Origin of the sequence: Limimaricola litoreus (assembly GCF_024159025.1) — a bacterium.
In the GTDB taxonomy this organism is placed as follows: domain Bacteria; phylum Pseudomonadota; class Alphaproteobacteria; order Rhodobacterales; family Rhodobacteraceae; genus Limimaricola; species Limimaricola litoreus.
The window spans coordinates 1-47,694 of record NZ_JAMYXC010000030.1 but is presented as its reverse complement, the minus strand read 5'-3'; the positions used below and the strand labels follow the sequence as shown (position 1 = coordinate 47,694).

Here is a 47,694-nt window from a genome sequence, read left to right as displayed (position 1 = left end):
TGAGGCCCGGCGCGACAGGATCGCGGCGCTGCTCGCCGCGCTGCAATCGATCTCGCAGGCGCCCGCGCCGGTGCTGATGCTGCACCCGGGCGGCGCGCTGGGCATGGCGCGCGCCGGGCTCATCGCCTCGGAGGTGACGCCCGCGCTGCAGGCCGAGGCCGAAGCGCTGCGCGCCGATCTGCAGGAGGCCGCCGATCTCGCCGCCCTGCAGCAGAGCGCCATCGGCACGCTGGAGGAGGGGCTCGCCGGGGCGCAGAGCGCGCGCAGCGCCCTGTCGGAGGCGATTTCGGACCGGACGGATCTGCCCAAGCGTTTCACCGAGGACCCGGTGGCGACGGCGCTGCTCCTGGCCTCGACCGACACGCTCGACGCCTTTGCCTCGGGGCTGGCGCGGACCATCGACGCGGAGCTGTCGAGCAGCGCGCCCGATGCCACCGCGCGCAAGGGGGAGATCCCGCTGCCGGTGCAGGGCCGGGTGCTGCGCGGCTTCGGCGCGGCCGATGCGGCGGGCGTCGCCCGGCCCGGCCTCGTCATCGCCACGGCCCCGCGCGGGCTCGTCTCCACGCCGGTCGCCGCGACCTTGCGGTTTCGCGGCGAGCTGCTCGACTACGGCAATGTCGCGATCCTCGAGCCCGCCGCCGGGGTGCTGGTGATTCTCGCCGGTCTGGCCGAGGTCTTCGGCGAGACGGGAGAGATCCTTCCCGAAGGCGCCGCGGTGGGGCTGATGGGCGGAGACCCGCCCGCTTCGCACGAAATCTTGACCGAAACGGCGCAGGGCGGTGGCGCACCGCAGACGGAAACGCTTTATCTGGAAGTGCGGGAGGGGGATGTCCCCGTCGACCCCGCCACATGGTTCGCCTCCGGCTGAGACCGGAGAGGGAGCCGACAAGGGCCCGGCGTCGCGCGCCGGAAGCAGAAGAAAGGTCGCGCATGAGGAAACTGGTATTGGCGGCGTTGGGCGGAACCGTCCTCGGTCTTGCCGTCACGACGCAGGTCGCGGGGCCGCTGGTCGCCCAGGAGGCCGAGCGCAACGCCAGCGTCTACGAGCAGCTCGACCTGTTCGGTGACATCTTCGAGCGGATCCGCGCCGAATATGTCGAGGAGGTCGACGAGGGCGATCTGGTCGAGGCCGCGATCAACGGCATGTTGACCTCGCTCGATCCGCATTCGAGCTATCTCTCCCCCGAGGATGCCGCCGACATGCGCACCCAGACGCGCGGCGAATTCGGCGGGCTCGGGATCGAGGTCACGCAGGAGGACGGCGTGGTCAAGGTCGTCTCGCCGATGGACGGCACCCCGGCCGATGCCGCCGGAATCCTCGCGGGCGACTACATCACCGCCGTCGATGGCGAAAGCGTGCTGGGGCTGACGCTCGACGACGCGGTGGACCTGATGCGCGGGCCGGTGGGCTCGGAGATCATCATCACCGTGGTGCGCGAGGGCGAGGACGAGCCCTTCGACGTCTCGATCATCCGCGACACGATCAAGCTCAACGCCGTGCGCGCGCGCACCGAGGGCGAGACCATCGTGATGCGCGTCACCACCTTCAACGACCAGACCTTCCCGGACCTGAAATCGGGCCTCGCCGAGGAGATCGAGAAGGCCGGCGGGCTCGATCAGGTCAACGGCGTCGTGCTCGATCTGCGCAACAACCCCGGCGGCCTGCTCAACCAGGCGATCTATGTCTCGGACGCCTTCCTCGAGGCGGGCGAGATCGTCTCGACCCGCGGCCGCGACGTGGTCCAGTCCGATCGCAACAACGCCACCCCCGGCGATCTGATCGACGGCAAGCCGATGGTGGTGCTGATCAACGGCGGCTCGGCCTCGGCCTCCGAGATCGTCGCCGGCGCGCTGCAGGATCATCGCCGCGCCATCGTCGTGGGCACCCAGAGCTTCGGCAAGGGCTCGGTCCAGACCGTCATGCCGCTTCGGGGTGAGGGCGCGATGCGCCTGACCACTGCGCGCTACTACACCCCCTCGGGCCGCTCGATCCAGGCGCTGGGCATCTCGCCCGACATCATCGTCGAGCAGCCGCGCCCCGAACCGGTGGACGAGAGCGCCGAGGAGGAGACGCCGCGTCCGCTGCGCTCGGAAGCCGACTTGCGCGGCAGCCTCGACAACGACAGCCTGAGCGAGGACGAGATCAAGCAGCTCGAAGAGGACCGCGCGCGGGCGGAGAAGGCGGCCGAACTGCGCGAGCAGGACTACCAGCTCGCCTATGCGATCGACATCCTCAAGGGGCTCTCGGCGCTCGGCCCCCGCGCGCTGCCCGACCCCGAGCAGCGCGCCGAGGCGGAGGACACCCCGCAGTGAGACCCGCCTCGATCGCCGCCCTGCCGTTTCGCCCCTGCGTCGGTGTGATGCTTGTCAATGCCGAGGGGCAGGTTTTCGTCGGCCAGCGGATCGACCGCGACCGCGACGCCTGGCAGATGCCGCAGGGCGGCATCGATCCGGGCGAGGATGTGACCACCGCCGCGCTGCGCGAGCTGGGCGAGGAGACGGGCGTGACGCCCGACAAGGTGATCATGGTGGCCCAGACCGAGGAGCCGCTGCATTACGACCTGCCCGCCGACGTGGTGCCGCATATCTGGGGCGGCCGCTACCGCGGGCAGGCCCAGACATGGGTGCTGATGCGGTTCACGGGGCAGGATTCGGACATCGACATCGCCACCGATCACCCGGAGTTCAGCGCATGGAAATGGATCGACCCCGCCGAGCTGGTCTCGGCCATCGTGCCCTTCAAGCGGCGCGTCTACGAACAGGTGCTGGAGCGGCTCGGGCCGCTGGTCTGAGCCTCGCCCTGATGGCGGCGGCGGCGCAGCCCGCCGCCGCGCTGTCGTGCCTCGTGCCCGATCCGATCCGCAGCTTTGCCGAGATCGACGCAGCACCCGAGATCTACCGCGCCTATGTCGGCCGCTTCGCCTTCGACGCATCGAAGCTGCCCCGGTCCGACGCCGCCGCCAATGTCAGCACCAGCCCCGAGCCGATCCCGGCGGATTTCACCGGCCACCAGCTCGGACCCACCGGCTTCGACACGGAGATCGAGACGGCGATGATCTTGCAGCCCTCCTGCGCCGGGCCGTGGTGCGGCGCGCTCGTGCCGGGCAAGGAGGTGCTGGTCTTCGCGCGCGTGGAGGAGGGCAGGCTGATCGTCGATCTGGAGCCTTGTCCCGGCACGGTGCAGGCCGCGCCGGATGCCGCGATGCGCGAAAGGCTCGCCGCCTGCCTGCGCGGCGAGGCCTGCGCCCCCGCCGAATGAAAAGGGCCGCCCCGGAGGGTGGCCCCTGTCTCAGCGCAGCCGCTTCAGGAGATCCTCGGAGGCAAAGCCGTCGACGGGCAGGCCGTTGGCCTGCTGGTAGCGGCGGATCGCGGCGATGGAGTTCGGGCCGATGATGCCGTCGGCGCCGCCGGTGTCATAGCCCAGCGCGGTCAGGCGGCGTTGCAGCTCCGAGCGTTCGGCCCGCTTGAGCGCACGGCCCGTCATCATTTTGGTGCGAAGCGGCCCGGCGCCCGCGATGCGGTCGCCCAGATGGCCCACGCCGATCGCATAGGCATCGGCGGCGTTGTAGCGCTTGATGACGTCGAAGTTGCGGAAGGTCATGAAAGCCGCGCCCTGCGCGCCCTCGGGCACGAGGATCTCGGCGGCGCCGAAATCGCGGATCTGCCCGCCCGTCGCGGCGCGCACGCCGAGCGCCTGCCATTCGGCGGCGCTCTTCTTCGTTCCGCCCGCGAGGCCGTAGTTGAAACCCGCGGGCAGCAACACCTCGACGCCCCAGGGCTGGTTCTGCCGCCAGCCGAAGTTCGCGAGGTATTTCGCGGTCGAGGCGAGGCCGTCGGTCGGGTCGTCCGACCAGATGTCACGCCGCCCGTCGCCGCGGAAATCGGCGGCATAGGCCTCGTAGCTCGTCGGGATGAACTGGGTATGGCCCATCGCGCCGGCCCAGCTGCCGGTCATCTGCGACGGCGCCACGTCGCCGTTTTGCAGGATCTTCAGGGCCGAGGTGAGCTGCTGCTCGAAGAAGCGGCCGCGGCGGCCCTCATAGGCCAGCGTCGCCAGCGCCGAGACGACAGGAATCTCGCCCCTGCGCTTGCCGAAATTGCTCTCCATGCCCCAGACGGCGAGCACCGTCTCGCGGTCGACGCCGTAGCGCGCCTCGATCTCGGACAGAAGGCTCGAATACTGCGCCAGCATGGCGCGGCCCGTTTCGACGCGGGTGTCGGAGGCGGCGGTGGAGAGGTATTCGCCCAGTGTCTTGGTGAACTCGGCCTGGTTGCGGTCCTTTTCGATCACGCCGGGGATGTAGCCCGCGTCGGCGAAGGCGCGTTCGAAGGTGGCGCCGGAGACGCCCGCCGACAGGGCGCGGGAGCGGTAACCGCCGACCCAGTTGGAAAAGCCTGCATTGGGTCGGGGTCGCATCGAATCGTCCATCTGTTCCGCGCGCGCCGGTGGCCGGAGCGAAGTGTCGAGCGGGCCCGAGACCGCGCCGCAGGACGCCAAAGCCGCGAGTGCGAAGCCCAGAAGGCCCGCTCGTCCGAGAGTCGTCAAGTTCCGCACCGCCTGCTCCTTTTTCCTTGTGGCAGCAGTACCGCGATGCGGGCGAGTCGCCACAGGGGGGATGGTGCGGGGCGGCGGGAATTCGCCTAGGCCGGAAGCGGACCGCCCGCGCGGATCATCTCGGCATGGGCGCGGGCGATCTCGCCGTCGCGGCCCGCGCCCATCAACGCCATGACGCGGCCATCCTTGACGTAGCGGGCGAGAAAATCGCCCGTGGCCTCGCCATCCATGCGGATCTCGTCCCACCCCTCGGCATGGCCGAGATAGCGGTATTGCCGGCCGAGTGCCGTCCAGAAGAAGGGCACGTCGATCTCGTCCACGGGCTTGCCCAGGATCGCCCGTGCCGCCCGCGCGCCATGCTGGCGCGCAACGCGCCAATGCTCGATCCGAAGCCGGCCCCAGGGGGTCGGCGCCCGCGCCACGTCGCCTGCGGCATAGACACCCTCGAGCCCCTCGACCGCGAGGTCGGGACCGGTGCGCAGCCCGCCGTCCTCCTCCGGGTGCAGCTCTGCGATATCGGTGGCCGGGCGCACGCCGATGGCAAGAAGCGCCAGATCGGCGGGAAGCGTCTCGCCGCTTTCCAGGCGCACCGCCGAGACCTGCCCCTCGCCTTCGAAGCCCGCGACCTTCGCCCCGGTGACGAAGCGCACGCCCTTGGCCTCATGCTCGGCCCGGATCGCCCGGCCGATCTCTTCGCCCACGATCTTGGCGAGCGGCACCTCCTCGCGCAGCGCGACGGTCACTTCGAGCCCGCGCTTGGCAAGGCTCAGCGCCGCTTCCATGCCGGTGAAGCCGCCGCCGACGATGACGGCGCGCCGGGCCTCTCCGGCGGCCTTGGCCAGCACCTCGCCCTGCTGGCGCGAGCGCAGGTGGTGCAGCCCGCCGAGATCGGCGCCGGGCAGGTCGAGCAGGTTGGCCGTGCCGCCGGTGGCAATGAGCAGGGAGTCGTAGCCCTGCGCCGCGCCGGTCGCGGTGCGGACCTCGCGCGCCGCCGGGTCGATCTCGGCCACGTGTCCTTCGACGAGGTCGATGTCGCGATCGGCCAGCGCCTGCGGCGAGGTGATGGTGAGGTGGCGGGGCAGATCGCCGGTGGCGAGCACCCCCTTGCTCAGCAGCGTCCGATCATAGGGCGGCTGCGCTTCGGGCGAGATCATCGCGATGGCGCCTTCGAACCCCTCTTCGCGCAGCGTCAGCGCGCAGGCATCGGCCGCGGCACCAGAACCCGCGATCACGACGCGGCGGCTCTTGTCGCGCGCGCGGACATGCGGCGGGGCGGGGTGCGCCTCGGCGTCTTCGGGCAGCTCGACGAAGACATGCCCATCGCGGCTTTCGACCTCGTAGCGCCGCAAATCGCCGTGGCCCGGCGGCTGGGTCTGACGGCCCGAGGAGACGTCGAAGCAGGCGTGGTGAAAGGCGCAGATCAGCCGGTTGCCGTCGAGATGACCTTTCGACAGCGGCAGTCCGAAATGGGGGCAGGCGTGGGCGAGGGCGGTGACCTCATCCCCGCGCCGGATTACGAGGATCGCGGTCTCGCCCGCCATGACCTTGAGCGGGCGGTTCTCCTCGAGTTCCTCGAGCGCGCCGATATCGTGTCTTGCCATGGTCGTCCCTCCGCCGGTGCTACCTTGGGCGAACCGGCGAAGGGAGGGGGAGTTCCACGCTCGCGATCAGCGCTTGCGCGTGACCTTGCGCTTTTCTTTCTTCGCCTTCACGGCCGCCTTCTTCTTGGCGACGCCCGCCTTGCGGCGCGGCGGCTTGCCGGGGCGGCGCGACGGGCCGCGCGGCAGGGTCGCGCCCTCGATCTCCACCAGCTCGGCGATCAGCCCGCCCGAGATCGGCGCGGCCTCGACGAGGCGGGCGGTGACCTTCTGCCCCAGCGCGATGACCCGGCCGCTGTCGGAGCCCATCAGGGTCTGCTCCTCGGCGTCGAAGTGGAAGAACTCGTTGCCGAGCGAGCGGATCGGCACCAGCGCGTCGGCACCGGTCTCGTCGAGCTTCACGAAGACGCCGAAGCGGGCGATGCCGCTGATCCGGCCCGGCAGTTCCGCGCCGATCCGGTCGGACATGAAGGCCGCGAGGTAGCGGTCGGTGGTGTCGCGCTCGGCCAGCATCGAGCGGCGCTCGGTATCCGAGATGTGCTTGGCGGTCTCTTCGAGGCGTTCGAGATCGGTATCAGACAGCCCGTCCTTGCCCCAGCCATGCGCCGAGATCAGGCCGCGGTGCACGATCAGATCGGAATAGCGCCGGATCGGCGAGGTGAAATGCGCGTAGTCGCGCAGCGCGAGGCCGAAATGGCCGAAATTTTCGGCATTATAATAGGCCTGCGTCATCGAGCGCAGCGTCGCGAGGTTTATGAGCTCGTCCTGCTCAGTGCCCTGTGCCTGCGCCAGAAGCCGGTTGAGATGCGCGGTCTTGAGCACCTGCCCCTTGGCGAGCGTCAGCCCCGACCCCTTCACCACCTCGCGCAGCGCGTCGAGCTTGTCGGGGTTGGGCTCCTCGTGCACGCGGAACAACAGCGGCTGGCGCTTGGCGATCAGCGTCTCGGCGGCGCAGACATTGGCCAGCACCATGAATTCCTCGATCAGCCGATGCGCGTCGAGCCGCTCCTTGAAGGAGATCGAGGTGACCTGTCCCATCTCGTTCAATTCGATCCGCCGCTCGGGCAGGTCCAACTCTAAGGGCTGGCGCCGCTCGCGCGCCTGCTTCAGCGCGCCGTAGGCGGCCCAGAGCGGGCGCAGCACCTCGTCGAGCATGGTGGCGGCGCGATCGGTCGGATTGCCGTCGATCGCGCTCTGCGCCTCCTCGTAGGACATGGAGGCCGCCGAGCGCATCAGCGCCCGCTCGAAGCGGTGGGAGATCTTTTCGCCGGTCGCATCGATGCGGATGCGCGCCACGATCACCGCGCGCGGCACGCCCTCGTGCAAGCTGCACAGGTCGCCCGAGAGCCGGTCGGGCAGCATCGGCACGACCCGGTCGGGGAAGTACGACGAGTTGCCGCGCTTGCGGGCCTCGCGGTCGAGCTCGGAGCCGGGGGTGACGTAATGGGCCACGTCGGCGATGGCGACCCAGAGGATATGTCCGCCCTCGTTGTCGGGGGCGTCGTCGGGTTGGGCAAGGACGGCGTCGTCATGGTCGCGCGCGTCCGACGGGTCGATGGTGATCAGCGGCAGCTCGCGCAGGTCGGTGCGCCCTTTGAGGCCCGCTGGCTTCTTGGCGTCGGCCTCGGCGAGGACCTGATCGGGGAAATGATCGGGAATGCCGTGCTGGTGGATCGCGATGAGCGAGACCGCGCGCGGCGCGGTCGGATCGCCCAGCCGCGACATGATGCGCGCTTTGGGCAGGCCCATGCGGCCCTTGGGGCCCGATTGCTCGGCCTCCACGAGTTCGCCGTCCTTGGCGCCATGCTCGGCCCCTTCGGGGACGATCCACTGCTTGTCCACGCCCTTGTCGATCGGCACGATGCGCCCGCCCTCGGAGCCCTTCTTGAAGATGCCCAGGATGCGCAGCGGATTGGTGCCGATCTTGCGGATGAGCCGCGCGGTGTAGTCCTGCTCCTCGCCCGGCGTGGCGGTGAGCTTGGCGAGGATGCGGTCGCCCGCGCCCATCGCCGCGTCGCTCTCGCGCGGCAGGATCAGCACGCTGGGGCCTTCGCCCTCGCCGTGCCATTCGAGCGGGCGCGCCCAGAGATCGCCATCGGCGTCGGGCGGCAGGACCGAGAGCACCGAGACGGGCGGCAGACGGTCCGGGTCGCGGTAGGTCTTGCGCTTTTTCTGGAGGTGTCCCTCGTCCTCGAGCTCGCGCAGCATGCGCTTGAGGTCGATCCGCGCGGCACCCTTGATGCCGAAGGCACGGGCGATGTCGCGTTTCGCGGTCTGGGTCGGGTTGTCGGAGATCCATTGCAGGATCTCCTCGCGGGAGGGCAATCTGTTCATGCGCAGCAGGTAGCACGCGCATGGGGGGTCGTCACGCGATCAGGGGTGACGGCCTAGCGATCGAGCCGCTTTTCCATGTCGCGATGGGGGATGCCCGCGTCGTCGTATTCTGGCCCGTAAGCGCTGTAGCCGAGCTTTTCGTAAAACCGCAGGGCATGGGTCTGGGCCGAGAGATAGAGCCGGGTGACGCCGGGGCGCGAGCGCAGCGCCGCTTCGGCCTGCCGCATGATCGCGGCACCGAGACCGGTGCCGCGATGCTCCCGCAGCACCGCGACGCGGCCGATCTTGCCGGTTTCGCCCCGGATCAGCAGCCGCGCGGTGCCGACAGGGGCGCCATCGCAGGTGGCGATGAGGTGGATCGCCTCGGCGTCGAGCCCGTCCATCTCATCGGCTTCGGAGACGTTCTGCTCCTCGATGAAGACGGTGCGGCGCAGCGCGTGGCAATGGGTGAGGTCGGTGGTCTCGGAAATCTCGTGTTTCACGTGAAGTAGCTTTCGAGAATGCGGGTGTAGACGGATTTGAGCCGGTGGATCTGCGCGATCTCCACCCGCTCGTCGACCTGGTGCATGGTCTGGCCGACAAGGCCGAACTCGACCACCGGGCAATGGGTCTTCACGAAGCGCGCGTCCGAGGTGCCGCCCGTGGTCGACAGCACGGGGCTCAGCCCGGTCTCGGCCTCGACCGCCCGCGCCACCATCGCCGACAGCTCCCCCGGCGGTGTCACGAAGGCCTCGCCCGAGACCTTCACGTCGAGGTCGATCTCGACCTCGAACTCCTCGGCGACCCATTGCGCCTCGGCCCAGAGCCATTCCTTCAGGCTTTCGGCCGAATGCAGGTCATTGAAGCGGATGTTGAGCGTGGCGCGGGTCTGGCGCGGGATCACGTTGGTCGCCGGGTTGCCGGTATCCATGCTCACCACCGCCAGCGTCGAGGCGTCGAAATGATCGGTGCCGGTGTCGAGCCCATGGGTCGAGAGCCGGTCCACGAGCCGGGCCATGGCGGGGATCGGGTTGTTGGCGCGATGCGGATAGGCGGCGTGGCCTTGCACGCCGGTCACGGTGACAAAGGCGTTGAGCGAGCCGCGCCGCCCGATCTTGATCATCTCGCCGAAGGTCTCGGGACAGGTCGGCTCGCCGACGAGGCACATCTCCATGCGCTCGCCAGTCTCGTCCATCCAGTCGAGTAGGGCCGCCGTACCGTCGATGCCGGGGCCTTCCTCGTCGCCGGTGATGGTCAGGATCACCGCGCCCTCGGGCGGGGTGGCCTGCACGAAATCGATGGCGGCGGCGACAAAGGCCGCCACGCCCGATTTCATGTCGCAGGCGCCGCGACCGTAGAGCTGCCCGTCCTTCTCCTCGGCGCCGAAGGGATCGACCGACCAGTCGTCGCGGTTGCCCACGGGCACCACGTCGGTATGGCCGTTGAAGCCGAAGCTCTTGGCCGCGCCCTTGTCGCCCCAGCGGGCGAAGAGGTTCGATACGCCGCCGCGATCGACGCGGGTGCAGTCGAATCCGGCCTGCTCCAGCATCTCCTGCAGCAGCACCAGCGCGCCGCCCTCCTCGGGCGTGACCGAGGCGCAGCGGATCAGCCGCGCGGTCAGTTCGGCAGGATCAATGGTCTGGGGCATCCGCTCACTCCTTGGGGCAGGGCAAGGCGTAGCGCGGGGGCGGGGCGGTTTCAATCGACCGGGTTCAATGAACCGTGTCGCCGCCGCCCTTGGCGTCCTCGAAGAAAGGGGTCATCTGCGCCACGATCACCGAGTTCTCCTCGAGCGCGCGGCTCATGAGCGCCCGCTCGTCCTCGTCGATGTCGTGCCCTTCGGCGAGACGCTCGTCGAGCGTGCCGTAGCCGGTGACGTCGAGCGGGGCGAGGTCGGCCTGCTTGAGGATGGCGACGGTCTCGCGCACCGCCTCGGCCTCGTCCACGCCCGAGGCGTAGCACATCAGCGCGGCGCCGGTCGCGCCCTTGGGCAGCCCGTCGCCCGACTTGCGCCCGACCTCGACCAGCAGCGTGTAGACCTGCTGCGCCCGCTTGGGCTTGTCCTGCTTCTCGGCCATGCGCCTCTTCCTCATCCGGTGGTCCGCCCGCAGGTGGCACCCCGGACCCGGATGCGCAAGACCCCGCGCCTTGCGGCGCGGGGTCTGCGGTCCTGTCCGGCCTTTGGATCAGCCGCGCTTGCCGCGCACCATCCGGGCGAGGAAGATCAGGATGCACGCGCCGATGAAGCCCGCGATCAGCGACCCCCAGAACCCGACCAGGCCCTCGCCCATGATCAGGGCCAGCAGCCAGTTGAACAGCAGCGCGCCGAGGATGCCGATGATGATGTTCATCAACAGCCCCATGTTCGCCTTCATCACCTTTTCGGCCAGCCATCCGGCGATCGCGCCGATGATGATGGTCATGAACCAACCCACACCCGTCATGTCTTCACTCCGTACCTGTCGCCCGATCCATCCGGGCTGTTGAGGCGGCAACGAACCGCTCACGGAATCGTTCCCACCCGTGAGGCTTAGCACGGGAAACCGCGTCGCTCGCGCAACGATGCGGGCTCAGCCCAGGACTTCGATCGTCGCCGCGATGACATAGACCGCCAGCATGGCGACGCTCTCGAAGCCGATCCGCGCCGGGCCCTGCCGCTGTCGCGCGATCAGTCCCGCCAGCAGGATGCCGGTCATCAACAGGCCGGTGCCGAGCCAGTAGAGATCGGTCGTGCCGACGGCGTGGTAGAGAGAGCCCTCGCGCAGGCTCACGTCCGACAGGACGAGAAACAGCGTGTCGAAGGTGTTGCCGCCGATGATGCCGCCCACGGCAAGCTGCAGCGCGCCGCGGCGCACCGCGACGATGGTGGTGACGAATTCGGGCAGCGAGGTCACCACGGCCGTGATGAGCGAGCCGACGAGGCTCGAGCGCAGGCCGAACCGCTCGATGAAGGCGCCGCCCACCTGCGCGATCACGAAGCCACCCAGCCCCATCACCGCCACCAGCCCGGCAAACCGCAGCGCCGGGCCCATGACCGAGCGGCCCGCCTCGTCCTCGTCCTCGGGCTCGTCGGTGCGGGTCTCGGAGGTCATCACCGGGCGCCACATCGGCTCTTCGGACACGCGGGCCGAGATGCGCACCCCGTAGAGATAGGTGAGAAACAGCACCACCGAGACGGGGTGCACGCCGAAATAGGCGACGTCGGGCCCGGCGATGGCGCATAGCGGCAGGCTGAGCAGGATCATCAGCATCACCGCCTGGAACAGGTTCGCGGGCTCGGCGGCGGCGTGTTCAAGGTTGGCGCGGCGGTAGATCAGGTCGGCGATGGCGAGAAACAGCGTCTGCGCCGCGATGCCGCCCACCGCGTTCGAAAAGGCGAAGGAGGCGTCGCCGTCGAGCGAGGCCTTGACCGAGACCACCACGCCGGCGAGCGATGTGGCACCGCCCAGGATAATGCCCCCCGCCATCGCCTCGCCCATCGAGGTCCGGTCGGCGATGATGTCGGCGAGCCGCGTGGCGCGGATCGATGAAAAGATGACGGCCGCCCCCGCGAGAGCGAAGACGGCCAGCAACAGCGGGAGGGACAGGTTCTGGATCATGTCCCCCAAGACTCGGGCAAAGCGGGCGGTTCCGCCGCCCGCGCCGGAGCGTGGCGTCGATCAGTCGCGCAGCAGCTCGTTGATCCCGGTCTTGGAGCGGGTCTGGGCGTCGACCTTCTTGACGATCACAGCGCAGTAGAGGTTCACGCCGCCCTTGGAAGGCAGCGAGCCCGAGACCACGACCGAGTAGGGCGGGATCTCGCCATAGCTGACTTCGCCGGTCTCGCGGTCGAAGATCTTGGTCGATTTGCCGATATAGACGCCCATGCCGAGCACCGAGCCCTCGCGAACGATGCAGCCCTCGACCACCTCGGAGCGCGCGCCGATGAAGCAGTTGTCCTCGATGATGGTCGGGTCGGCCTGCAGCGGCTCCAGCACGCCGCCGATGCCGACGCCGCCCGAGAGGTGTACGTTCTTGCCGATCTGCGCGCAGGAGCCGACCGTGGCCCAGGTGTCGACCATGGTGCCGCTGTCGACATAGGCGCCGAGATTCACGAAGGAGGGCATCAGCACCACGCCGGGGGCGATATAGGCCGATTTGCGCACCACGGCGTTGGGCACGGCGCGAAAGCCCGCGTCGCGCCAGCGGTTCTCGCCCCAGCCTGCGAACTTGCTGTCGACCTTGTCCCACCAGCCGCCGCCCTGCGGGCCGCCCGGCTGCATTTCCATGTCGCGGATGCGAAAGCCCAGAAGCACGGCCTTCTTGGCCCACTGGTTCACGACCCAATTGCCGTCGGCGCCCTTTTCGGCGACGCGCAGCGCGCCTTCGTCGAGCGCGTTCAGCGTGGCTTCGATCGCCTCGCGGGTTTCGCCGCCGGTCTGCGGCGTGATCGTGTCGCGCGCCTCCCAGGCGGCCTCGATCGCGGTTTCGAGCTGGGCGGTGTTCGTATCGGCCATGGGACGGGCTCCGGTTTGTGATGCGGCTCGGGGGCGGCTATAGACCGGATGCGGCAATCGGCGCAACGCGCCCCAGGGTAAGGGACAGGCATGACCAAGGACAGACGACACCTGATGCGCGACAGCCAGGAGGATCAGCGCACGGCGGGGCAGGTGCCCCAGACGCCGCAGACCACATCGCCCTCCTACCGGCTGGCCTTCACCGACGAGGAGTTCCTGCTGCGCGACGAGCTGCGTCCCGTGCGCTGGCAGCTGGAGCTGATGAAGCCCGAACTGCTGATGAACGCGGCCGGGGTCAACTCGACCGTGGTGCTGTTCGGCGGCGCGCGCATCCCCGAGCCCGCGCGGAAACACGAGGCGCGCACGCAGACGCTCGCCGATCTCTCGGCCTTCTACGAGGAGGCGCGCGCCTTCGCGCGGCGCGTCACCGAATGGTCGTTGAGCGAGGGCGGCACCGAGAACGTGATCGTCACCGGCGGCGGCCCCGGCGTGATGGAGGCGGGCAACCGCGGCGCCGAGGAGGCGGGCGGCCGCTCCGTGGGTCTCAACATCGTGCTGCCGCACGAACAGGCGCCGAACCTCTATGTGACGCCGGAGCTGGCGTTCAACTTCCACTATTTCGCAATCCGCAAGATGCATTTCCTGATGCGCGCCAAGGCGGTCTGCGTCTTTCCGGGTGGCTTCGGCACGCTCGACGAGCTGTTCGAGACGCTGACGCTGATCCAGACGGGCCGCATGAAGCGCGTGCCCTTCCTGCTGTTCGGCCGCGCCTTCTGGGAAAAGATCGTGAACTGGGAGGCGCTGGCCGATGCCGGCACCATCGCCGACGAGGATCTTCAGCTGTTCAAGTTCGTGGAGACTGCCGACGAGGCCTTCGAGGCGATGCAAAGCTGGACCCATGCGGGCGAGCGGCGCGAGCATATTCCCGGCCGCAAGGAGTGAGCCCCGGCGTCGGGATTTGCGTATTTGAAGAAAGATGAAAGGGAGGGGCGCGCGCGGCACCGGGCCGGGCGCGCCCTTCTGTTCATCTTTCCATAAATACGCATGGCCTGTCGCTGGCCATGGCCGCGCGGCTCAGCCCTTGGAGAGCTCCGATCCGCTCTTGAGCACCTCGTCGCCATCCTCCTGCTCGATCAGATAGGCGGGCTCCTCCTCGCTGGCGTTGCGGGTGATCTCGGAGCCCTTGATCTTGCGGGTGATCTTTCGGGTGTAGACCTTGGTGACCTTGCCGGTCCCGGTGCCATTGGCCCAGTTCCACGTGACCTTGTCGCCTGTCGAATAGCTCATGGCCGTGCGCCCCTTTGTGGATGCACGGCCAACCCTTCGACGCGGCGGGCGGTTCCTCAGGCGGTCGCGCGGGGCGCGGGACGGCCGGGCTGGGCCGTGCGGGCCTGCGTCGCCGATTGCGCCAGCATGCGCAGCTCGGCCTGGTTGCGGCCGATCCGCATGCGCAGCGGCTCGGGCAGCTCCTGGGCCGTCTTGCCCTGCGCCTGCGCCGCGAGCTCGCGGGTCTGCGCCATCAGCGCCGTCGCCCGCATCTCGCGATTCGCCTTGGACTGTGCGGGCACGAGGAACATCGGCGTCAGCGTCTTCAGCTCGGGCTTTTCGGCCATCAGCGCCTCGTGGCCGGGCCGGTCCACGATCTCGGTGATCTCGTGGTGAAAGCCGATCTGGCCGGGCACCAGAACATAGGCCTGCAGGTTGCGGCTGGCGTTGCGCAGCCGCAGCACCGAATGCTCGACATGCATCTTCAGCGTGAAGGAGGCGACCGGCTTCAGGGGATCGAACGCCTTGGGCAGCACCTTCTGCGGCAGGCCCAGAAGGCGCGCCATGGCCTTGAGCACGTCGATCGAGGATTTCACGCCCAGCGCCTTGAGAAAGCGCTCGCCGGAGGTCTTCGAGGCGCTCTCGTTCTTTTCGAGCTGCGGGCCCTTGGGCACGTAGAAGGAGATGCCGTTGGCGAGCGGGATCGCGCCGGCCTTGGTCACCGGGCCGGTGGGCTTGCCCTCCTGCGCGCGGCCATCCCAGGCATAGACATCGCGCCACACCGCCCGCGCGACGATCGGATCGCCGAGGATCGCCTCGCGCAGATCCCCCTCCACAGCCGTCACGTCGAACTCGATCCCGTTGAGCTTGATCTTCACCGCTCTCTCCCCTCGGTGGCGCCGGTTTGTCCCGCGCGCCTTATCCCTGAACTTCGGCCGCGATCTGGGCGCGGCTCTTGCGCTGCCGCTCGGTCGCGGATTTCAGCTGGCCGCAGGCGGCCATGATGTCCTCGCCGCGCGGCGTGCGGATCGGGCTGGCGTAGCCCGCCTTGTAGATGATGTCGGCAAAGGCCCTAATGCGGTTGTTCGAGGACCGCTCGTAGGGCGAGCCGGGCCATTCGTTGAAGGGGATCAGGTTGATCTTGGCCGGGATGCCCTCGATCAGCTTCACCAGCCGATGCGCATCCTCGTCGCTGTCGTTGACGCCCTTGAGCATCACGTACTCAAACGTGATCCGCTCGGAATTCGACAGCCGCGGATAGGCCCTGAGCGCCTCCAGCAGCTTTTCGATGTTCCACTTCTTGTTGATCGGCACCAGCTTGTCGCGCACCTCGTCGGTGGTGGCGTGGAAGCTCACCGCCAGCATGCAGCCGATCTCCTCGGCGGTGCGGGCGATTTCGGGCACGACGCCGGAGGTCGAAAGCGTGATGCGGCGGCGCGACAGGGCGATGCCCTCGCCGTCCATGGCGATCTGCATCGCGTCGCGCACACCTTCGAAATTGTAGAGCGGCTCGCCCATGCCCATCAGCACGATGTTCGACAGAAGCCTGCGCTCTTCCTTGGGCACGCCCGGCCGCGGCCATTCGGCGAGATCGTCGCGCACGATCATCACCTGGCCGATGATCTCGCCCGGCGTCAGGTTGCGCACCAGCTTCTGGGTGCCGGTATGGCAAAAGGAGCAGGTCAGCGTGCAGCCGACCTGGGAGGAGATGCACAGCGTGCCGCGCTCGTCTTCGGGGATGTAGACCGTCTCGACCTCGTGCCCGCCCGCGATGCGCACGAGGTACTTGCGCGTGCCGTCGGTCGAGACCTGCCTGGAGACGATCTCGGGCAGCTCGATCACGAAGTTCGCGGCCAGGAGCTCGCGATACGGCTTGGCGAGGTTGGTCATCTCCTCGAAGCTGCGCACGCCCCAGTGGTAGATCCACTGCCAGAGCTGGTTCACCCGCATCTTGACCTGTTTCTCGGGCGTGCCGGCGGCGAGCAGCGCCTCGCGCAGCGCGGGCCGCGTCAGGCCGACGAGGTTGGGCAGGCCCTCGCGCGGCTTGCGCGGGATGGTCATCATGTCCTGGGTGATCGGAGCGGTCGGGGTGGCGGGGGCGGTCATCGGGGTACCTCGGGGCCGGGGGTGCCCGGCTCATATGGGAAAGCGGGCCCGGTCATCAAGGAAAACCGGCCCCGCTCTGGATGCAACATGCCGCGCCCTCGGGCGCGTATCTCAGCTGGCGCAGCGCTTGGACGCCTCTTCCACCGCGGCGGTGAAGCCCAGCAGCGAGAAGGTGTCCTTGGTCTGGGTGCCGCGGCCCGACATGCCGGTCAGCACCGCCTCGGCGCCGCGCTTCATCGCGGCGACGATCTCGGCGTCGTCCTGCGGCGTCGCGGGCCAGGCCCAATCGCCCTCGGTGAAGAGCTGGTAGTCGCTGCCGCCGACCTCGAGCGTCACGGTGGAGCCGGACGCGAAGGGATAGCCGCCGGTGAAGGTCACCTGGCCGTTCACGCCCTGTGCGGGGCGGTAGAACACGAAAAGCAGCGTCTCGCCGCGGTTCACGGTGACCGGCTGGCCGCCCTTGGTGTTGAGCTGGCTCTTGGGGGCCGAGACGCCGAAGCACTCGACCGGGTCGGTTTCCTGAAACACGCTCCAGTCGGTTTCCGCGGCGACGCGGTTCGACGCCTCCTGCGCGGCGGCGCTCGTGGCAGCGGCGGTGATCACCGCGCCCGCCGACAGGGTCCCGATCGCGCGGAATAGTCGTGACATCATGTAGCAGCCTCCAGCTGTCTGGCCTCTTGGGATGCCCCCGGCGCCTTTTCGACTGGAAGGGGCGGGTTCAACTCGATGAACAGAGGCTTATCAAGATTCCCGCCCCGTGGGAAAGCCCCGCACGGTCACATGTCTGCGCGGATATCCGCGCAGGAAGGGGGCTCGGCGCCCAGAAAAGGAACCGTGTCCCATCTGCCACGCCGGCCCCGCCAGCTGCGGCCCGCCCCTGTTCGGCGTCGAACGGGGCGGGGCCGCACTCACATCTCGATGGCCTCGCAGACCTCGACGCGACCGCCATCCGCGACCATGGGGCAGCCCTTGGCCATCTCGATCGCGGCGTCGATGTCGGGTGCCGTGACGATGGTGTAGCCATAGACCGGGTCGGCGCCGCCGTCGTCGGTCACGCCGTCCCGGCTCACGGTATGGGATTTGCCCGCCGGCGCGCCCTCGTCCGAGATGTGCTCGCGGATGCCGTCCATCCAGCCCTGCCAGCGCGCCATCGCCTCGCGGCCCGCCTCCTCGCCTTCGGGCAGGCTCATGCCGTTGCCGTGATAGATATACATGAAACGCTTGTCGGCCATGTCGGTCTCCCCCAAATGACAGGGCGATGTTGCCCCTGCGTCAGTCTCGGTCAGGAGGCCGATTCGAGCAAGATCAAATAGTGAACATTTCCTTGCGGTAGCCTTGGATATAAAGCAGCGCCGTCAGGTCGCCGTGGTTCACCCGGACCTCGCATTGCCCGGCCACGACCGGCTTGGCGTGCAGCGCCACGCCCGTCCCTGCGAGCCCGAGCATGCCCAGATCATTGGCGCCGTCGCCCACCGCGATGACGTCTTCGGGCGTGATGCCGAGCCGGGCGGTGATCTCGTGGAGCGCCTGCACCTTGGCCTCCCGGCCGAGAATCGGTCGCGCCACATCGCCGGTGAGCCTGCCGCCCGCCGAGAGCAGCGTGTTGGCGCGGTGCTCGTCGAAGCCGAGCGCCTCGGCCACCTTTTCGGTGAAGGCGGTGAAGCCGCCGGAGACCAGCGCGGCGTGGCCGCCATTGGCCTTCATCGTGGCGATCAGCGCGCGCCCGCCGGGCATATGGGTGATCCGGCTTTCCAGCACGCAGGCGATCACGGCCTCGTCGAGATCGCGCAGCAGCCCGACCCGCTCGATCAGCGCGCCCTCGAAATCGAGCTCGCCGTTCATCGCCCGCGCGGTGATCTCGGCCACGCGTTCGCCCACCCCCGCCTCGGCGGCCAGCTCGTCGATGCATTCCTGCTCGATCATGGTACTGTCCATGTCCGCGAGCAGCATCTTCTTGCGCCGCCCTTCGGTCTTCTGGACCACCAGATCGACGCCGCTTTTCTGCAGCTCGGCCCAGACATCCCAGCGGTTGCCCGACACCTCGGGCAGGCCGAACTCCACCGCCTCGCCGGGCGCGAGCCAGTCGAGCGCCGCGCCGCCCCATGCGCTGCGGAGATTCTCGGCAAGCTGCGGATCGAGCGGGGTGCCGGGGGCGGAGAGGAGGAGCGCGGTGAACATGGGCGAAAGTTTCCGATAGTGGCGCGGGACGGCCCGCTTGCGACATTTGGCGCTGCCTTAGCGGCAATTTGCATGTTGTGAAAGCGCGGGGCAGGGCGTATCTGCGGCGGCGGGACACCTCTCCCCAACGAGAGGCGCTTATCTGCAAGGATACCAGCAATGGTCAGCACGACTCCGGACGTTCGTCCGTCGAATCCGCGATTCTCCTCCGGCCCCTGCGCCAAACCCCCCCAGTGGACTCTCGACAAGCTCGCCGATGCGCCGCTCGGCCGCTCGCACCGCGCCGCCGTGGGCAAGTCCAAGCTCGCCGCCGCGATCGACGAGACGCGCGAGATCCTCGGCATCCCCGCCGATTACCGCATCGGCATCGTGCCCGCCTCGGACACCGGCGCCGTCGAGATGGCGATGTGGTCGATGCTCGGGGCGCGCCCCGCGACCATGGTCGCCTGGGAAAGCTTCGGCGCGGGCTGGGTCACCGACGTGGTCAAGCAGCTCAAGATCGAGGCCGAGGTGAAGACCGCCGAGTACGGCCGGATCGTCGACATGGCGAGCCTGGACTACGACACCGACGTCGTCTTCACCTGGAACGGCACCACTTCGGGCGTGCGCGTGGCCTCGGGCGACGCGATCCCGAGCGACCGCGAAGGCCTGACCATCTGCGACGCCACCTCGGCCGCCTTCGCGCAGGACCTGCCCTGGGACAAGCTCGATGTCACCACCTTCTCCTGGCAGAAGGTGATGGGCGGCGAGGCAGCACACGGCATGCTGATCCTCTCCCCCCGCGCCGTCGAGCGTCTGGAGAGCTACACCCCTGCATGGCCGCTGCCCAAGATCTTCCGCATGACCAAGGGCGGCAAGCTGATCGAGGGCATCTTCAAGGGCGAGACGATCAACACGCCCTCGATGCTCTGCGTCGAGGATTACCTCGTGGCGCTCGACTGGGCGCGTGAGGTCGGCGGGCTGGAGGGGCTCAAGGCCCGCGCCAACGCCAACGCGCAGGCCATCTGGGATTTCTGCGACGCCCGGGACTGGATCGCCAACCTCGCCGAGGACGAGGCGACGCGCTCGAACACCTCCGTTTGCCTGAAGTTCACCGATGAGCGCGTCAAGGACGGCGCGGCGTTCGCCAAGGCGGTGGCCAAGCGGCTCGAAAAGGAGGGCGTAGCCCTCGACATCGGCGCTTACCGCGACGCGCCCGCGGGGCTGCGCATCTGGTGCGGCGCCACGGTCGAGACCTCCGACATCGAGGCGATGCTGCCCTGGCTCGACTGGGCCTTCGAGGCCGAGATCGCGGCGCAGGCCGAAGCCGCCTGATCCCCTTTCAGGGGCGCGCAGGGCGCGCCCCGTCATCCCTATTTCTCCGGACGCATTCCGTCCGACCGCCACAGGAGCATCCAAATGCCCAAGGTTCTGATTTCCGACGCCCTCTCCGACGCCGCCGTGCAGATCTTCCGCGATCGCGGCATCGAGGTCGACTTCCAGCCCAAGCTCGGCAAGGACAAGGAAAAGCTCGCCGAGATCATCGGCAATTACGACGGCCTCGCGATCCGCTCGGCCACCAAGGCGACCGAGAAGCTGATCGAGCGCGCCGCCAACCTCAAGGTCATCGGCCGCGCCGGCATCGGTGTCGACAATGTCGACATCCCGGCCGCGTCGAAGAAGGGCATCATCGTGATGAACACGCCCTTCGGCAACTCCATCACCACCGCCGAGCACGCGATCTCCATGCTGATGGCCGTCGCCCGCCAGATCCCCGAGGCCAACGCCTCGACCCATGCGGGCAAGTGGGAAAAGTCGCGCTTCATGGGCGTCGAGGTCACCGGCAAGACGCTGGGCGTGATCGGCGCGGGCAACATCGGCTCGATCGTGATCGACCGCGCGCATGGTCTGAAGATGAAGGTCGTGGCCTATGACCCCTTCCTGTCGGAGGAGCGCGCGACCGAGATCGGCGTCGAGAAGGTCGAGCTCGACGCGCTTCTGGGCCGGGCGGACTTCATCACGCTGCACGTGCCCCTGACCGATCAGACGCGCAACATCCTCTCCAAGGAGAACATCGCCAAGCTCAAGCCCAACGTGCGCATCGTCAATTGCGCCCGCGGCGGGCTGGTGGACGAGGCGGCGCTGGCCGAGGCGATCACGGAAGGTCGGGTGGCCGGTGCGGCCTTCGACGTCTTCGCCGAGGAGCCCGCGACCGCCTCGCCGCTGTTCAACCTGCCCAACGTCGTCGTCACGCCGCACCTTGGTGCCGCGACGAGCGAGGCGCAGGAGAACGTGGCGCTGCAGGTGGCCGAGCAGATGTCGGACTACCTGCTGACGGGTGCTGTGACCAACGCGATCAACATGCCCTCGATCAGCGCCGAAGAGGCCAAGATCATGGGCCCGTGGATCGGCCTCTCGGGCCATCTGGGCAACTTCATCGGCCAGATGACCGACGAGCCGATCAAGTCGATCAACATCCTTTACGACGGCGTCGTCTCGGAGATGAACCTCGCGGCGCTGAACTCGGCGCTGGTCGCGGGCATCATGCGCAAGGTGAACCCGGACGTGAACATGGTCTCGGCCCCGGTGATCGCCAAGGAGCGCGGCATCCAGATCGCCACCACCAAGCAGGATCAGTCGGGCACCTTCGAGGGCTACGTCAAGGTGACCGTGACCACCGACACGCGCGAGCGTTCGGTCGCGGGCACGGTGTTCTCGGACGGCAAGCCGCGCTTCATCCAGATCAAGGGCATCAACATCGACGCCGAGATCGGCCGCCACATGGTCTATACCACCAACAAGGACGTGCCGGGCATCATCGGCGTTCTGGGCACCACCATGGGCGAGAACGGCGTGAACATCGCCAACTTCACCCTTGGCCGCAACGACCGCGCCGGGGAGGCGATCGCGATCCTCTATGCCGACGAGGCGGTCTCCGAGGACGTGCTGCAAAAGCTGCGGGACACCGGCAAATTCCAGCAGGTCAAGGCGCTGACCTTCGACGTCGAGGACTGATTCTTTCCGAAGGCACAGGGGCAGGGGGCCGCGGTCGCACGCCGCGGCCCCTTCGTCGTTCCCGGCCCCGATGGGGCGACATGCGTATTTGAGGAAAGATGAAAGGGGCGGTGCGCCCCATGGTTCATCTTTCTCCAAATACGCAGATCCCGCCCGCGCGGCCGAGCGCGCTGCTTCCCGCGCGGGCGCGGGCGCTGTAGAGAGGCCCGCATGAGCATGCGTTTCGACACCATCCCCGCCTTTCTCGACCACGGCTTCGACGACGTGATCGACGTGCGCAGCCCGGCCGAGTTCGCCGAGGACCACGTGCCCGGCGCGATCAACCTGCCCGTGCTGTCGAACGCCGAGCGGGCCGAGGTCGGCACGATCTACAAGCAGGTCTCGCCCTTTGATGCGCGCAAGATCGGTGCGGCGATCGTGTCGCGCAACGCCGCCGATCACATCGCGGGGCCGCTGGCGGACCGTGAATATCGCTGGCGCCCCCTGGTCTATTGCTGGCGCGGCGGGCAGCGGTCGAACTCCTTCGCCTCGATCCTGAGCCAGATCGGCTGGCGCGCCGAGGTGGTCGAGGGGGGCTACCAGACATGGCGCCGTCTCGTGCACGGGGCGCTCTACGATGCGGCGCTGCCGCACCGCCTCGTGCTGCTCGACGGCTTTACCGGAACCGCCAAGACCGCGCTTTTGCCGCTGGTGGAAGCGCGTGGCGGCCAGGTGCTCGATCTCGAAGGGCTGGCCAATCATCGCGGCTCGCTCCTGGGCGGCGATCCGGCCGAGCAGCCCGCGCAGAAGGGGTTCGAGAGCGCGCTCGCCGAGCGGCTGGCCCGGCTCGACCCCGATCGCCCGATCCTCGTCGAGGCCGAAAGCTCCAAGATCGGCCGGATCACCCTGCCGCCCGCGCTCTGGGCGCTGATGACCCGCGCGCCGCGGATCGAGATCACCGCGCCGATCGAGGCGCGCGCGGCGTTCCTTGCGCAGGCCTACGAAGATGTCAGCGCCGATCCCGCCCGGCTGTCGGCACTGCTCGACCAGCTGCGCGCCTACCGCGGCCACGAGGTGGTCGATGGCTGGCAGAAGCTTCTGGCCGAAGGGCGCATGGTCGAGCTGTCGGCCGCCTTGATGACCGAGCATTACGATCCGGCCTATGCCCGGTCGCGCGCCGCGCATGCGCCGGTCTTCTCTGCCCATGTCGCGGCCGAAACGCTCGATGCGCCGGGGCTCGAGCGCGCGGCGGATGCCATCGCGGCGGCGATGCGCGGCATTTGACGAGGCCGGGCGCATGGGCTTACCTCGGCCGCAGGAACCCGAGGAGACCCCCATGCGCCCAGCCCACGAGGCATTGATCGTCATCGACATGCAGAACGACTTCTGCCCCGGCGGCGCGCTGGCGGTGGCGGAGGGCGACACGATCGTCCCCGGCATCAACGCGCTGATGGAAGAGTTTCGCGCCGTGGTGCTGACGCAGGACTGGCATCCGGCCGATCACCTCTCCTTTGCCAGCCAGCACGCCGGCGCGGCGCCGATGTCGATGACCGAGATGCCCTACGGCCCACAGGTGCTCTGGCCCGATCACTGCGTGCAAGGCAGCCCCGGCGCCGCCTTTCACCCCGATCTGCGGACCGATGCCGACCTGATCATCCGCAAGGGGTTTCGCCGCGAGATCGACAGCTACTCGGCCTTTTTCGAGAACGATCATGCCACCCCCACCGGGCTGCACGGCTACCTCGCCGAGCGCGGCATCACCGCGATCACCCTCGTTGGGCTCGCCACTGATTTCTGCGTGAACTACTCGGCGCTCGACGGGGCGCGGCTCGGTTATGATGTGACGGTCATCGAGCGGCTGTCGCGCGGCATCGACCTCGACGGGTCGTTCGATGCCGCGCGGCGGGCCATGGCGGCGGCGGGGGTGACGCTGGCCTGACGCCCCGGCCGGGTGGTGCGGCTTGCCAAGGCGCGGGGCGGTTGGTTTAACCGCCCCTGATGCGGCTCTGCGCATCGGTAGGGCGGAGCATGCCGTGTATATCCTTGGACTGGCGACGATGGGGGCGAGCGCGGCCTGCCTGTTTCGCGACGGCACGCTCATCGCCGCCGTCGAGGAAGAGCGGCTGAGCCGGATCAAGAACGACGGCGCCTTTCCAAGCCGGGCCATCGCCGAATGCCTGCGGATCGCGGGGATCGGCATCGAGGATGTCCACGAGATCGCCGTCTACTGGCAGCCCTGGCGCCTGCGTCGCCGCGCCATGGGCACGCTGGGCAAGGCGCTGGGCGGGGCGGACGCGATGCGCGGCGTGGCCGCGCGCATCAATACCTTCTTCCTGCGCCGCGCGGGCGATGCGGAGCGTCCCGAGGACACCGGCTCGTGGCGTCACCTGTTCCGGCTGCGCGCCATGATCACGCGCGAGATCGGGCCGACCCGCGCCCGCATCCGGTTTCACGACCACCACGCCAGCCACCAGCGCTATGCCGAGGCGATGATCGACCCCGGCGAGCTGATCTCGCTGAGCTATGACGGCGGTGGAGAGAGCGCCTCGACCGTGGTCACCGTGGTCGGCGAGGGCGGGCGCAAACGGGTCTCGACCCATGACTGGCCCAATTCGCTGGGCCATTTCTATTCGACCTTCACCGGCTATCTCGGCTTTCGGATGCTCGAGGGCGAATACAAGATGATGGGGCTCGCCCCTTACGGCACACCGCGCTGGAAGGAGGCGCTGCTCGACCACGTGCTGAAGCTGGAGCCGGGCGGGCGCTACCGGCTCGACACAGGGCTGTGCGATTATCACGCCGCACTTCAGGGCCGGTTTCCGGCGCGGCTGGCCGAGCTGTTCTGCGCCCCCCGCGCGCCCGACGAGGCGCCGAGCACGGATCACATCGACCTCGCCGCCAGCGTGCAGGCGGCGCAGGAGGCGGCGCTCGACCATATCCTCGCACCCCTGCGCGACAGCCATCCGCAGATCCGCCGCCTCGTCGTCTCGGGCGGCTGCGCGCTCAACGTCACCGCCAATGGCAAGCTGATCGAGAGCGGCCGCTTCGACCGCGTCGCCATCCCGCCCGCGCCGCATGACGCGGGCTGCGCCATCGGGGCCGCGATGCTGAGCCTGCCCACCGGCGTCGATACCGTGTCGCTGCGCAGCCCCTATCTCGGCGCGGGCTACACCGCCGCCGAGATCGAGACGGCGCTCGCGCCGCATCTCCTCCGATTGCCCGAGCCGCTCTCCGACGAGAACCTCGTGGCAAAGGTGGCCGGGCTGCTGGAGGGCGGGCGGATCATCGCGTGGTTCCAGGGCCGGGCCGAGTTCGGTCCCCGGGCGCTGGGGGCGCGCTCTTTTCTCGCCGATCCGCGCCGCGACGAGATCCGCGAGGACATCAACGTTAAGATCAAGAAACGCGAGCTGTTCCGCCCCTTTGCCCCCTCGGTGACCGAGGAGGCCGCGCCCGATTTCTTCGAGATCGACCAGCCCAGCCCCTATATGAACATCGTCGCACGGGTGCGACCCGAGCGGCGGGCCGAGATCCCGGCGGTGACCCATACCGACGGCACGGCGCGGGTGCATGCGGTGCCGTGCGCGGCCAACCCGCTCTATCACGCGCTGCTGTCCGAGTTCGGCCGCCGCAGCGGCGTGCCGGTGTTGCTCAACACCTCGTTCAACATCCAGGAGCCGATCGTCTACGATCCGGGCCAGGCGCTCGCTACCTTCCGCGCCTCGGGCGTCGATGCGCTGGCGATCGGGCCCTATCTCGTGACGCGGGAGATGCTGGCATGAACGGGATGTTCCTCAGCATCGATTTCGAGGATTTCGCGCATGATCTGAAGCGCGACCTGCGCCTGTGGGAAACCGGCCCGCTGCGCATCGACCGGCTCTGGGAGGGCTTCGAGGCGATCGAGACCTTTCTCGAAGCGCAGGGCGGCGCGCGCGTCACCTTCTTTTGCACTGGCGTCATCGCCGACCAGGCCCCCGACCTCATCGCCCATATCGCAAGCCGGGGCCATGAGATCGCCTGCCACGCGCATTACCACGACACGCTCGACCGGATGGAGGCGGCGGAGGTCGACCGGGCGCTGGGCCGTGCCAGGACGGCTCTGGAGGCGGCGGCCAACCGTGAGGTCACCGGGTTTCGCGCCCCCAAGTTCCGGATCGACAAGACCGGCCCCGATCAATACCGCGCCGTCGAGCGCCGCTTTGCCTATGACAGCTCGCTCAACGCGGGCTCGGTGGCGCAGGTGGCGGCGTTCCGCGCGGCGATGGGGCTCTCCACACTGCGCTTGCTGCCGATCTATCGCGGTCAGGCCGTGCCCGGCCTGCCGCCGCTCAATCTCGGGGGCAGCTATCTCAAGCTCTTTCCCGCCCGCGTGGCCGACCGGCTGGTCGCGGGGGCGCAGGCGGCGGGCTTCACGCCGCATGTCTACCTGCACCCTTACGAGTTTCTCAGCTCCGGCGCCTTCGAGCTGACGCGCGCCGAGCTTGCCCCTCTCGGGCCTCGCAAGCAGCTCTTCTGGCTGACGCGCCAGGCCCAATGGCACCGCGTCGGCAATGCCGGCCTGCCCGCAAAGCTCGGCCGCCTCGCCTCCACCCTCGGCCTCGGGGGGCGTTTGTGCGACAATCTCGACGCCGCCGATCCGCTGGCCGCCTGAAGGAAGATCCATGGTCGACATCGCCACCCGCGTCTGGAACCACAAGTGGAAGATCGACCCGATCGTCCGCTCCCTGATCGACACCGATTTCTACAAGCTGCTGATGTGCCAGTCGGTGTTTCGCAACCACCGCGACACGAACGTCACCTTCAGCCTGATCAACCGCACCAAATCCATCCGCCTTGCCGATCTGATCGACGAGGGCGAGCTGCGCGAACAGCTTGACCACATCCGCTCGCTCTCGCTGAGCCGGGGTGAAAGCACATGGCTGCGCGGCAATACCTTCTATGGCAAGCGGCAGATGTTCACGCCCGAATTCATGGAATGGTTCGAGAACCTCCGCCTGCCGCCCTATCACCTCGAGAAGCGCGACGGGCAATACGAGCTGACCTTCGAAGGCAAATGGCCCGAGGTGATGCTGTGGGAGATCCCGGCGCTGGCGGTGCTGATGGAGCTGCGCTCGCGCGCCGTGCTCGACGACATGGGCCGGTTCGAGCTTCAGGTGCTCTATGCCCGCGCCATGACCCGCACATGGGAAAAGGTCGAACGCCTGCGCGGCACGCCGGGGCTGCGCATCGCCGATTTCGGCACGCGCCGCCGCCACAGCTTTTTGTGGCAGGACTGGTGCGTGCAGGCGATGCTCGAAGGCATGGGCCCGGCCTTCACCGGCACCTCGAACTGCCTCATCGCCAAGAACCGCGATCTGGAGGCCATTGGCACCAATGCGCATGAGCTGCCCATGGTCTATGCAGCACTTGCCGAGACCGACGCCGAGCTGGCCGAGGCACCCTACAAGGTGCTGGCCGACTGGCACGACGAGCACGAGGGCAACCTGCGCGTCATCCTGCCCGACACCTACGGCACCGAAGGCTTTCTGGAGCGCGCGCCCGACTGGCTCGCCGGCTGGACCGGCATCCGCATCGACAGCGGCGACCCGGCGACGGGGGCCGAAACGGCGATCGCATGGTGGAAGGCGCGCGGCGAGGACCCGCGCGACAAGCTGGTGATCTTCTCCGACGGGCTCGACGCCGACAAGATCCTCGACCTGCACGCCCGCTTCTCGGGCCGGGTGCGGGTCAGCTTCGGCTGGGGCACCATGCTGACCAACGACTTCAAGGGGCTGGCGGGCGACGCGCTCGCGCCCTTCAGCCTTGTCTGCAAGGCCATCGCCGCCGAGGGGCGGCCCACCGTGAAGCTTTCGGACAACCCCGAAAAGGCGATGGGGCCGCCGTCCGAGATCGCCCGCTACAAGCGCGTCTTCGGCGTCGGCCCGCAGGACGCCATCCCCGTCACCGTCTGACCCAGCCACGAGAAGGCCCATCCCATGTCGCTACCGCTCTTCGTCCAGATCCGCTGCACCCCCGGCACCACCTACAAGGTCGCCGATGCCATCGCCCTGAAGGAAATCCACTCCGAGCTCTACTCGACCTCCGGCGCCTTCGATCTTCTGGTGAAAATTTATGTGCCCGAGGGTGAGGATATCGGGATGTATCTCAACGAGCATCTGATGGGCATCGAGGGGATCGAACGGACGCTGACGACGCAGACGTTTCGGGTGTTTTGAAATATAGAAATATGCCTACGGCGATTCCATTAGTGACCATTTAGGAAGTGATTGAATATACGGGTGGTTACGCCAGTATACGCTCTGTAGTAGTTCTCAAGTTTTGATGTCGATATGCTTATATGCTGACGTTTTCGATGGGCAATTGTGATGCGATCATCTATTAGGTTATCGATGTGGTTTCGCTCTAATTCCAAGGTGCCATCCCAGTCAGCTTTAAGGCTTCTTTCGAAGTCATCATCAAACAGTCCAATTAGCTCTAGTATCTTTAAGCTCTTTGGGTTCTGGTAGCTTTCGCAGACCTTTTCAATGGATCGGTGGATTCTGTTTTCTGACTTTCGCCGCCCATACGTCACAAAGATCTTTTTTAGGGACTGTTCGAGGCTTCCACATATGTTGATGCAGAGCTGCTGGCATCCCATGGCGTATATTTCATCAGGTATTTTTCCAGCTTCTCTTTTTAAAGAATCTAGTTGAAACTTTAGTCGGTCAAACTCAGATTGCATTTCTTGACGGTTCATGCTGCACCGAACGCTGAGCGAGACTCCTCAATACGTTTTTTGACGTTCTCTTCGTCAGCGGTAGCTCGAACATAGCCTTCCTTAAATCTTTCGTTGTCTAGATGTTCAAAATATATGGCCGATGCTTCTTCGTTAGTTAGCGGTGCGCCTGAATTTAATCTAATGGCAATCGCAGAAGCTACTGCATCTAGAACAGCTGTGTTCAGGGATCGATCTGGACGAAATGGTTTGTCGCCGAGAGCAGCGCGACAAAAACTCATAGTTCGTTAAATATTTCTTTGTATGGGATGAGTTCATTTCCGTCGAGGTATCGCTTGCTTTTCATGAAGTCATTCAGGAATCGTTTCATCGGCGATTCGTAGTCCGAGGCCTTTTCAACGAAGGCGAAAAACCTAAGTATAACTTCTATATCTTTCAGTCTTTTGCTTGTCGCTCCGTAAATTGACCTCCAGTCAGCATTGCGGTTCATCTCGTGAAGAAATTCATTGAATGGACCATGGCAAATGCAAGATCGGATTTCTTGAGGCGATAGCTTTACTCCGCCAGTATTGATTCTTTCGAAAACTTCGTAGACGCTGTTTATTTCGCCCTCCGGAAGATCCTGCTTGAAAACAGTAGCGTGTACGACGGAGTCGTCTAAGCGAGCTTTGTCAGCGTCTGGCAAGGTCTCATAGGTGAGGGTATTCCATTGGGAATCTAAACCAGTTAAGGAAAATTGCTTTCCGTTTATCACCCCTTTGTAAAAATAAGTTAACGTTTTCAGTCGCTGTTGCCCGTCAATAACTAAATGCTTACCTGTTTCAGATTCTTTAAATAGAAATATTCCGGGAACTGGAAGCCCGAGAAGTAAAGATTCAATAAATCTAGAGGATTGGTCTGAGACCAAACAAACTGCCTTTGGAAATGTGGGACGTAGAATAACTCTTTCGTCATTCTCGCAACTAGCATCTCTACTGGGTAGTCAACGCCAAAGGAAGAAATCGAGAATAGATTCGAGCTTGAGGAGGTGTCTTCATCCGCATCGTCTACGTTCTCAAGTTCTTCTACAATTTCCTTGTACTCTTGGAGTTCATCAGTCACGGCCGGTCATCCTCAATGCTTGTACATCGTAGTACATCTTCAATTAGAAGTACCTGTAAAGTACCTCTAAGTTGCAGAGCACATGAATTGTTATGGATCGCGGCGCAACGCCTTCACCTCGCCGCGCTGCTTCTTCGCCTCCAGCCGCCGCCTGACGCTCCCCTTGGTCGGCTTCGTCGGCACCCTTCGCTTCGGCACATGCACTGCCGCACGGATCAGCTCGGCCAGCCGTTCGCGGGCGATCTCGCGGTTGCGGGGTTGGTGGCGGGTGTCCTGCACGAAAATCAGCACCGCTCCGTCATTGGTCCAGCGCCGCCCGGCGAGCCGCTTCAGCCGCCGTTTGACCGGATCGGGCAGGTTGGGCGAGCGCTCCGCCTCGAAGCGCAGCTCGACCGCGGTGCTGACCTTGTTGACGTTCTGCCCGCCGGGGCCCGAGGCGCGGGTGAACTGCTCGGTCAGCTCCCAATCCTCGATCGTGATGCGGTCGTCGATCCTCAGCATGCGTCCCTCCCCGCGTTCGGGCCACAGATAGCGCGGGGCCGCGCGAGATACAAAAAGGGCCGTTCCCGGCGATGGGGAACGACCCTTCGAAGTTCAGGAGGTGGGTCGGTTAGACCGAGGTCCACCTGGGGTCACCAGCGGCCAAGGGCTGCCTCAGCCACGCACTCCCCAAGCTGTCCCGACACATTTCTCCAATACCCTTCTCGACACTGGATCACCTCCTTTCAGTTGGTTTCGCCTGTTCCAAAGCTGGCACGGAAGCGCGCGTCGTCAAACAGAAATTCACGAGAGGTGACGCTGGGGAAGCCGGGGTGTGGCGCGCGGGCCCATGCCCCGGCCCGGATCATTCATCAACCGCGTATTCGACGAACTCCGTGGTCTGGAAAAAGCGGAAATTGTCATCGGAGATCATGGTGAGCCGGATCCGGCCCAGATCGTCGCGCCAGACCGAGAGGCCTTCGAGGTTGTCATGCACGCCCACGCCGGTCTCCAGCAGCACCTCCTCTTGTGTGCCGTCGGGCGCGAAGCGGCGCACCCGGCTGCGAAAGCCGATGCCGACGAAATCGCGCTCCAGCAGGTAGAGATTGCCGTCGGGGCCGAAATCGGCACCGGTGACGAGAAAGCTGTCGCGGCGCGGGATGGTAAAGGGGATCGTCCATTGCCCCTCCTTCCAGCGGTAGACCGGAAAGGGCCGGTCGAGCCGCCCCGAGCGCTCGGGCAGGGTATAGAGCGCGCCCTCCGCATCGATCGCCAGCGCCTCGAGCGCGCTGTTGAACTGCATCCGCGGAAAGGCCCGCGGGCGCGGCAGGACCTGCGGGCCATGAGGCCCGGTCTCCGATCGCACCCGCGCCTTGGCCTCGAACGAGATCCAGCGCCGCCCGTCCGGGCCGATCGCCAGCCCCTCGCTGTCGGCGAGATGGCCGGTCATGATCCCCTCGCGCCCCGAGCGCAGCGGCTCGGAGCGCGTGATCTCGACCCCGGTGATGCGGCCTTCCTCGTCGCGGGTCAGCCGCCCGTCGAAGATCCGCGCGCGGTCGCTCAGGGTGACGAAGCCGAGCCCGTCCTCGTCGAGCTCGATCGCGGAAAACCCGCCCGCGCCATGCGCCTGCTCGGGCCAGACATGGCTGCCGATGTAATCGACGCTTTGCTGCGACGGCGCCCCGCCCGTGAGCAGGGCCGCCAGAACCATGGCTTTCATCGGATCAGTCGCTCGCCAGCACGGCGGCGCATTGGCCGGGCAGGTCGGCCATGGTGATCTCGCGCTTGGGCTTGGGGGCGGGCGCGTCCGGATCGGGGGCGGGCGGGTTGAGGATGTTGGCCTGCCATTCGCGCGCCTGGTCGCAGCCATCGCCCGGCGGCGGCGGATCCTGGGATTCGCAGGCGCTGTCGCCGGGCAGGCAGTCCAGCCGCACGTGGAAATGCGTGTTGTGGCCCCACCAAGGCCGGACCTTCCTGAGCCAGGAGCGGTCGCCCGTCTCGGCGTCGCACATCGCGACCTTGGCGCCGGGGAAGATGAAGATCCGCGCGGTGCGCGGGTCGGAAGCGGCGGCCTTGACGAGCGCCATGTGCTGCGGCGTCCAGTCGGCGTTGGTATAGGCGCCGCCACGCGCCTGCATGTTGGTCGAGGAGATCGCCTCGCGCTCGGCCCGGCTCAGGTCGAGCCGGTCGGTGCGGCGCAACCAGATGTCGGCGTCGATGCCGGTCTGGTGGCTGGCATGGCCGGTCAGCATCGGCCCGCCGCGCGGCTGGCTCAGATCGCCCACGTAGATGCCGTTCCAGCCGGGCAGCTTCGCGGCCTCGCGCGACAGGTCCTGCAGGAAGTCGATCGTCTCGGGCTGGGCCCAGTTGCGGTTGCGCGACAGGCGCATCGCCTGCCATGTCGGCCCGGTCTCGGGCAGCTGCGCCGCGCCGGCCTGGCAGCCCTTGGAATAGAAGCCGAGCGATTCGGAGCGCTGCGACGAGGCGGTCGAGACATGGCCGAAGAGCTGTTTGGCGATGCGGCTGTCGTTGGCGTTCTGCGAGGAGACGACCGCGCGCGGGGCGGGCGCTTCGCTTTCACAGGCGGCGAGAAGGCCGAGGCCCAGAAGGGCGGCGGCGAGGGGGCGGATCATGCTGCTCGGTCTCCGTTCTTGTTGACCCACCCTAGCAGAAACAGCGCCAGTGCGAACAGGGCGATCACCGGGACCAGGCCGGCGCGCACCGATCCGCTCATCCATGTGGCGAAGGTGATCGCCATGGGCGCGAGAAAGGCGGTGGCGCGCCCCGAGAGCGCGAAAAGCCCGAAGGCCTCGGTCGCGCGCGCCGGGTCGGCATGGCGCACCATCAGGCTGCGCGAGGCCGCGTAAAGCGCGCCCCCCGCCCCGCCGATCAGCGCACCGCACAGGTAGAACAGCATGTCGGGCAGCTTCGAGCCGGGGGCGAGAGCGATGCCGAACAGGCTGTCGCGGCTCATCGAAACGACGAGGACCGACACGCCGATCAGCACCCAGACGGAGGCGCGGATCACCGGTTTGGGGCCTATCCCCGCATCCGCCAGCCCGCCCGCCCAGGTCAGCACCGCCGCGGCGATGGCGCCGATGATGCCGAAGACGCCGATCTCGATCACCGACCAGCCCAGCACCAGCGTCGCATAGAGCCCGCCAAAGGCATAGATCGCCGCCAGCGCGTCGCGGTAGAGCATCGAGGCCGCGAGAAAGGCGGCGAGGCTCGGCCGGCGCGCCACGTCGCGCAGCGTCTCGGCCAGCCGCGCCGCGATCAGACGCGGCGTCACCCGCGCCCGCGCCACCGGCCCCGCGTCGCGCACCCATGCGAAGAAGGGGATGATGAACACCGCGTACCACGCCGCGATGATCGGCCCCGTCGCGCGGGTGCCCTCGCGCATCTCCGGGTCGAGACCCAAGACAGGCGGACGGCCCAGAAGCGTCACGCCGCTCGCGTTCTCGGCAAAGAGCAGCAGCACGAGGATCAGCGACACCACCCCGCCCCAGTAGCCCAGCGCCGCGCCCGAGCCCGAGATCCGCCCGATCATCGGCCCTGTCGCAAGCGAGGGCAGCAGCGCGTTGTTGACGTTGGTGGCCGATTCGGCGGCGACGAAGCCCGCAAAGAACAGCACGAGCGCCGGGATCAGTATTGCCCCGTCGGGCTCCAGCACCCAAAGCGAGGCGGCGCAGATCACCACAATGACCGAAAACCCCGCGATCCACGGCATTCGCCGTCCGGAGGCATCGGCCAGCGCGCCCAGCACCGGCGCGGTAAAGGCGATGACGAGCCCCGCCACAGTCTGCCCCGTGCCCCACAGCGATTGCGCTGCCGCATCCGCCTCGGCCGTGGAAAGCCCTTCGCGGGCAAAGCGCGCGGTGGCGACGGCGGCGAAATAGGGGCCGAAGATGAAGGTCAGGCCGAGCGTGGCATAGGGTTGCTGTGCCAGATCGAAGATCATCCAGCCCCAGATCCGTTTCCTGCTCGCCATCACCGATCCCCGTCCCGCTCGGGCGGATCAGACAGCGGTGCGGCGGAACTGTCCACGGCCCGGCGCGGATTTCGCCGCGGCTGCGTCCGGCCTGCGCCGCATTGCAGGGACGGCGCCTGCCATCGGCTGCGGGATTTGCGTATTTAAAGAAAGATGAAAGGGAAGGCGCGGCCCCCCGGTTCATCTTTCTCCAAATACGCATGGCGCAGCCTCGGCCGCGAACGCCCCGGCGGGTCGAAGGCGCGCGGGCGGCAGGGGGCTACTCCGCCGCCATGGCCTCGGCGCCCGCATCCGCCATGGGCGGCCATGGCCGCTCGGCCTCGGCACGCACCCAGTCGGCGATCCACTCGGGCATCGGCGGCGAGGCGGGGTTCTGTCCCAGCGCCTCCATCAGCCGCGCCGGGTTCACCACGCCGCCGCGCTTGCGGTCGGTGATGGCGAGCCGCACCAGCGCGTGGCTCGTGCATTCGCCATCGGCGCGGAACATGCCCTGCTCGGTATAGACATAGCGGTCGTCCCAGCAGATGGCGCGGCTGCGCATGGTCAGCCGGGCAAAGCCCTGCACCCGGCGGCGGTAGCGCACCGAAACACCCGCCACGGCCATGCCCCAGCCACTTTTGCGCAGCGCGCCGATCACGCCGATGCGCTTGGACAGCGGCATCCGGCCAAGATCGAACAGCGTCAGCGTCCGGCCATTGTTCAGCTCGTTCCAGAAGTCGAGATCCCAAGGCATCACGACATGCCGGCTCTCATGCGTGCCGGTGACGGGCAGGGGGGCATCCTTGCGGTGGCGCCAGAACTGCCAGAACATGCGGATGAAGGGATACATCGGGAACTCCGGAGGCGAGGATCGCCGCGCAAGTTGCGCGAGGGTGACGGGCGCGTCAACGGGTGACGCAAAGGACCCATGGTCGCAAGGCGGGCCTTCGGGATTGCTCTTGGGGGTCTGGCTCCTTACCTGTCGTGCGACCCCAAGAAGCCCCGGACGGACCATCCATGACCTCGCTCTTCCAGATCCTGATGCTCATCCTCGACATCGCGACCTTCTTCATCTTCGCGCATTTCATCATGAGCTGGCTGATCAGCTTCCAGGTGCTGAACCTGCGCCAGCCGCTGGTCGCGCAGATCTGGGACGGTCTGACCCGTCTGCTGGAGCCGCTCTACGCCCCGGTGCGCCGCATCCTGCCGCAGATGGGCGGGCTCGACCTCGCGCCGCTGGTGGTGCTCGTCGGCATCTATGCGCTCGAGATCATCCTGAGGAACAACGCCGCCGCGTTCTACTGACGCAGCCCCCGGCCTGCGCGCCGGGATGCCGCGCATTTCAGGACCGGCGCGCCCACGCGCCGCCCCAGCCGAGGTAAGCCCCCGATGAGCCCAGCGACCCATCTGCGCGACGTCTTCGGATTCGACGCCTTCCGCCCCGGACAGGAGGAGATCGTCGACGCGGTGACGGCCGGGCACGACGTGCTGGCGATCATGCCCACGGGGGGCGGCAAGTCGCTGTGCTACCAGCTGCCCGCGCTGGTGCGCGACGGGGTGACGGTGGTGATCTCGCCGCTGATCGCGCTGATGCGCGATCAGGTGCGCGGCCTGCGCGAGGCGGGGGTCGAGGCAGGCGCGCTGACCTCGGGCAACACGCCGGAGGAGACCGACGCGGTGCTGGCCGCGCTGCGCGAGGGGCGGCTGAAGCTGCTCTACATGGCGCCGGAGCGCCTTGCCTCGGGCGCCACCGTGCCGCTGCTGCAACGCGCGGGCGCTTCGCTCATCGCGGTGGACGAGGCGCATTGCGTCAGCCAGTGGGGGCATGATTTCCGCCCCGATTACCTGCGCATCGGTGACCTCAAGCGCCAGCTCGGCGTGCCGCTCGCGGCCTTCACCGCCACGGCGGATGCCGAAACGCGCGAGGAGATCGTCCAGAAGCTGTTCGAGGGAAACCAGCCCGAGACCTTCCTGCGCGGTTTCGATCGACCCAACATCCACCTCGCCTTTGCCGTGAAGGACAGCCCGCGCCGCCAGATCCTCGATTTCGCCGATCGGCGGCGGGGGCAGTCCGGCATCGTCTATTGCGGCACGCGGGCCAAGACCGAGGCGCTGGCCGCCGCGCTGCGCGAGGCGGGGCATTCGGCGCTGCACTACCATGGCGGCATGGAGGCCGGCGACCGGCGCGAGGCCGAGACGCGGTTCCAACAGGAGGACGGGCTCATCGTTGCCGCAACCGTCGCCTTCGGCATGGGCATCGACAAGCCCGACATCCGCTGGGTCGCCCATGCCGACCTGCCCAAGAGCATCGAGGCCTATTACCAGGAGATCGGCCGCGCCGGGCGCGACGGCGCGCCTTCCGAGACGCTGACCCTCTATGGGCCCGATGACATCCGCTACCGCCGCCAGCAGATCGACGAGGGGCTGGCCCCGCCCGAGCGCCGCGCCGCCGATCATGGCCGGCTCAACGCGCTTCTGGGCCTCGCCGAGGCGCTGGACTGCCGCCGCAGCGTGCTCCTGGGCTATTTCGGCGAAGCGCCCGGCGCGCCCTGCGGCTATTGCGACCTGTGCGACAAGCCGCCCGAGACCTTTGACGCGACCCAGCCGGTGCGCATGGCGCTTTCGGCTGCGCTCAGGACCGACGAGCGCTTTGGCGCGGGGCACCTGATCGACATCGTCATGGGCAATGCCACCGAGAAGGTGAGGCAGCGCGGCCACGAGGATCTGCCGACCTTCGGCGTCGGCAAGGCGCATTCCAAGGCGCAATGGCAGGCGATCTTCAGACAGATCATGGGCCGCGACCTGATGCGCCCCGACCCCGAGCGCCACGGCGCGCTCAGGATGACCGAGGCGGCAAGACCAATTCTGCGCGGCGAGGAAAGCATCACGCTTAGAAAGGACACGATCAAATCCGCACGCTCCGGGCCAAAGGTGCGCGAGATGGTGTCAGAAGAGGACGCTCCGCTGCTCTCGGCGCTCAAGGCCAAGCGGCGCGCGTTGGCCGAGGCGGCGAGCCTGCCCGCCTATATCATCTTCACCGACCGCACCCTGATCGAGATGGCCGAGAAGAAGCCCGCCACGCTCGATGAGATGGCCCGGATCGGCGGCGTCGGTGCCAAGAAGCTCGAAAGCTACGGGCGTGCTTTTCTCGCCGTGATCACCGGCGAAGCGGAGGAGGTCCACCCGGCCCGGCGCAAGCTCGCCACGCGCGGCGCGGGCTCGCTCTACGACCGGCTGATGGCGGCGCAGGCCGAGCTGCTGCGCGGGCCGGACGGGCATGACAAGCCGATGAGCTGTTCGGCCAAGGAGCTGGCGCGTGTCGCGGCGGGGCGTCCGCGCGACATGGCCGACATGGAGCGGCTTTTGGGCGCGCGCCACGCCGAACGCTTCGGCGCGGCCTTCCTGCAGGTTTTCGAAGAGGTGGCCGACGAGGCCTGATCATCTCGCATGGACGCCGTGCGAGGCATGCGTGATCGTGGACAGCATGGCGAAGCCCGTGCCAACATCCTGCAACCCCAGCAGGAGAATTCCGCGATGACCGGCACCACCGTCGCCAGCGTGATCTGGCACAGGCTCGACCGCGACGGCACGGATCGCTGCCGTCTTGCCCGGCTCGACGAGGGCTGGCTGATCGTCGGCCATGCGCGCTGGGACGAGGCGGGCGAGACGGCGGCGCTCGATTACGCGCTGCGCTGCGATGCGGGCTGGCGCTGCCTTTCGGCGGATGTGACCGGGCTGCACGGCGCGCGGCCTGTGGCCTGCCGGATCACCCGGCAGGACGAGGGCTTCGCGATCGAGGGCCAGGTGCCGGTGCGCGGCACCGATCTCGATCTCGGCTTCACCCCGGCCTGGATGCTGGTGCCGCTGAACCGGCTCGATCTGCCCCATGCCCGTCCTTTTGGGGTCGAGACGGCGCGGCTGCGCGCCACGGAGGGCGGGCGGCTGGAGCCGCTTGGGCATAGCTTCGCCCGGGTCCGCGATGGCCTGGATCATGCGATCCCGGCGCTGGGCCGGGATGCGCGGCTGCGGCTGCACGAGACCGGCTTCGTCATCGAGGACCCCGGCCTGTGGCACGGGGTGGTAACGCTCGAAAGGTAGCGGGTGCGGGGAACTCCTGCTTGCCGGCGTCGGTTGGACCGGAATTGTCCGACCGTGCGAAGGATCCCCCTCGATGCAATTTGAACTCGACGTCAATGGCGAGCGCCACGCGCTCGACCTCGACCCGCGCACCTCGCTGCTCGACGCGCTGCGCGATCACCTCGGCCTCACCGGCTCCAAGAAGGGGTGCGATCACGGCCAGTGCGGCGCCTGCACCGTCATCGTCGAGGGGCGGCGGATCAATTCCTGTCTGACGCTGGCCTGCATGCACGAGGGCGACGAGATCACCACCGTCGAGGGGCTGGGCGCGCCCGACGATCTTTCGCCTCTGCAGCGCGCTTTCGTCGAGCATGACGGCTACCAGTGCGGTTACTGCACCCCGGGGCAGATCTGCTCGGCCACCGCGATGCTGGGCGAGATCGAAAAGGGCTGGCCCAGCAATGTCACCGAGGATCTGGAGACGCAGGTCGAGGCCTCGATCGAGGAGATCTCCGAGCGGATGAGCGGCAACCTGTGTCGCTGCTCGTGCTACCCGGGCATCGTCGATGCGATCCGGCAGGTCGCGAAAGAGGAGGCGCGGGCATGAGGGCCTTCGATTACATCCGCGCGGGCGACAGGGCGCAGGCGGTCCGCGACGGGGCGGGCCCCGAGACGCGCTTCATCGCCGGCGGCACCAACCTGCTCGACTTGATGAAGCTCGAGGTGATGGCGCCCGAGCGGATCGTCGACATCACCCGGCTCGAGCTCGGCGGGATTGAGGAGACGGCGGACGGCGGGCTGCGCATCGGCGCGCTGGTCACCAATTCGGACCTCGCCGCCGACGCGCGGGTGCGCAGGGGCTGGCCGGTGCTGAGCCGGGCATTGCTCGCGGGCGCCAGCGGACAGCTCAGGAACAAGGCGACCACGGGCGGCAACCTGCTGCAGCGCACGCGGTGCTATTACTTCTACGACCGGGGCGAGCCTTGCAACAAGCGCGAGCCGGGATCGGGCTGCGCCGCGATGGGCGGCATGAACCGCATCCTCGCGATCCTCGGGACATCGGAGCAGTGCATCGCCACCCACCCCTCCGACATGGCCGTCGCCATGCGGGCGCTGGACGCGCGGGTCGAGGTCGAGGGGCAGGACGGCACCCGCGAGATCGCGCTCGACGACTTTTACTGCAGCCCAGGCGACACGCCGCATATCGAGACGGTGCTGGCACCCGGCGAGCTGATCACCGCCGTGATCCTGCCCGCCCCCGCCGGTGGTCGACAGATCTACCGCAAGGTGCGCGACCGCTCGTCCTATGCCTTCGCGCTCGTTTCCGTCGCCGCCGTTGTCGAGGTGGAGAACGGCAAGATCGCCAAGGCGCAGCTCGCCTTCGGTGGCCTCGGCCCGATGCCATGGCGCGACAGGGCGGTCGAGGAGGCGCTCGTCGGAGAGGCCCCGTCGCCCGCGCTGTTCGACCGCGCCGCCGACATCCTGCTGACCGAGGCCAAGGGCCATGGCGGCAATGATTTCAAGATCCCCCTGACGCGGCGCACCCTCGCCGCCGTCCTGAGCCAGGCGACGGAGGCCGCAGCATGAGTTTGGAAACCACGCGCCAGCTGAAACACGACACCCCCGACCACGACCGTCGCCTCGACGGCATGGCCCAGGGCGTGCTCGGCACCGACATGGACCGCCCCGAAGGCCGGCTCAAGGTTTCGGGCCGCGCCACCTATGCCGCCGAGACACACCCCGAGGGCATGGCCCATGGCTACCTCGTGCGCGCCGCCACCATCGGGCGGATCACCGGCTCCAACGCGGAGGCCATCCGCGCGATGCCCGGCGTGCTGCATGTGCTCGAGGACGAGCGGATGATCCGCAACGCGGCGCAGGGCATGGCCGGAGAATCCCCGGTGCAAAAGCAGGGACAGTCCTGGTATGTCGGCCAACCCGTCGCCTGCGTCGTGGCCGAGACCTTCGAGCAGGCGCGCCACGCCGCACAGGCGATGATGGTGACGATCGAGCCCGACGGCACCCATGTCTTCGACGCGGAGGCCGAAGGCGTCGAGGTCGACACGCCGGAAAAGAAGCAGGTTTCGCAAGGCGATCTCGACGGCGCCATGGCCGAGGCGGCTTTTTCGGTCGATCACGATTACCGCACGCCGTCCATGTCGAGCGCCGCGATGGAGCCGCATGCCTCGGTCGCCCAATGGGACGATGAGGGGCGGGTGACGCTGCGCGGCTCCTACCAGCTCCTGCGCTTCAACAAGAACGAGCTGGCCGACGTGCTGGGCGTCGCACCCGATAAAGTGCGCATCCTGTCGCCCTATGTCGGCGGCGGCTTCGGCTCCAAGCTCGGCCTTGCGCCCGAGGCGGTGGCCGCGGCGCTGAGCGCGCAGGTGCTTGGGCGGCCCGTGCGGGTGGTGCTGCACCGCCGGCAGGTGTTCGAGACCGTGACCCGCCGCTCGGAGACGAAACAGCGCATTCGCCTGTCCTGCGACGCGGATGGCAAGCTGACCGGAATCGGGCACGAGAACCTCGTGAGCCAGCTGCCCGATGAGGTGTTTTCCGAGCCCGTCGCGCAGGGCACGCATTTCCAATACGCCGCCCCCAACCGGGTGGTGGGCCATAACATCGCCCGCATCCGCCGCTCCGCCACCGGATCGGTGCGCGCGCCGGGCGAGGCGGTGGGCGTCACCGCCTTCGAGATCGCGGTGGATGAGCTGGCCAAGACCGCGGGCATCGACCCGCTGGAGTTCCGGCTGAGGAACGTGCCGGAGAAGCACCCCGAAAACGGCAAGCCGTTTTCCTCCTCGACCATGGAGGCGACGCTGCGCGAAGGGGCCGCGCGCTTTGGCTGGCAGCATAGCCAGCCGCGCCAGCGGCGCGAAGGGGAATGGTGGATCGGCACCGGCATGGCGGGGGCCGTGCGCGTCAATATGATGATCGAGGCACATGCCCGTGTCGTGCTCACCGGGCAGGGCGCGCGGGTCGAATGCGACATGACCGACATCGGCACCGGCTCCTACGCGATCCTGACGCAGGTGGCGGCGGAGCTATTGGGCTTCGCGCCCGCGCAGGTCGAGACGGTCCTGGGCGATACCGACCTGCCGCCTGCCTCGGGCTCGGGGGGCAGCTTCGGCGCGGCCTCGACCTCGACGGCGGTCTATCTCGCCTGCATGGAGCTGCGCGAGCGGCTGGCGGCGAAGATCGGCGTCAAGGAAACCGAGCTGACCCTCAAGGACGGCGTGGCGACCCATGACAACCGGCAGACGCCGCTGACCGAGGTTCTGGGCGACGAGGAGTGGCGCGCGCTGGGCCATCTCAAGCCCGGCAAGGCCGGCCAGGAGGTGCGCCAGGCGACATGGGGCGCGGTATTTGCCGAGGTGGCGGTGAACGACGTGACCGGCGAGACGCGGGTGCGCCGTATGGAGGGCACCTTTGCCGCCGGGCGCATCCTCAACCTCAAGACCGCGCGCTCGCAGTGCCACGGCGGCATGATCTGGGGGATCGGCCTGGCGCTGACCGAGGCGCTGGAGCACGATCCGCGCGACGGGCACATGGTCAACCGCGATCTCGCCGAATACCACCTTCCGGTGAACCTCGACGTGCCGCAGCTCGGGGTGCATTTCATCGAGGAGCGCGACGACTGGGCCAACCCGCTTCAGGCCAAGGGCATCGGCGAGCTGTCGATCTGCGGCTCGGGCGCGGCTGTCGTCAACGCGATCGAGAACGCCTGCGGCGTGCGGGTGCGCCGCCTGCCCGCGACGCTCGACCAGGTGATGGAGGGGCTGATCGCCCAGGGCTGAAACCCTGGGTCGGCAAGCTCGAAATCGCCCCGTTTCGACACGATGACGTGTCGGGGCGGGGGATTGGATGCCCCACCCGGAGCATATATCTGCTAGGATGATCGGAGCATCGGTCGCTTACGGGTTCAGGGAGATCTCGATGAATTGGCTGGCGCGAAGCATGGCGGTGGTGGCGGGGCTCGGGCTCTGGTCGATCCCGGCGCAGGCGCAGGACGCAGTCGAGGGCGAACGGCAGTTCGGCCGGCAATGCGTCTCCTGCCACGTGGTCCGGGCCCCGGATGGCAAGGTGCTGGCCGGGCGCAACGCGCGCACCGGTCCCAATCTGCATGGCATCGACGGCCGGGTGATCGGATCGGTCGAGGATTTCCGCTACGGCGATGCGATGGACCGGATGCGCGAGCGGGGCGTCACCTGGAACGAAGAGCGCTTCATCGCCTATGTGCAGGATCCGACCGCTTGGCTGCGCGGGGTGCTCGACGACCGCCGCGCGCGCGGCAAGATGGCCTTCAGGGTCCGTGATCCGCAGGCCGCCGCCGACATTTACGCCTATCTCGAAACGCTCGCCCCCCGGCAGCAGGCCGAAACGGGCAATTGAGCCGCGATCACAGCGCCAGGCGGTGCTCGGCGAGATAGATCGCAAGCCAGGGCGTGTAGCGTTCGGGCCGCGCCGCGACATCGGCGCGCAGCGCCGCGAAGGTCATCCAGTCGGTGCGCTGGACCTCCGCCGGGTCGGGGGCGGGGCGGGGTTCATCCTCGAGCTCGGCCACGAAGACCTCGACCACCTCGTGCTCGATCAGCTCGACCCCGACCGGGGCGCGGTATTCGATCTGCCCCAAGGGCCGCAGCGGCAGCCCCCGCAGCCCCAGCTCCTCGCCCAGCCTGCGGCTCGCGCAGTCCTGCGCGGCCTCGCCCCAGCGCGGATGGGTGCAACAGCTGTTGGTCCATAGCCCCGGCGTGTGATACTTGCCCGCCGCGCGCTGCTGGAGCAGCGTGTGCCCATTCCAGTTCACGAAGACGCTGATCGCCGGATGCCGCAGCCCGCGCCGATGCACCTCGATCTTGTCGACCGGCACCAGCCGGTCCCCCTCCCAGGCCGGGATCTCGATCTCGTCGCGCGGGTCGGCCATCCGGGGTCTCCTCTCGGGCGGGGTCGATCAGAAGGGGCCGCTCAGAAGGCCGGGGCGGTCTCGACCGGGGCGGGGCGCGTCTGCACCACCATCCGCGCGGCGGTGGCGTCGCAGGAGACGGTGACGAAATCGCCCTCGTCGCGAAAGCGCACGATGCGGCTGTCGGAGGTTTCGGCCAGCACCGCCGGCGTCTGGCCGATCCGCGCGGCGGTCTCGTCGATCCGCGAGAGACACTCGGAAAAGCCCATCGGCACCGTCTGATCCGCCGGCGGGGGCACGAGCCCGCCTTCGCAGGCTGCCAGCACCGCCAATGCCGCAAGCCCGGCAATGCCGCGCGCCTTCGATCCGATCATGCCTCGTCTCCCTCAGGTGATACCGGCGGCAGACTGCCCCGGCGCTGCCGCGAGGTCCAGACCGGTTCGCCATGTGCCGCGATCAGCGCGCCGGCAGGTCGCGCAGCAGCGCCGCGAAGCTCGATTGCACCGTGCGCTTGGTGAAGGGCTTCTTCAGGATGACCGCGCCCGGATAGGCCTCGGTGATGCCGGCCGTCTCGCCATAGCCCGTCGCCAGAAGGAACGGCACGCTGCGCGCCTGCAGCGCCTCGGCCACCGGGACGGAGGTTTCGTGGCCGAGGTTGACGTCGAGCAGGGCGATGTCGAAGGCCCCCTCCTCGATCAGCCGCAGCGCTTCGCCCACGCCGCTGGCGGTGGCGACGTCGTCGCAGCCCAGCTCGGTCAGGATGTCGGCGCCGTCCATGGCGATGATCATGTTGTCCTCGACGATCAGCGCCCGCCCGGAGAGCCGGATCGGCGTCTCCTCTGGCACGGGGTGTGCGGCGGCCCCCTGCGCGGGCGCGGGCCGCTCGGGCGCGCTCGTCACGAAGCGCGCAGGAACCTTGAACGTGGCCTCCGTCCCGGCCAGTGCGAAGCGCAGCTCCGCCTCGCCGCCCAGCTCGAAGGGGATCGCGCGCTCGATCACCGTGGTGCCGAAGCCGCGCCCCTTGGGCGCCTTCACCGCCGCACCGCCGCGCTCGCGCCATTCGATTCCGAGCGCGCCATCCTCGAGCCGCGACAGCATGACCTCCACCCGCCCATGCGGCTGCTTGAGCGCGCCGTATTTCGCGGCGTTGGTGACCATCTCGTGCAGCACCAGCGCGAGGGTCGAGAAGGCCTCGGGCGACAACAGCACATCCGCGCCGCTGATGCGCACGCGGTCGGCCCCGGTGGCGACGAAGGCGGTCGCTTCGGTCTCGATCAGCTCGCGCAGCGAGGCGGCCTGCCATTCCGCGCCGGTCAGCTGGTCATGCGCGCGCGCCAGCGCGTCGATGCGCCCGTCGAGGATGCGGCCGTAATCCTCGACCGAGGTGACGTCGGAGCCGCTTTGCGACACCAACCCGCGCACGAGGTTGAGGATGTTGCGCACCCGGTGGTTCAGCTCGGCGATCAGCAGCTCCTGACGCTCCTGCGCCCGCTTGCGCTCGGCGATGGAATCATCGGCGATCTTGAGCACCACCTCGAGCAGCGTGATGCGGATCGTCTCGGCGGCTGCGATCTCGCTGTCGGTCCATGGCGCGCTCTGGCCGCGCACCGTCTCGGTCCAGGCGGCAAAGCTCTTGCGCGGGGTGAGCCTGAGCCCGTTCGGCCCCGGCTGCGCGGGCTTGTTCGGATCGCCCGCCCAGGTCACCTCCTCGACCTGTTCGCGGCGAAACAGCACGATGTAATCGCGCGGGCCCCGGCTGATCGGCAAGGACAGCAGCCCCGCGGCGCGCTCGACGAAGCCGTCGGCCTCGGCATAGCTGTCGATCAGCCTGTCCGTGCCATGCACCCGCCCCGCCGCCACGCCGTGCAGGTGGCGCAGCAGCCCCATGAACTCCTCATAGGTGGGGGCCGAGCCCTGTGCGTGGTACCGGTCGCCGATCCAGATGGCGATGCCGTCGAAGGGGATCACCTCGCCGATCGCATCGGCGATGGTGTCGAAATTGCGCGAGATGGCGACAGGATCGGCCATCTGCTCGACCAGACCGGCATGCAGCTGGCGCGCCTGCAGGGTCTGGCGGCGCTCGGCCTCGGTCTCGACGGCGGCGATCTCGTAGGAGAACAGCTGTGTGAACAACTCCACCGCCGAACGCTTTTCGTAATCGATGTAATGCGGCCTGTTGTGGTGACAGGCGATCAGCCCCCATAGCTTCCCCTCGCACAGGATCGAGACCGACATCGAGGCGGCCACGCCCATGTTGCGCAGGTATTCGAGGTGAATGGGCGACACCGCCCGCGTCACCGAGAGCGACAGATCGAGCGGCGCGCCCTCCGGGGTCTGCGGCGGCACGATCGGCTGCGGCACCGCGTCCACGTCCATGATCAGCCGGATCGGGTTGCGCACATAGAGCTCGCGCGCCTGCCGGGGGATGTCGCTCGCCGGAAAGCGCAGATCGAGAAAGGGCGTCATGCCCGGCGTGGCGGCCTCGGCGATCACCCGGCCGCTGTCGTCGTGCTGGAACTGGTAGACCATGACCCGGTCGAAACCGGTCATCGCCCGCATGGCGCGCGCCGCCTCGCGCGCCATGGCGGGGATCTCGCGGCGTCGGCGCACCCGCGCCAGCAGCGGCTGCACAAGCGACATCTCGTCATGCATCGCCCGCTTCGACTTGGGCTCGAACTCGAACAGGTAGCCCGGCCCCGACACGTGCACCGAAAGATCGAACAGCCGCCCGTCCTCGAACAGGTCGAGCCCGTAGATCCGCGCCGCCCCGGTGTCCTGCCCCAGCATCTGGATCCGGCCGCGCAGGTAATGCACCACCTCACGCGGAAACAGCTCGGGAAAGCGCGCGCCGATCGTGCCCTCGACATCGAGCCCGAGCATCTCGCCGATATTGGCCGAGACGTGCCCGACGGTCCAATCCTCGCCCACGGCGATCAGGCAGCCATAGGGCTGCACATGGCCGAGAAACTGGATCTGCTCGCGATCGCAATTGCTGAGTTCCACCGGTTCGACGGTGGCGGTCGCGGGTTCGGGCATTCAGGCTATCCGTTCGTTTTTGGGGGCAGAGATGCTGCGCCGGGCAGCATGGCCCGCCGACAAAAAGAGTTCAAACAGCCGTTCGGCCTCGGCCAGATCGGCGTCCGCATCCGTACCATCGGCCCCGCGCGCCCCGGCCTCGTCGCAAAAGCCGCGCCACTGATCGGTGAGCGGTGGCAGCGACAGATAGGCCCCTGCCGCCAGCAGGCCAGGGTCGGTCGCGGCCTGCCACCTGCGGCGCAACAGCTGGCTGCCGAGCCGCGAGCCGAGCAGCACGTAGTCCTGCGCGTTATGGCGGTGCAGCACCAATGGCGCCAGCCGCGGCGGGGCCGGGGCCTCCAACCGGGCGAGATCCGTGTCGATCGCCGCGATCATCCGGTCGAGCAGGGGCCGGCCCGTGCGCCCGCCCGGCGCGGGACGGATCGCCGCGAAGGCGGCGCGGTGCGCCCGCAAGAACAGGGTCAGCCCGGGCCGCGTCGCCAGGTCGAGATCCGAAAAGAACCGGTCGAGCCGTTCGTGTGAGGGGGCGAGATCCGCGCGCAGGCGCTGTCGCAAGCTTCGATCCGGGGTCAATTCGGTCTGCATCCTCGTCGTTTCGGTCCCTTGTCGGGGCATGCATGCGGGCCCCGGCAGGGGGTCTTCGCATCAAAAGCGATCCGTCCGGAGCTGTCGAGGGGAAGGTGGCCCCTGCGGCATCATCGCTGTTTCCCGCCGCCCGGATCGGCCTAGCTAGGCTTACATGCTGCTCGAACTGCGCGACATCAAGAAAAGCTTCACCGGCGCCGAAGGGCCTGTGCCGGTGTTGCGCGGCGTCGACCTTGGGCTCGGCGCGGGCGAAAGCCTCGCGCTGACGGGCGAGAGCGGTTCGGGCAAATCGACGCTGCTGCATCTCATCGGCGGGCTCGATCGGCCCGATTCGGGACGGATCGAGGTCGCGGGCGAGGAGGTCACCGCGCTCGACGACCGGGGCCGGGCGGCGCTCCGGCGCGGCACGGTGGGGGTGGTGTTCCAGCAATTCAACCTGATCCCCTCGCTCGACATCGCCGCCAACATCGCCTTTCAGGCGCGGCTCGCCGGGCGGCACGACGCCGGCCTGGCGCAGGAGCTGGCCGAGCGGCTGGGGCTTGCCGCGCATCTGTCGAAATATCCCGAGCAGCTTTCGGGCGGCCAGCAACAGCGCACCGCCATCGCCCGCGCCCTTGCCGCGCGGCCGCGCCTCGTGCTTGCCGACGAGCCGACCGGCAATCTCGACGAAGCCACCGCCGAGGCGGTGCTGGGCGCGATGCTCGAGCTTGTCGCCGAGACGGGCGCGGCGCTGCTGATGGTCACCCATTCGGCCCATCACGCGGCGCGGATGGGGCGGCGGCTGCATCTACGGGCGGGGCGCATCGCGTGAACCGGACCGTGTTGCTCGCCTTGCTGTCGCATTGGCGCCGCGCGCCGCTGCAGCTTTTCACGCTGATCGCGGGCTTGGCGCTGGCCACGGGACTGTGGTCGGGGGTGCAGGCGATCAACGCCGAGGCGCGCGCGAGCTACGACGCCGCGGCCGCGACGCTGGGCGAGGGGCGCTTTGCCCGGATCGAGGCCGCCGCGGGCGGGACGATCTCGCGCGACGACTATGTCGCGCTGCGCCGGGCGGGCTGGCAGGTCAGCCCGGTGGTGCAGGGGCGGCTCGGGCCGCTGCGGCTGATCGGGATCGATCCGCTGACCGCCCCGGGCGGGATCGCGCCGGTGTCGGAAGGCGCCGATATCTCTGCCTTTCTGGGCGGCACGGGGCAGGTTTTCGGTCAAGCCGAGGCGCTGGCGCGGCTGCCCGAGATCGACGCCGTGCCGGTGGTGGCCTCCGATGTCGCACCCAACTCGGTCATCACCGACATCTCGGTGGCGCTGCGGATGCTGGACCAAGAGGGCCTCGACGCGCTGCTGGTGGACCCCGAGCAGCCACAGGGTCGCCCCGCGCTGGAGGCGGCCGCCCCCGGCCTCACCTTGCGCCCGGCGCAGGCGGGATCGGAGGTCGGGCGGCTGACCGACAGCTTCCACCTCAATCTCACGGCCTTCGGCCTTTTGTGCTTCGCCGTCGGCATCTTCATCGTGCATGGCGCGGTGGGCCTCGCCTTCGAGCAGCGCCGCCCGGTGCTGCGCACCATGCGGGCGCTGGGCGTGCCGCTGGGCCGGCTGGTGGGGCTGATGCTGGCGGAGATGGCGGCGCTGGCGCTGATCGCGGGCAGCCTCGGCGTGGGGCTGGGCTGGCTTTTGGCCTCGCAATTGCTGCCGGACGTGGCGGCGACGCTGCGCGGGCTCTACGGGGCCGAGGTGGCGGGCGGGCTGACGCTGCGCCCCTCGTGGTGGCTCTCGGGTCTCGGGCTGGCGCTGGCGGGAACGGCGCTGGCCGCCGGGGCGGCGCTATGGCGCATCGCGACCATGCCGCTGC

48 protein-coding genes are annotated in these 47,694 nt (G+C 68.1%); 22 read left to right on the top strand and 26 right to left on the bottom strand.

The features are described 5' to 3' along the window. The 4 genes from NHG85_RS02690 to NHG85_RS02675 all read left to right on the top strand — a co-directional run. A partial coding sequence (locus NHG85_RS02690; protein WP_253329574.1) for a murein hydrolase activator EnvC family protein occupies nt 1–868 on the top strand: 868 nt, incomplete at its 5' end. A 62-nt stretch (nt 869–930) separates the two neighbouring features. Then, nucleotides 931–2,313 carry a S41 family peptidase gene (locus NHG85_RS02685; RefSeq protein WP_253329573.1) on the top strand — a complete coding sequence of 461 codons (1,383 nt, stop codon included), beginning with the start codon at nt 931–933 and terminating at the stop codon, nt 2,311–2,313. Further along, nucleotides 2,310–2,792 carry an RNA pyrophosphohydrolase gene (locus NHG85_RS02680; protein ID WP_253329572.1) on the top strand — a complete coding sequence of 161 codons (483 nt, stop codon included), beginning with the start codon at nt 2,310–2,312 and terminating at the stop codon, nt 2,790–2,792. Before NHG85_RS02685 ends, NHG85_RS02680 begins: the two co-directional genes overlap by 4 nt. A gap of 11 nt (nt 2,793–2,803) precedes the next feature. Beyond that, nucleotides 2,804–3,259: a hypothetical protein gene (locus NHG85_RS02675; RefSeq protein WP_253329567.1), complete on the top strand. Its 456-nt coding sequence runs from the start codon at nt 2,804–2,806 to the stop codon at nt 3,257–3,259. A 30-nt stretch (nt 3,260–3,289) separates the two neighbouring features. On the opposite strand, the gene NHG85_RS02670 is transcribed toward NHG85_RS02675, so the two are convergent. From NHG85_RS02670 to dapD, 9 genes are all read right to left on the bottom strand, one after another. Further along, entirely contained in the window at nt 3,290–4,546 is a 1,257-nt protein-coding gene (locus tag NHG85_RS02670; RefSeq protein WP_370362961.1) for a lytic murein transglycosylase, read from the bottom strand. 95 nt (nt 4,547–4,641) lie between these two features. Then, nucleotides 4,642–6,156, bottom strand: coding sequence for an FAD-dependent oxidoreductase (locus NHG85_RS02665; RefSeq protein WP_253329565.1), 1,515 nt, complete (start codon nt 6,154–6,156; stop codon nt 4,642–4,644). Nucleotides 6,157–6,222: 66 nt separating this feature from the next. Beyond that, nucleotides 6,223–8,487, bottom strand: coding sequence for a ribonuclease R (rnr, locus tag NHG85_RS02660; RefSeq protein WP_253329563.1), 2,265 nt, complete (start codon nt 8,485–8,487; stop codon nt 6,223–6,225). 53 nt (nt 8,488–8,540) lie between these two features. Then, on the bottom strand, nt 8,541–8,969 hold the full coding sequence (locus NHG85_RS02655; RefSeq protein WP_253329561.1) for a GNAT family N-acetyltransferase: 429 nt from the start codon (nt 8,967–8,969) through the stop codon (nt 8,541–8,543). After that, complete coding sequence (gene dapE / locus NHG85_RS02650; RefSeq protein WP_253329559.1) at nt 8,966–10,114, bottom strand: succinyl-diaminopimelate desuccinylase; 1,149 nt, start codon at nt 10,112–10,114, stop codon at nt 8,966–8,968. Before dapE ends, NHG85_RS02655 begins: the two co-directional genes overlap by 4 nt. Nucleotides 10,115–10,178: 64 nt before the next feature. Then, the gene (locus NHG85_RS02645; protein ID WP_253329557.1) at nt 10,179–10,544 is read right to left on the bottom strand and encodes a DUF8846 family protein; all 366 of its coding nucleotides are present in this window, start codon (nt 10,542–10,544) and stop codon (nt 10,179–10,181) included. A 108-nt stretch (nt 10,545–10,652) separates the two neighbouring features. After that, nucleotides 10,653–10,973, bottom strand: coding sequence for a GlsB/YeaQ/YmgE family stress response membrane protein (locus tag NHG85_RS02640; protein ID WP_370362960.1), 321 nt, complete (start codon nt 10,971–10,973; stop codon nt 10,653–10,655). A 63-nt stretch (nt 10,974–11,036) separates the two neighbouring features. Further along, complete coding sequence (locus NHG85_RS02635; protein ID WP_253329555.1) at nt 11,037–12,065, bottom strand: sodium:calcium antiporter; 1,029 nt, start codon at nt 12,063–12,065, stop codon at nt 11,037–11,039. A 60-nt stretch (nt 12,066–12,125) separates the two neighbouring features. Beyond that, the gene (gene dapD, locus NHG85_RS02630) at nt 12,126–12,962 is read right to left on the bottom strand and encodes a 2,3,4,5-tetrahydropyridine-2,6-dicarboxylate N-succinyltransferase (RefSeq protein ID WP_253329553.1); all 837 of its coding nucleotides are present in this window, start codon (nt 12,960–12,962) and stop codon (nt 12,126–12,128) included. Between the two features lie 90 nt (nt 12,963–13,052). Here dapD and NHG85_RS02625 point away from each other — a divergent pair, with 90 nt between their 5' ends. Next, nucleotides 13,053–13,904, top strand: coding sequence for an LOG family protein (locus NHG85_RS02625; protein WP_253329551.1), 852 nt, complete (start codon nt 13,053–13,055; stop codon nt 13,902–13,904). Between the two features lie 132 nt (nt 13,905–14,036). Here the strand turns inward: NHG85_RS02625 and NHG85_RS02620 are convergent, their stop codons facing one another. From NHG85_RS02620 to serB, 6 genes are all read right to left on the bottom strand, one after another. Next, entirely contained in the window at nt 14,037–14,249 is a 213-nt protein-coding gene (locus NHG85_RS02620) for a hypervirulence associated TUDOR domain-containing protein (protein WP_253329549.1), read from the bottom strand. 56 nt (nt 14,250–14,305) lie between these two features. Further along, nucleotides 14,306–15,106 carry a hypothetical protein gene (locus NHG85_RS02615; protein WP_253329547.1) on the bottom strand — a complete coding sequence of 267 codons (801 nt, stop codon included), beginning with the start codon at nt 15,104–15,106 and terminating at the stop codon, nt 14,306–14,308. Between the two features lie 40 nt (nt 15,107–15,146). Next, nucleotides 15,147–16,334, bottom strand: a complete 1,188-nt coding sequence (gene rlmN, locus NHG85_RS02610) for a dual-specificity RNA methyltransferase RlmN (RefSeq protein WP_253329546.1) — start codon at nt 16,332–16,334, stop codon at nt 15,147–15,149. Nucleotides 16,335–16,445: 111 nt separating this feature from the next. Further along, nucleotides 16,446–16,985 carry an invasion associated locus B family protein gene (locus NHG85_RS02605; protein WP_253329544.1) on the bottom strand — a complete coding sequence of 180 codons (540 nt, stop codon included), beginning with the start codon at nt 16,983–16,985 and terminating at the stop codon, nt 16,446–16,448. Nucleotides 16,986–17,242: 257 nt separating this feature from the next. Continuing rightward, nucleotides 17,243–17,566, bottom strand: coding sequence for a YciI family protein (locus tag NHG85_RS02600; protein WP_253329542.1), 324 nt, complete (start codon nt 17,564–17,566; stop codon nt 17,243–17,245). 73 nt (nt 17,567–17,639) lie between these two features. Continuing rightward, nucleotides 17,640–18,512, bottom strand: coding sequence for a phosphoserine phosphatase SerB (serB, locus tag NHG85_RS02595; protein ID WP_253329541.1), 873 nt, complete (start codon nt 18,510–18,512; stop codon nt 17,640–17,642). A 159-nt stretch (nt 18,513–18,671) separates the two neighbouring features. Here serB and NHG85_RS02590 point away from each other — a divergent pair, with 159 nt between their 5' ends. The 8 genes from NHG85_RS02590 (at nt 18,672) to NHG85_RS02555 (ending at nt 27,697) form a co-directional block, all read left to right on the top strand. After that, the gene (locus NHG85_RS02590) at nt 18,672–19,826 is read left to right on the top strand and encodes a phosphoserine transaminase (protein ID WP_253329539.1); all 1,155 of its coding nucleotides are present in this window, start codon (nt 18,672–18,674) and stop codon (nt 19,824–19,826) included. A gap of 84 nt (nt 19,827–19,910) precedes the next feature. Next, a complete protein-coding gene (serA, locus tag NHG85_RS02585) occupies nt 19,911–21,506 on the top strand; it encodes a phosphoglycerate dehydrogenase (protein ID WP_253329537.1) in 1,596 nt (531 codons plus the stop codon). A gap of 210 nt (nt 21,507–21,716) precedes the next feature. Further along, the gene (mnmH, locus tag NHG85_RS02580) at nt 21,717–22,769 is read left to right on the top strand and encodes a tRNA 2-selenouridine(34) synthase MnmH (protein WP_253329535.1); all 1,053 of its coding nucleotides are present in this window, start codon (nt 21,717–21,719) and stop codon (nt 22,767–22,769) included. A gap of 52 nt (nt 22,770–22,821) precedes the next feature. Then, on the top strand, nt 22,822–23,424 hold the full coding sequence (gene pncA, locus NHG85_RS02575; protein WP_253329533.1) for a bifunctional nicotinamidase/pyrazinamidase: 603 nt from the start codon (nt 22,822–22,824) through the stop codon (nt 23,422–23,424). 94 nt (nt 23,425–23,518) lie between these two features. After that, a complete protein-coding gene (locus tag NHG85_RS02570) occupies nt 23,519–25,264 on the top strand; it encodes a carbamoyltransferase family protein (protein WP_253329531.1) in 1,746 nt (581 codons plus the stop codon). Then, nucleotides 25,261–26,133, top strand: a complete 873-nt coding sequence (locus NHG85_RS02565; RefSeq protein WP_253329529.1) for a polysaccharide deacetylase family protein — start codon at nt 25,261–25,263, stop codon at nt 26,131–26,133. The genes NHG85_RS02570 and NHG85_RS02565 overlap by 4 nt, the downstream gene beginning before the upstream one ends. 10 nt (nt 26,134–26,143) lie before the next feature. Beyond that, on the top strand, nt 26,144–27,433 hold the full coding sequence (gene pncB, locus NHG85_RS02560; protein ID WP_253329526.1) for a nicotinate phosphoribosyltransferase: 1,290 nt from the start codon (nt 26,144–26,146) through the stop codon (nt 27,431–27,433). Nucleotides 27,434–27,457: 24 nt separating this feature from the next. Then, nucleotides 27,458–27,697, top strand: a complete 240-nt coding sequence (locus tag NHG85_RS02555) for an Lrp/AsnC ligand binding domain-containing protein (protein WP_099275511.1) — start codon at nt 27,458–27,460, stop codon at nt 27,695–27,697. Between the two features lie 29 nt (nt 27,698–27,726). Here the strand turns inward: NHG85_RS02555 and NHG85_RS02550 are convergent, their stop codons facing one another. The 7 genes from NHG85_RS02550 to NHG85_RS02520 form a co-directional block, all read right to left on the bottom strand. Beyond that, entirely contained in the window at nt 27,727–28,218 is a 492-nt protein-coding gene (locus tag NHG85_RS02550; RefSeq protein ID WP_253329525.1) for a HEPN domain-containing protein, read from the bottom strand. A 256-nt stretch (nt 28,219–28,474) separates the two neighbouring features. Then, a complete protein-coding gene (locus NHG85_RS02545; protein WP_253329523.1) occupies nt 28,475–29,104 on the bottom strand; it encodes a DUF262 domain-containing protein in 630 nt (209 codons plus the stop codon). Nucleotides 29,105–29,388: 284 nt separating this feature from the next. After that, a complete protein-coding gene (gene arfB, locus NHG85_RS02540) occupies nt 29,389–29,799 on the bottom strand; it encodes an alternative ribosome rescue aminoacyl-tRNA hydrolase ArfB (protein ID WP_253329521.1) in 411 nt (136 codons plus the stop codon). A gap of 343 nt (nt 29,800–30,142) precedes the next feature. Continuing rightward, nucleotides 30,143–30,997, bottom strand: a complete 855-nt coding sequence (locus tag NHG85_RS02535) for an esterase-like activity of phytase family protein (RefSeq protein WP_253329519.1) — start codon at nt 30,995–30,997, stop codon at nt 30,143–30,145. 4 nt (nt 30,998–31,001) lie between these two features. After that, nucleotides 31,002–31,910, bottom strand: coding sequence for a penicillin-insensitive murein endopeptidase (mepA, locus tag NHG85_RS02530; RefSeq protein ID WP_253329517.1), 909 nt, complete (start codon nt 31,908–31,910; stop codon nt 31,002–31,004). Further along, the gene (locus NHG85_RS02525) at nt 31,907–33,268 is read right to left on the bottom strand and encodes an MFS transporter (RefSeq protein WP_253329515.1); all 1,362 of its coding nucleotides are present in this window, start codon (nt 33,266–33,268) and stop codon (nt 31,907–31,909) included. The genes mepA and NHG85_RS02525 overlap by 4 nt, the downstream gene beginning before the upstream one ends. Nucleotides 33,269–33,527: 259 nt before the next feature. Further along, nucleotides 33,528–34,097 (bottom strand): acyl-CoA thioesterase, encoded by a 570-nt coding sequence (locus tag NHG85_RS02520; RefSeq protein ID WP_253329513.1) that lies wholly within the window; start codon nt 34,095–34,097, stop codon nt 33,528–33,530. 167 nt (nt 34,098–34,264) lie between these two features. Between NHG85_RS02520 and NHG85_RS02515 the strand changes: the two genes are divergently transcribed. From NHG85_RS02515 to NHG85_RS02485, 7 genes are all read left to right on the top strand, one after another. Then, nucleotides 34,265–34,552 (top strand): YggT family protein, encoded by a 288-nt coding sequence (locus NHG85_RS02515; RefSeq protein WP_099275525.1) that lies wholly within the window; start codon nt 34,265–34,267, stop codon nt 34,550–34,552. Nucleotides 34,553–34,636: 84 nt separating this feature from the next. Continuing rightward, nucleotides 34,637–36,685: a DNA helicase RecQ gene (recQ, locus tag NHG85_RS02510; protein ID WP_253329511.1), complete on the top strand. Its 2,049-nt coding sequence runs from the start codon at nt 34,637–34,639 to the stop codon at nt 36,683–36,685. A gap of 27 nt (nt 36,686–36,712) precedes the next feature. Next, nucleotides 36,713–37,345: a putative glycolipid-binding domain-containing protein gene (locus tag NHG85_RS02505; protein ID WP_253329509.1), complete on the top strand. Its 633-nt coding sequence runs from the start codon at nt 36,713–36,715 to the stop codon at nt 37,343–37,345. A gap of 73 nt (nt 37,346–37,418) precedes the next feature. Continuing rightward, a complete protein-coding gene (locus NHG85_RS02500) occupies nt 37,419–37,931 on the top strand; it encodes a 2Fe-2S iron-sulfur cluster-binding protein (RefSeq protein WP_253329508.1) in 513 nt (170 codons plus the stop codon). Beyond that, on the top strand, nt 37,928–38,911 hold the full coding sequence (locus tag NHG85_RS02495) for an FAD binding domain-containing protein (protein ID WP_253329506.1): 984 nt from the start codon (nt 37,928–37,930) through the stop codon (nt 38,909–38,911). Before NHG85_RS02500 ends, NHG85_RS02495 begins: the two co-directional genes overlap by 4 nt. Further along, nucleotides 38,908–41,121, top strand: coding sequence for a xanthine dehydrogenase family protein molybdopterin-binding subunit (locus tag NHG85_RS02490; protein WP_253329504.1), 2,214 nt, complete (start codon nt 38,908–38,910; stop codon nt 41,119–41,121). The genes NHG85_RS02495 and NHG85_RS02490 overlap by 4 nt, the downstream gene beginning before the upstream one ends. Before the next feature lie 139 nt (nt 41,122–41,260). Next, the gene (locus NHG85_RS02485; protein WP_253329502.1) at nt 41,261–41,716 is read left to right on the top strand and encodes a c-type cytochrome; all 456 of its coding nucleotides are present in this window, start codon (nt 41,261–41,263) and stop codon (nt 41,714–41,716) included. Nucleotides 41,717–41,723: 7 nt separating this feature from the next. On the opposite strand, the gene idi is transcribed toward NHG85_RS02485, so the two are convergent. The 4 genes from idi to NHG85_RS02465 all read right to left on the bottom strand — a co-directional run bounded on the left by idi (nt 41,724) and on the right by NHG85_RS02465 (nt 45,818). Further along, on the bottom strand, nt 41,724–42,248 hold the full coding sequence (gene idi, locus NHG85_RS02480) for an isopentenyl-diphosphate delta-isomerase (RefSeq protein WP_253329500.1): 525 nt from the start codon (nt 42,246–42,248) through the stop codon (nt 41,724–41,726). 41 nt (nt 42,249–42,289) lie between these two features. After that, nucleotides 42,290–42,601 carry a hypothetical protein gene (locus tag NHG85_RS02475; protein ID WP_253329498.1) on the bottom strand — a complete coding sequence of 104 codons (312 nt, stop codon included), beginning with the start codon at nt 42,599–42,601 and terminating at the stop codon, nt 42,290–42,292. A gap of 82 nt (nt 42,602–42,683) precedes the next feature. After that, entirely contained in the window at nt 42,684–45,263 is a 2,580-nt protein-coding gene (locus tag NHG85_RS02470) for an HWE histidine kinase domain-containing protein (protein WP_253329496.1), read from the bottom strand. Further along, complete coding sequence (locus NHG85_RS02465) at nt 45,264–45,818, bottom strand: heme oxygenase-like domain-containing protein (protein ID WP_253329494.1); 555 nt, start codon at nt 45,816–45,818, stop codon at nt 45,264–45,266. Nucleotides 45,819–46,002: 184 nt separating this feature from the next. Here NHG85_RS02465 and NHG85_RS02460 point away from each other — a divergent pair, with 184 nt between their 5' ends. Then, nucleotides 46,003–46,659 (top strand): ABC transporter ATP-binding protein, encoded by a 657-nt coding sequence (locus tag NHG85_RS02460; RefSeq protein WP_253329492.1) that lies wholly within the window; start codon nt 46,003–46,005, stop codon nt 46,657–46,659. After that, the coding region (locus tag NHG85_RS02455; protein ID WP_253329490.1) for an FtsX-like permease family protein at nt 46,656–47,694 on the top strand (1,039 nt) is incomplete at its 3' end. The genes NHG85_RS02460 and NHG85_RS02455, both read left to right, overlap by 4 nt.

Coding starts and splice junctions, on each gene's coding strand:
- NHG85_RS02685 (WP_253329573.1), top strand. CDS start 931: ATGAGGAAACTGGTATTGGCGGCGTTGGGCGGAACCGTCCTCGGTCTT.
- serB (WP_253329541.1), bottom strand. CDS start 18,512: ATGTTCACCGCGCTCCTCCTCTCCGCCCCCGGCACCCCGCTCGATCCG.
- pncB (WP_253329526.1), top strand. CDS start 26,144: ATGGTCGACATCGCCACCCGCGTCTGGAACCACAAGTGGAAGATCGAC.
- arfB (WP_253329521.1), bottom strand. CDS start 29,799: ATGCTGAGGATCGACGACCGCATCACGATCGAGGATTGGGAGCTGACC.
- mnmH (WP_253329535.1), top strand. CDS start 21,717: ATGAGCATGCGTTTCGACACCATCCCCGCCTTTCTCGACCACGGCTTC.
- NHG85_RS02590 (WP_253329539.1), top strand. CDS start 18,672: ATGGTCAGCACGACTCCGGACGTTCGTCCGTCGAATCCGCGATTCTCC.
- NHG85_RS02665 (WP_253329565.1), bottom strand. CDS start 6,156: ATGGCAAGACACGATATCGGCGCGCTCGAGGAACTCGAGGAGAACCGC.
- NHG85_RS02515 (WP_099275525.1), top strand. CDS start 34,265: ATGACCTCGCTCTTCCAGATCCTGATGCTCATCCTCGACATCGCGACC.
- idi (WP_253329500.1), bottom strand. CDS start 42,248: ATGGCCGACCCGCGCGACGAGATCGAGATCCCGGCCTGGGAGGGGGAC.
- NHG85_RS02525 (WP_253329515.1), bottom strand. CDS start 33,268: ATGGCGAGCAGGAAACGGATCTGGGGCTGGATGATCTTCGATCTGGCA.
- NHG85_RS02495 (WP_253329506.1), top strand. CDS start 37,928: ATGAGGGCCTTCGATTACATCCGCGCGGGCGACAGGGCGCAGGCGGTC.
- rnr (WP_253329563.1), bottom strand. CDS start 8,487: ATGAACAGATTGCCCTCCCGCGAGGAGATCCTGCAATGGATCTCCGAC.
- NHG85_RS02625 (WP_253329551.1), top strand. CDS start 13,053: ATGACCAAGGACAGACGACACCTGATGCGCGACAGCCAGGAGGATCAG.
- dapD (WP_253329553.1), bottom strand. CDS start 12,962: ATGGCCGATACGAACACCGCCCAGCTCGAAACCGCGATCGAGGCCGCC.
- NHG85_RS02470 (WP_253329496.1), bottom strand. CDS start 45,263: ATGCCCGAACCCGCGACCGCCACCGTCGAACCGGTGGAACTCAGCAAT.
- NHG85_RS02605 (WP_253329544.1), bottom strand. CDS start 16,985: ATGATGTCACGACTATTCCGCGCGATCGGGACCCTGTCGGCGGGCGCG.
- NHG85_RS02500 (WP_253329508.1), top strand. CDS start 37,419: ATGCAATTTGAACTCGACGTCAATGGCGAGCGCCACGCGCTCGACCTC.
- NHG85_RS02490 (WP_253329504.1), top strand. CDS start 38,908: ATGAGTTTGGAAACCACGCGCCAGCTGAAACACGACACCCCCGACCAC.
- mepA (WP_253329517.1), bottom strand. CDS start 31,910: ATGATCCGCCCCCTCGCCGCCGCCCTTCTGGGCCTCGGCCTTCTCGCC.
- NHG85_RS02535 (WP_253329519.1), bottom strand. CDS start 30,997: ATGAAAGCCATGGTTCTGGCGGCCCTGCTCACGGGCGGGGCGCCGTCG.
- pncA (WP_253329533.1), top strand. CDS start 22,822: ATGCGCCCAGCCCACGAGGCATTGATCGTCATCGACATGCAGAACGAC.
- NHG85_RS02550 (WP_253329525.1), bottom strand. CDS start 28,218: ATGAACCGTCAAGAAATGCAATCTGAGTTTGACCGACTAAAGTTTCAA.
- serA (WP_253329537.1), top strand. CDS start 19,911: ATGCCCAAGGTTCTGATTTCCGACGCCCTCTCCGACGCCGCCGTGCAG.
- NHG85_RS02485 (WP_253329502.1), top strand. CDS start 41,261: ATGAATTGGCTGGCGCGAAGCATGGCGGTGGTGGCGGGGCTCGGGCTC.
- dapE (WP_253329559.1), bottom strand. CDS start 10,114: ATGCCCCAGACCATTGATCCTGCCGAACTGACCGCGCGGCTGATCCGC.
- NHG85_RS02555 (WP_099275511.1), top strand. CDS start 27,458: ATGTCGCTACCGCTCTTCGTCCAGATCCGCTGCACCCCCGGCACCACC.
- NHG85_RS02645 (WP_253329557.1), bottom strand. CDS start 10,544: ATGGCCGAGAAGCAGGACAAGCCCAAGCGGGCGCAGCAGGTCTACACG.
- NHG85_RS02520 (WP_253329513.1), bottom strand. CDS start 34,097: ATGTATCCCTTCATCCGCATGTTCTGGCAGTTCTGGCGCCACCGCAAG.
- NHG85_RS02505 (WP_253329509.1), top strand. CDS start 36,713: ATGCGTGATCGTGGACAGCATGGCGAAGCCCGTGCCAACATCCTGCAA.
- recQ (WP_253329511.1), top strand. CDS start 34,637: ATGAGCCCAGCGACCCATCTGCGCGACGTCTTCGGATTCGACGCCTTC.
- NHG85_RS02565 (WP_253329529.1), top strand. CDS start 25,261: ATGAACGGGATGTTCCTCAGCATCGATTTCGAGGATTTCGCGCATGAT.
- NHG85_RS02600 (WP_253329542.1), bottom strand. CDS start 17,566: ATGGCCGACAAGCGTTTCATGTATATCTATCACGGCAACGGCATGAGC.
- rlmN (WP_253329546.1), bottom strand. CDS start 16,334: ATGACCGCCCCCGCCACCCCGACCGCTCCGATCACCCAGGACATGATG.
- NHG85_RS02620 (WP_253329549.1), bottom strand. CDS start 14,249: ATGAGCTATTCGACAGGCGACAAGGTCACGTGGAACTGGGCCAATGGC.
- NHG85_RS02675 (WP_253329567.1), top strand. CDS start 2,804: ATGGCGGCGGCGGCGCAGCCCGCCGCCGCGCTGTCGTGCCTCGTGCCC.
- NHG85_RS02475 (WP_253329498.1), bottom strand. CDS start 42,601: ATGATCGGATCGAAGGCGCGCGGCATTGCCGGGCTTGCGGCATTGGCG.
- NHG85_RS02635 (WP_253329555.1), bottom strand. CDS start 12,065: ATGATCCAGAACCTGTCCCTCCCGCTGTTGCTGGCCGTCTTCGCTCTC.
- NHG85_RS02460 (WP_253329492.1), top strand. CDS start 46,003: ATGCTGCTCGAACTGCGCGACATCAAGAAAAGCTTCACCGGCGCCGAA.